Below are 56,217 nucleotides of genomic sequence, written 5' to 3'. Positions count from 1 at the left end.
TACTTCAATATATCCGAAGCAAGTTCCACCTGAGCGACCACTGTTAATAAATACATCGAAGACAAAGTGGGCGGGAGCGTCCTTCTCCCGGACTTCGTAGCCAAGATTCCCAAGTTTATCTTCTGCATATGTTTGCACCTCGCCAATGTTTGTCCAGCATCCTTCCGTTGCACCGTCCGTTACTTCCACCTTAACCGATTGGAGGTTTTCTGGATTGACGATTTCTGAATAGGTCCAAGGTTCAGCGATAGCTGTCGAATTACTAGCGGTCATGACTACAGCAAACGCAATCGGTAAAAACTTTTTCATTGTATTCCTCAGCAATTCACAAACTAGACGTGACAACGAAATGGGCTCAATGGATCGGGGACGACACACCACCGAGTTTCGGGGGAAGTCGGCAGTGTGCGCCCCCTGATGCTGCTGCGTACCCCCTCGTGAACAAACTCAACGCTCCAACAAATCAACAACATCGGGGTGAGAAGTAGTTAGTTGAAGAAAATAGTCATATGAATATGGGTCAACTGTTTGTTATTTTGCGCCAAATTAACTCTCTGGAGAAAAACAATCCGCAGGAGTTATTTTGATTTGATCCTTTCCATCAAAACGGACGTACTAACTTTTGTCCCCAACCCCATTCGGGACCTATTCGTGAGTGACTGCACCTCGCCTTCGTGCGGGGTGCAGCCTCTTTTTGAAATCCAGCTTTCGACATGACGCGTATTACCTACAGTTTCAGCTTCCCCCTGAAACCCTACGTGGTCTGACTCGCCCCGCCTCAGCGCGGGGTTCTTTTTTCCCACGGCAAACCATTTATTTTGTTCGTAATGCGGCTGGAATTTCGAGAATTTGTCGTGTCATACGTTGTTAGTGCATTGGTTATTGTTGCGCCAAATCTGAGTCAAACCGTCACGCCCAACAAAGTAACCGTGGCCGTAGTAAACACCTTTCCAGCCCCAACTTTTGCACATCGCCACCATTTCATCGATTAGCGGTCGCTCCAATACGGTGTGTACCGTTGGAACGTACAGTACTTCAGTTACTATTCGGCCTGAACTGCTGTCGAAGTCGATGACTTTTCCGACCACGTTTTGGGTGGGTTGCTCATAGTTGGTAGTCTCGCACCCGGCCAAAAGTCCTACAGCCGCTGGAATACATAGCATCCTTGCTACAACAGCAAAATTCATCACTAACAAACTCCACCAATTTTTTTCGTGAGGGAACCATTCGCGATGGACATAAGTGCATTTGGTGAACCGGATTAACGATTGCTTGCCAAACATTTGTTAGTTTTTGTCATTCGTCGCCTTCAACGGTGACCGACTGTACCTGAGACTTCAGGTTCTATTGGCAAGGTGCGTTTAGGAAGTACATTCTGGTGTTTACTCAGCCATTCAATTACGGCGACGCTTGGCAATCCTCACAAGAAACCCAATCACGACACCTACAACCAGAATTACAATTCCTTGGTCGATCGCATCACCTGAGTTTGTTGTTGCTAAATACCTTTTCGAAGCAGCAAGGTTTTCTTCGGCCCCCGGAAATTGCGAAGCTACAAATAAGCCCATCGCAATTCTAAGGCATCCGAGCAGAACTGCCAGCCAAGCAACTACCGAAGCAAGTCTAATCATTTTTGCCGCCTATCATTCTTCTAGCGTTCCCATCAGCTTCGAAGTGAGTAGCGCGTGTAGTCAACCGAAAACTAACTATGACCGATCGGCCCGCGTAGTTCTGGTTCTGTCGGCAGTGCATGATCAGGTGGTTCGACGCCATGTTCGTTCAGCCACTCGAAGATTGCCGCCCAATCATCCTGCAAACTTGGAGCGCTGCGGTACTCGCGTAGGCTTTCCAGTTTGCATCGTAGATCGAAGGGGATTGTGCGTGGCCACTTTTTCATAGCTGTATGTTCTAATTTCGTTCTATCACCTGTCAATTGGCATCGGCGAGCAAAATCTTGGCTCTAATTCGCAAGACCCTGTACATCGAACAGTTTATGTCGCCTTTCGCTACGAAGGGATCATTATATGTTTTTCATAACCTTGGCTCGTATTGCCGCATGGGTTGGCCTTGTTTTGGCGCTGGGACTATTGGCCTCATTAGACGAAGTTCTGAGCCGGAGCCCGAGTTTAGCGGACGATGTCAGCTACATGACTCAAAAAGTGATAAAACCAATCCTTAGCCTTGTTGCTACTTCAATCTTGCTTGGTGCAGTCGGAGAAATCGGCAAGATGGTCTCGGACTTCAAAAAGAGAGAGCCTAAAGATGTTTAAAGCAACTTTGACAGCTTGTGCCGCGACAGCACTGGCTACTGCAGCTACTGCTCAAGCATATCCTGACGATGAAGGGCCAATCACCATCGCGGGTATGTGTCTGCTTTCAGAAACACTCATAGATATCGATGAACTTCCCGCTGAACAAAACGAAGTGAACAAGTTTCTGAGCTGGGAGGTGTATTATATTTTGCGGGCTGTAGAAAACCCAGACTATTATTTTGAACTCTTTGAAAATCAAGCCGCTAATGCCGATGAATTTTTTAAATTATCAAAACAACGAATGGCCGACTGTCTAAAGCCTTTGACGCAACAGTCGCCCTGACCAATCAGGGCCACAATCCCTTAAAATTGCCAGCCAGCAATTTTCGTTACTTGCACGAACTAACTGTGTACAGATCCGCCTGCATGAACCTTCCGTCGTCATGAATATACTTTGAGTTGTGCGCAGCAATAACAACAGGACTTCCGACTTCGAGGTTTTGGGCTTGCACCTGATACATTATGTGCGGAATGGTTATAAATCCAAAACAGTCTAAAGCGTAGATTTCGGCACGCATTTTGCTACATGGTAAAGTATACGAAGGTAGGGGTCCTTTGGTAACGACCACAAAGTCGTCTGCGAAAACGATTTCAGCATTGTAGTGTTTAATACCATTTGGAGACGTTCGTGCTTCGAGTGCGCATATAGTTGCGTCAGCCAGCGCAGTACTGGCGACGACAGTGAGAACTGAGCACAAAACGATGGTGCTTTTTCTTTGATTAATCATTCTTCGCGATTTTCTTTTGCTCTGTGAGTTTCTTTCGCTTTCGGTTTCAATCGTTAGCCTGTTCCTCAAAATCCACTAAGCACGTGTTACTCCCGATTTAAAAATGTCTCATTTCAACCCGTAGAATAGGTATTCAGGGTCATTTTTTGATTTGTAGACATGTAAAAGATGGTCGCGTTCTTTGCTGTGAGCATGCAAATAGGAGTCGTAGATCGCTTTTGCGTCATGCTCTTTTAGCTCTTTGATGAAACTCGCTGCAATGTCCATTAGCGCTTCGCGGCTCCTTGTCTTCGGCTCATCCAAGGTTCCTAGTCCAGCGTCTTCCTTACCCATTTCACGCGCGCAGACTTTGGCTTCAGCCACATCACTCCGGTAACGTTCTTCAATGATTTGGCCTCCCCGAAGGTACATTTGGACAACAAAGATAATTGAAATGGCAGCAATGAAGATGAAGATTTCCACTTTGTCTATCCTTCGACTTGAACAATTAACTGAAAGACCGCGGAAAATTTCGTTTCTCTAAGCGTCAACTCCACGGCAAACTCCAGATAGTGGCGCGCGGTCGTCGGTCCGTGTGATTTTCTGCCTAAGTGTTATGCCCACTTGCCAACTTTTACATTGATACCAAACTCCTAAAGCCGCCTAATTTATGGATCGCAATACATTTGAACGTCCCTAACATTTGGTGCATCCGAACTTAGAACACGTCGCGCTTCAGCTTTGCCAACTCACGTTCAATTTCCGAGATCTGCACTTACGTCGGCGCTCAGACGATATCCACTGCACGTTGGGCCGCTGAAGGAGCGCATACATCGGTTTGACTATGGGCGTCACGCAATCCCAGAAGCCCGAAGCCCTGCAGCATATCTTCGTGCGTAGTCGCCTCCACGCAGATTAATGCACCCAACCGCAGACTAACCTATGAGTGCATTTTGGCCAAATCTCGACTAGGTCAGTGTGAGCGACCTGTTTAGACGTCACTCACAGATTCCGCGCTTAGAATCAACAGTGTGAGTGACGCGAACGACGCGAACGACCTTATGTAAACATTTACCTGAGCCTAGTTCGTAACTGTTCGCAACCTACCGTGGGAGGGTCTATCCCCTGACATTCCCTGCCACATCGGTTGGAGGTCGCTCACACTCCAGAACTATTCCGTAAAACCGCCTAAGCAACGTCTAGTTGTGGATGTGCGACTGCGTCCGGCCATCCCCGATCACGCTGTTTGATTGCCCAAAGCCTGACGATGTCAGCGTCAAAGCCTGCCAAGGTCGCGACCAGAACCATGTCCTGCCCAAAGCACAACCACCTGCGCGCCGCATAGATCAGATCGCTACGTTCGCGCGGCGCAGTCGCGTATGTATGCCCGAGTGCATCAGTGACCTGAAGGAACAGCACACGCTGAAACAGGTATTGCTCCGGACTAAGGTGTGACGGGACTTCGGTGCTGTAGCTTTTCCGAATTACACCCTCCGTGCCAACAACGCCGCCATTGCCAGCGCCAAAACGGTATCGTCATGACTATTGCCAGCGGCTTCCATTTTCGTGTGCCGACCATGAGGTTTGCGCACAAAGTTCTGCATTTCGGCCATAAGGACAGACCGACCAGGACAGTCTTGAGGAACGACCAATTCGCGGTGATACATCATTTGCTGAAGCCCACCGATCAGGCCAGCTTTTGACGCAACAACACGGCCTTTAACGATATGGGGCTTTGCCTGCCCGCCGCTTATGACGATAGGAACAACAGCGTGCAGACCGGAGGTGTCGACAAACTCCGCAAACGACTGCCCTGTTCCACCGCTGTCGTATGCCCAGTGCGAAACGCGGTCCACATCGGGTTGAAGCATGTCTGCCATATCCCGAAACGACGTCTGAAGGGGCAACTGCCGCACCAACTCGACCACCCAGATATCATCCTCAAGCCTAAGCTGCACATGGGCCGTCGGGTCCGCTTTCTGGCCGATATCCGTAGCCGCAATACGCATCAGACCAAGGTGAACTTTGCCGCCGCACGCCGCCGTTCCTCGGGGTGCATACCGCCATAGATATTGGACCCTGGCGGCTGATAGTCCGCTGAAGGTCGACACATATCGGCTGCCAAAAGCGTAAACATAACAGCCGACGCGGTGACCTCATCGGCTGATAGGGACAACAGCGCCTCGCCATCCGCATTGGCCGCTTTTTTCATAAGACTTTCAGCCGCCGACATACTGGTCCGGATATCCTTACGATCCATAAGCGGAGGATCTCCGTCGACGAAATCATCGAAGGACATGACAATCCTGTCAGGCACATAGGGGCGGCTGTATCGAAGTGCTTGCGCAGGATCTTTTGCAACACGCCCATCAAAGTGCGAGATCAACCACTTTGCACCCACCGCTGTCGTCGCCGATTGCGCCTGTCTCGTGTTCACCAGCGCATTGTCAGTGCCCGCATTCAACATGATCGCGGTGATATTGGTCTGACCATCACGCAGGGGTTCTAGCAATTCCGCCGATGCCGGAGCCTGACTGACATCTAGTAAGATAATCACGGGCATATGTTCCCGCGTCAAAACCTCGTCTCGCCATGCCTGCCGGTCCGCTTTGATCCAACCGCGCAGGGCCGCATGATCTTTCGCCGCGAACCAGCATTTCTGCACCGCCACCACCTGTGGATCTAGCCACGTTTGCCAATCGTCTTGCGTCTCGTCCCAGAACACGTCAGCAACCATACAGACCAAAGGCTGGTTAGGCTGGCCACCTGACACCGCATAGATACGGCCCCACATACGATCTCGTTTGATCTGTCTGCGTCGTCTCATATCCGTGGCCACCCCATTGATCGACGTTTGTCGTTGTCCTCGTCCTGCTGAAGTTTCCGGAAACGCTGTTCCAATGCCGTCTCCTGCGCAGGGATATCCTCGCCCTCGACCTTCAGATCCACATCGGGGGCAAACATTGCGTCCAACGCACCCGCGTCGAATACACTGCTGGCAGACGCAACAAATTCAGCATCCAATTCCTGACGGGCCAATGCAGGGCCGAGACGACCGCGTATTTCCTTAATCACATCGGGGTTGAAGTGCGCCACGTCGTCCGCCGCAATACGCATGAACTGAACGCCGTCCTGAGACGACATATCATAAACAATGCCTGACGGTCCGTTTGGGGAGGAGATTGCAATAAACCGCCCGCCTGTCGACCCAACCATCGGCAAGATCGCCGGATAAATCTCAGGTTTGCAAAAGCACAATTCATCCCCGATCAGGAGGTCCGCCGTATGCCCGCGCAGGGTTGAGGATCTATCCCCGTGCAAGACTGTCACTGTCGATTGATTTGGAAGTGTCAGCCCTTCCTTCACCCTTTTGACTTCCGCATCGCTGCCGATCAACGCGTCATGTATTTTGTCGGCCAGAAGGCTCGACTGTCTGAAGCTAGGGGCAACCAGAACAATTCTGTATCCCGGTCGCGTCAATGCCCGGTGTGCCGCCAGTGCGCCCGAGATTACGGACTTTCCGCATTGCCGAGCGGCAACGACCACCAAACGCTGACTTTCTGATCGCATGATTTGCTGTTGCCACGGCTCCAAATCGAAGCCCAACGCCGTCTCCGCCCAGTGAACAGGATCGGCTACCTGGCCAGATTCCAGAACCGCTTTAGTTCGCGCGAGTGTTTGGAGTGCGCTTTCCAGAAGGTTTCGTTGTTTGGCTGACCGCTTCATGCAGTAAGTCCCTTTCCGATGTGACACGCGCGTTTTCAGTCCGCAGGCGTTCAACCTCCGAAGTCAGGTCTGCAATCATCGCCTGAAGCGCAGACACGACTTCCTTCATTTCCGCGTCTTTGATCAGGTCGGTAGATGCAACACGATCCAGCACCATGCGCGCCGCAGTCATGTCCTGATCAACGTCAAGACGTTCCTCAATCGCCGCCAATGCTTTTGGGGCTAACCGCTGTATGCCTTCCCATACGCCGGGATTGAGGCCCAACGCAGGCCCACGTTTGCCCTTTTTGGCCGCTGCAACCGTCCGAGGATCGCCCTTTTTGAAGGATGTTGAGTTTTTCGTCATAGGTGCCGTTATTTTCCCGTAAACGCCGCCGATACTCCCGATATTTTTAACATAATACCAAAGTACCGTATACGGAAATACGGAATACTTACCGAAACAGATTCAGATAAACGCATATTTTATTGAGATATCCGCGGGACTGTAACTCCCTCGCGGAGACGCACGCCTGGTTCGATTCCAGGGTCGCCCACCATCTTCTTCAGATGGTGAAAAAGTTCAACAGGCCGTTAATTCGGCAGGCATTGCCATTCATCCACCACCTGCCCCCCTTTCAAAACCAAAAGCGGCCCGAACTGATTCAGTACCGCCTCGCTTTGCGTTGGTCGCAATAGGGCGATGTCCCCAGGTATCGCGCTGGAATCCAAGGGACCGGTCCATACTTCCTGATTGCTTGATCGGCCGAAAATCGACGAATAGGAAAAACCGTCTGGGAACACGGGCTGTCCCAGAAAATGCCCGCCAAATATCGCCAAGTCCGTCTTCCATCTGGGCAGAAAGTCCAAACCCGGCAATGCGTTGCCCTGTATCACCTTCAGGATTGGCGAGGCGATAAAGGCCGCTGGTTGAAATGCTGCCGTCGTCGGGTGGTCAAAGTCCGTGGGCTTGACCAGAACGGACCCAAAGGCGACCTCATTTGCGGCGCTGCCAGCAGCATAGGACTGGAACGTCAGGCTGCCCCCTGTATTCAGGCAAAGCCCCTCACCCGCATTTGGCAGCCCTACTATTGCACGTTGGAATGCGCTTGCGCTGGACCGCATGGCGCGGGATTTCAGAACATGCGGCAGCTTGGCCAGATGCGCCTCATACCCCATGACCCCGGCCAACGTCGCATAGGGATGGCTGCCAATACGTTGCGCGATCTGAGGAATGTCTTCAGGACGCAACCCGCCCCGGTGTAGGCCGATATCAACCTCAAGCGACAGACGAAGCCGAAGATTGAGAGCTTGGGCCAACCCCAGATAGGCATCCAGATTTTCAGCCGTGTCGATGAGCCATTGGACACGTTCCGCCGCGGTCGGGTTCTTTTTCAGTACACGTGCCGCCGAACTGATTGGCAAAGGCTTACCGATCAAATGGTCAGTATCAGGCTCTGCGTCCAGCAGCGTCGACAACATAGGCTCGGAGAAGGTCATGAGCCCTGATGCCGGAACTTTCGCCCGAATGTGATCCAGCAACGGCAGACATGGGAGGGATTTGGCCACAAGACGGCTTGCCAAGCCCTGAGCAGCCAAACTAACCGCCAGAGAACAATTAGCGTCGAGCCGATCAAGATCGACCACGGCCACTGGTTTATCCACCCCATAGTCACGCAGCGCTGCGGACAAGTTTTGTAGGTATTCCGCCGTCATGGTCGGAACAGTTTGTTCAAAGCGGACGTAAGAAACTTTCCGTTTGGGTCCAATTGCTCTCTCACCGCGCAGAAACGGTCGAAGTCGGGATACAGGCGCGAAAGTTCTTTATACGTCAAACTATGGATCTTACCCCAGTGCGGGCGCCCTCCGGCCTCAAGGAGTATTGGCTCGATGTCGGCAAAGTAACGCGTGTGATCTTCGGCGGCGTCGGTATGAATCGCAACCGAAACACGCGGGCCACCCTGAAACGGAGAAATGCAGGCCGTATCGCCCGCGGTGTGCCTGACCTCAATCGGAAAATATATGTCCGGATGGTCACGGTGCAGACGCGTGAACACATCCCTAAGCACATCCCCGGCGACATCGGGCGGCAGGTGATACTCCATCTCATTGAACCGAATGTGGCGATCACTGCATAGCACGCGCCAGCTTTCGCCGACGTAATCCTCATCCGACTGGGCCAGAGTCAGCAGCTTAAGTAGCGCACTGCGCAGACCGCTGCTGTAGCGTCCTGCGTTTCTAGCCAGCTTCAGCACCTTGACCGCAATCATGTCCAGATCGCGCGGGGCCTTGGTCTCGGGCGCGTCTGTCATTTCATGGCAAATCTCAACGGCCTTTCCGGTGAAGGGGATGTAGAAAAACTCAAAATTCCGAAACTCCGCCCATTTTTGGTGCATGCTGGCAATCGTTTCTTCAAGCGGTACCAAGGTTACACGACGACGCAGGCTATACTTCGGAATTACGGCGATTTGCGCGTCGGTCAGTACGCCAAGTAACCCAAGCGAGACCTGAGCCATCTCAAGGGGGATATCCTCGGTCGACAGGATGTCTCCACATGCCCCGACAAAACTGGCCGCGGTGATTTCGGCGGAAATGCAGGGTAATTCCCGGCCGGTTCCGTGTGTTGCGGTCGCGGCCGCACCCGCCAGCGATTGCGCGTTGATGTCCCCAAGGTTGCGAAAGGCCAACCCGTGATCGGCCAACGCCGGAGAAAGATCGCGCAAACGCGCGTTGGCGTTTACCCAGACACGGTCTTCGCTGACCTGTCCCAATGTCGGTAAATTCAAGTTGGACAAATCCAGAATGCGATCCGCACCAGCCACGATCGGCGTAAAGGAATGCCCCGCACCAACAACGCGCATACCGTCAGGTTGTGCGACAGCGTGTTGCAGTTCGGCAAGGGTAGAAGGGCGCAATATGGGTGCGCTTGAGCTTTGGCCACCTGCCCAGTTGGTCCACATCTGCAATCTCCTCCCAATTGAAGGATTGCAGCACATCGACCCCAAAACAAGTCAGGTTTCCAGCAGGTTACCCAACGGCAACTAAGATCAGGCGGCCGCCGCGCGCTCTGCTGTTACGCGGGCGAACCACTCGATGATCGCGTCGACCTCGGGTGCGATCTGTTCGGCTGCCCCATCGGTGAAGGCTTCGAATTTTTCCCTGTTCAACCCATTCACTCCAACCAGAACCGGAATGTCCAGCGCAAGCGCCTCGGCGATAACAGGGCGAAAACCGCGCCCGTCGGCTTCGTGTTTGCCGAACTTGTTCACGACCAAGAGTTGAGGTGCATCGGCCAGTGACGAAGTGACATACCCCACGGCCTGCTCTAGTGCGGCGGGGTCCAGACGACATCCACGCGACTGTTCGCCCAGCGACTGCGAAATGCGGATCGTTTCGCCTGCGGGCAAAACACGAACATCCATGTCGCATTTGCTGCTGTCCGCGCATTCGGTGTTGGTTTGCACGACACCCGCTAGCTGTGCACCGGTTTTCAGCAACTGCTCAGCAGCCGCGCTAAGCAGTCGATCGGTTGCGCCACGCTCTGTCGTGGTTACGTAGGCCAGGTACATTCAAAGACCCCTTGATAAAACTGTGACATTCCAGATAGCACGCAAGTCGCCCTCGGACCACTCTTTGCATTATGGCAGCGGTGAAAGTCCGATCACAGACTCGTGCGCACCAAGCAGAACCAGGTACGCCGCCAGCGACGCGACCCAAACCCAAGCACGTGGCCATGGCTGCGGGACCCGCAGAGACAGCCGCGCGGTGTTGCGGGACAAACGGACCCATTCCGGCCCCATCTCGCGAGATTTGCGGCGATCAATCACAGCCATACCCATGCCTGCGAATCCAGCGAACAAACCAAACAAGATCACATGTGACAAGCTGCCATTGGCCAACAGATGTGCCACAGCCCACAGCATCAGGGCGGCCAGAACAGGGTGGCGGGTGGTGCGCAATATGCCGGGGTTCTCGGGATCAAACGGACGATGACCCAAGCCACCGAAAGAGAACGGGTTTTGCACAGACACACCACTGACAGCCAACCAGCACACAACGGGCATACACAATAGCGGAATCCACCTCAGGATCGCGAGTGGCGGAATGACCTCAACATAAGGCGCGTGGGCGGCTGCGACGATCAGCCAGACGAAAACCACCAGAGACAGGACAGAATATGCGCTGTAATACCCCCGCCGACCAAGCAATGAGATCAGATACCCGCGCACAGCGGGCCGGGCTGGAATCATATGGCTCAGAAGAAATACAATCAGCGCGGCAAAGAAAGGTCCCCAGCCCATCATCATAGACTCCGTATATTCTGCACCTGATTTACGGCAGCGCGGCTGGGCGAAACTTGTCCGAAATCAAGTCGGGGGCGGGGCAGTCGCGCTGCCCCTGCCCTTTTATAATCCCAGCGCCTTGCGGCGTTCTTCGGCAAAGCCCTGCACCATGCGGTCGGCGATCAGCGCCAGAATCGCCATCGCAGCACCAGCCGAGATGCCAAGTCCGACATCCGCCTGCCCCAGCGCCAGATAAATCGACTGGCCCAGACCGGTGGTCCCGATCAGCGCCGCAATCACCAGCATCGCAAAGGCATAAAGGATCGTCTGGTTCAGCCCCAGCAGAATGGTCGGCGCAGCATAAGGCGCACGAACATCGCGCATGATCTGCCACTCGGTGGCGCCGCTAGAGATCGCGGCCTCCATCATTTCCTCGGGCGTGTTGACCAGCCCATGCCGGGTGTAGCGGATCATTGGCACGATCGCGTAGGCGCAGATCGCAAGAAAGGCCGAGAACTCTCCGATCTGGAACACCATCAGCACTGGGATCAGGAACACGAACAAAGGGATCGTCTGCAGCATGTCACAAACGGGTCGGACGATTTTCCAGACGGGTTCCCATACGGCGCTGGCCAGACCGATCAGCCCGCCGACCACGGCGCAGGAAAACACCGCCGCACCGCTGAGGTAGAGCGACAGCAAAGCGCGCTCCCACAGGCCTGACACAAGGATGGTGCAAAGCAGCCCCACCGAGAGCGCCGCCAGTCGCCAGCCGCCCGCGACATAGCTGAGCGCGGCAGCCCCGGTCAGAACGAAGGGCCACGGAAGGTTTGCGATGCCGGTTTCCAACATGCCGATCAGGATCAGCACGACCAACCCTCCGGTCAGATGCCCGCGCCATGCCATCAGCGCGGCGATGACGGCGGCAACGATGAACAGGCCATAGCTCATGCCCGGCGTCCACTGGAATCCCCATGTGAAGGGCAGCACCGCTTGATCCAAGCCAATCCGCAGCGGCAGCAGCACGTAGAACAGAGAATTGTTCTTGAGCGCATCCAGCCACGGGCCGTTGGCCTGCGTAAAGGCGGTCAGGCCACTGTCGATCGCCTCGGCCATCGGGTCCAGCAGGGTCAGCTCGGACGGGTTCGGCAGCCACAGCCAGAAGGCGGCCGTGAACAGCACGGTAAAGCCCAGAACCGCCCAGACGACACGCTGGTCATAGCGTTTGCGCTCGGTCGCCAACGTCCCGCTCATCCGGTCGATGACGACGGCGAAGACCACGATCACAAGACCGGCCATCAGGGATTCGCCGAACTGCGCCTTGCGCATGGTCAGCAGAACCTCCCAACCGATATCATTGAAGCCACCGATTACGGCCGCGATGATCACCATCGAAAGCGCCGCCATCAGGCACTGGTTCACACCGACCATGATCTGCGTTGCCGCCGCCGGGATTTCCACCTGAAACAGTTGCTGGAACCGCGTGCCGCCAGACATGATGGCAGCCTCTTTGATTTCGGGCTCTACCCGTTCCAGCCCCAGCATCACGTTCCGCGCCATGGGCGGTGCGGCGTAGATGGCCGAGGCGATCAGACCCACCACCGGGCCAAAGCCGAACAGCAGCAAAAGCGGCGTTAGATAGGCAAAGGTCGGCACCGTCTGCATCACATCCAGCACGGCCTGAACAAAACTCTTCACGCGGGGGATTTCATTGGCAAGAATACCGATCCCGCCCCCCACAACCAGCGCCACGGGAACTGAGACAGCAACCAGCGCCAGTGTGTTCATGCTTTCGGCCCAATAGCCCGAGGCAAGTACGAATGTCAGGCCAAAAAATCCAAGCGCCGCCATGGGCAACCCGCCAAGATACCAGCCCAGCGCGGTGACAAGCCCGATCAGGATCGGCCACGGGGTATTCCCCAGCACGAAATTGGCCGCATCCATTGGATAGGTCATCAGGTCCGAGAACAATCGCATCGCCGGTTTGATGCCGTTCAGGAACCAGTCCAGAAAGGCTCCGACCCACTGGGTTGCGGGCAGCTCCCACGCGGTGGGCCATTTGACCAACCACGGGGCAATGCCCTCAAGCGCAAGGCACAGCGCGCCGACCACAGCGGTAATAAGCGCGGCCTTGGCCCCAATCGTTAGACGCGCCTGCGCGGGAACGTCGGTCATCGCGGTCATGTCTCGTCCACCTGAAGTGCCGCAGCCAGGTCGGACGGGTGGACCGTGCCAACGATATTGCCTGCCTCATCCCGCACAGGTACGGGCTCATACAGCTCCATGCAATGCGCCAGCGCGGCGTCCAGCGTCATACTGGTGGTCAAACCGGGATCATCCGGGCCACGCTCGGATTCATCACGCATGACCGAGGCGACCTTGGCGTGTTGGCCCTTGGCGACGTCTTTCGAGAATTCGCGCACATAGTCATCGACCGGGCGCAGAACGATGTCCGTCGGTGTCCCGATCTGAACGATCTTGCCATCGCGCATGATGGCGATGCGGTCGGCCAGCTTCAGCGCCTCTTGAATGTCGTGAGTGATAAAGACGATGGATTTCTTCAACGTCGCCTGAATGCGCAGGAACTCATCCTGCAACTGGCGACGGATCAGGGGATCGAGTGCCGAGAACGGCTCATCCAAAAACCAGATATCGGGGTTCACGGCCAAAGACCGCGCAATGCCCACACGTTGCCTCTGACCACCGGACAGCTGCCGGGGGAAGCTGTCCTCGCGCCCCTCAAGACCGACCAACGAGATCACTTCCTGCGCGCGGGTCAGACGTTCTTTTTTACCCACGCCCTGCACGCGCAGCGGGTAAGCGACGTTTTCGGCAACGGTCATATGCGGGAACAGGCCGAAATGCTGGAACACCATGCCCAGCTTTTTGCGGCGCAAGTCCGTCAGCACCTTTTTCGACGCGCCCATGACATTCTCACCATCCACGCGGATTTCGCCACCCGTGCCGGGAAGCAATTGCGAGATACAGCGGATCAGCGTCGACTTGCCTGAGCCCGACAGGCCCATGATGACGAACAGCTCGCCCTCTTTGACCTCGAAATTGGCGTCTTGCACGGCAGGGATGAAGCCATGTTCCCTCAGATCCGAGGCGGCCTTGTCGGCGTCATTCCCTGACCGAGACAGCGCGTCGGTCAGGGCCTTGTCAGCACCTTGGCCAAAAACCTGCCAGAGGTTCTGGCAGGCGATGGCTGGCATTTTAGCGTCAGTCACTTAGGCTGGCTCACTGCGTTGCTGCGTCAACGACCGGACGCCACTTGCCTTCGTTCTCGGCCATCCATGCCGCGACAACTTCTTCAACTTTACCGCCGTCGACGTCAATCGCGCCCATCATCGGCTGCTGGTCTTCGACCGCCAGTTGATAGTTGGTAAGGATCTCATAAGCAGCAGGCCATTTGTCTTCCATGCCGCTCCAGCTTGCCTTGAAGATGCGGGAGGGCGAGAAATCGCAGTCGTTTACCGCGTTCGGGTTCGGCCCCCAGGATGGGTCGTTAAAGCACGCTTCTTCACCTGCTGGCAGCTCGACGAATTGCACGTCATAGGCCGACATCGCCCAATGCGGCTGCCAGAAAGTGATCAGCAACGGCGATTTACGCTCGGTCGAGGCACGCAGTTCGGCAATCAGCGCGCCTTCAGACCCGGCAGGAACGGCTTTGAACGGCAGTTCCAGGCCAGTCATCCGGTCCGCGCCGGGGGTGCCCCAATCGGCCGGGTAATCCACCAAACGACCGCCGGGCAGCGTTTCCGCAGTTGCAAAGACCTGCGCGCAGTCTTTCAGGGCTTCCCAGGCAGGCAGGCCCGGACACAGTTCGGCCACGTGCGCGGGATACGCAATGCCTTCCTTGGCATCGAGGCCCAGATCACCGATTTCAACGACGGTGCCTTCCTCAACCTTTTTGGCATACTCATCCGAGACATTCGACGACCAGATCTCCAGCGTTGCATCGATATCGCCATCGGCCAACGCCTGGAACTGGTTCATCATGCCTGCAGTGACATATTCCACGTTATAGCCCGCGGCCTTGAGCATCTCACCGGCAACATGTGTCGTGACATGCTGGCCGGTCCATTCATTGATCGCCAGTCTGATCGGTTCGTCCACAGCGCCCATATCGGCTGCGTATGCAGATCCGGCTACCGTCATCGCCAAAAGGCTTACACTCAGTTTTTTCATCGACATTCTCCCTGTCTTCTATTCTTTGCCCAGACCGGCGCGATCGCACGCCGGAAAGCTTGTCGCATGACAATACCATGTCGCAACATGCACAAATTTGGCTAGGAAAGGAAAGTGAACAGTTTGATGCATGGCTGGGTCGCCATGATCGAAATCCCACCTGATTCCCCGCCTTTCACTATGCGCCGCGCCCCACCCCTTGTGTTTACGCCATATTCATCGAGGCGGGAAGTTGATTGACGAGTCAATCACAAACCAAAATCGTACAGTTTGTCGAGCATTTCTTTTAAGTATTGAGTGATTTTCTGACCCTCGCCCAAGAATTGATCTTCCGTACATGCCTTGCATCACCGGCACATAAACACGACCCTGAGGTCGGAGGGCGTTTTTTATGCATCATTTCGACGAGATCTTTTCCATAGCAGCTAAACGGCATGGCGGTCACGGCGCGTTGGATCAAAAACTCAGCAAACCCAAAACCATAGATGAACTTGATGCGGTTCCGGATGACCGCTGGCTTGCGATCATAACCAAGTGCATCTTTCAGGCTGGGTTCAACTGGAAAGTCATTGAGGCCAAATGGGATGGCTTTGAAGCGGCCTTTGATGGGTTCGATGTCGGGCGCTGTGCTTTCATGGATGACGAAAAGTTCGACTCGCTGCTGCAAGACACCCGAATCGTGCGAAACGGTACAAAAATCGCGACCGTCAGAGACAATGCGGCCTTTCTTCTTGAACTGCGGCAAGAAGGGGGTGCAGGCAAGGTGCTGGGCGGATGGCCTTCGACAGATTTCATCGGATTGCTAACGATGCTGGGCAAGCGAGGGTCGCGTCTGGGTGGGGCCTCGGCCCAATACGCCATGCGGTTTGCCGGGCGCGACAGTTTCATCCTTTCGCAGGACGTGACCGCCCGGCTGATTGCAGAAGGGGTTGTGGACAAGGCCCCGACGTCCAAGAAAGCGATGATTGCCGTTCAGGATGCGTTCAATGTCTGGATGGACCAATCGGGCCGGTCGCTAACCGAAATCAGCCGTGTTTTGGCAATGAGTGTATGAAAACGGGTTACAGAGTGATTGCAACGCACTAGGCTTTGAACATGATGCGCCTTATTTTGATGACGTTTCTATTGCTGTTTGCCTCCTGTGGACGGCCGCTGACGGATCAGGAGGTAGCCTTTGCCAGCGCTGTTCAGGGCGACACGCTGAATCTTGAAAGCGTGCGACTGGTCGAGGGCGCCCCGGTCGCGCCAATTACGTTTTATCGTGAAAAGCGACCACGCCTTGCCTGCCGGGAACGTATTCTACCCCCGGCTGAGGAAGGTGTTGTAACAGCGAAACCCGCAGCCGTTGCCCTGTTCAATCGCGTCTACTTCACACGCGAATGGTATCTGGAAGACTATATGTCTGACTTTCCGGAACAAATGGACCTGATCGCCGCGATGCTTCTGGCCCACGAACTGACCCATGTCTGGCAGTGGCAGAACCGCAAGACAACGGGATATCACCCCTTGCGGGCGGCGGCCGAGCATGGCGGCAACAAGGACCCCTACCTGTTTGATCTGGATACCTCGCCTGATTTCCTTTCCTACGGGTTTGAACAACAGGGCGCGATTGTCGAGGAATATGTGTGCTGCCGGGCGCTGGACCCGACCGCTCCGCGTACAATGCGGTTGCACGAAATGCTGGGCCAGCATTTCGACCTGTCGCCATTGCCAAAGCAAGAACGGGAACGAGCCGTGGTTATCCCTTGGTCCGAGGCAAAGGTTGAAGGCATCTGCCGCTAAAAATCAGCCACCCTGAATCGTCTCAAGATACGCGACCAGATCAACAATCGGCTGGCTGGTTAAGATAGGCTGACCTTCAGGTGTTTTCATTGAGGTGTCCTGCCCGTCAAAATAAGGCCCGTATACCGGCATCGGGCTGCCGTGGCTGACCAGAGGGTCGCGCCCGTCAATGCGGGCAACAACCCGGGCCGTAGGGAACACTCCGCCGTCACCGGAAAGCTGGGTCAGGTCGGTCGGTTGAATAACCAAAACGCCGGCCATAGGCCCATGACCTGTTGCGTCGATCCCGTGACAGGTCGCGCAATAGTGCTGATAAAGTTCGGCCCCGGTCTCAACGTCCTGGGCGACTGCCTGAGAGGCCACCGCCATCAGCCCTAAAGAAACAGCCCCGAGTATCCGTCTGGTCATCCTATCCTCCTGTCGCGATTGACATTTGCAGGCTTGCCCGAAGGCCCGCTTGGCGCAATGATCCAGATCAACGAAGCAGGAGGGTTCGGGCGATGACACAATACGCAGCTATTATGCTGGCAGCCGGGATTGGTGTGCCTATCCTTGCGGCCCTGAACGCGGCGTTGGGAAAGCTGATCGGCTCACCCACCACCGCCGCAGTGATCCTGTTTGCCATCGCCTTTCTGTCATCCGCTTTGGTGATGCTGTTGTTTCCCGGTGTCAGCGCATTGTCCAAAGTCACTGACGCCCCCAAACACCTTTTGCTGGGCGGCGTCCTGATCGCCTTTTACGTCCTGTCGATCACCCATGTCGCGCCACATTTCGGCGTTGGCAACGCGGTGTTTTTCGTGCTTGTGGGGCAGTTAATCAGCGCGGCCGCCATCGACCACTTTGGGCTGTTTGGCGCGCAGGTCACACCTTTGACCTGGATTCGCGCGGGCGGCATCGCAGTTATGGCGGCCGGGGTCGCAATTACTCAACTGGCTTAAGCACACCACCATCCAGCCGCAGCTTGCGGTCCATCCGCGCCGCAAGATCCATATTGTGCGTCGCGATCAGGGCTGAAAGCCCCTCGTCCCGCACCAACGCCATCAGCGCGTCGAACACCTGATCCGATGTCTCAGGGTCCAGATTGCCTGTGGGTTCATCGGCCAGCAAAACGCGGGGTTTGTTGGCCAAAGCACGGCAAAACGCCACCCGCTGCTGCTCGCCCCCCGACAGGGCTGCGGGGCGGTGATCCGCGCGGGCGGCAACACCTACGCGGTCCAAAAGGGTCATCGCTCTGTTCTGAGCAACTTTTTCCGAAACGCCGTTGGCCAGTTGCGGCAGGATAATATTCTCAAGCGCCGTGAACTCGGGCAACAGATGGTGAAACTGATAGACGAACCCGACATCCTGCCGCCTGAGCGCGGTACGGGTGCGGTCGCCTTTTCCGGTGACACTTTGCCCGGCTATTTCCACCGTCCCCGCATCGGGCGTGTCCAGCAAACCGGCGATATGCAAGAGGGTCGATTTACCGGCACCCGACGGCGCGACAAGCGCAACCGCCTCACCCGCGCGCAGGTCCAGATCAACACCGCGCAGAACCTGCACCTCGCCCGGCGTTCCTTTCAGGTAGGTCTTGGTCAGACCGTCCAACCGCAACGTGATATCACTCATAGCGCAGCGCCTCTACCGGGTTCAGCCGCGCCGCGCGACGGGCCGGGAAATAGGTGACAAAAAAGGACAGACCCAGAGACAATCCAACCGCCTTCAACACGTCGACCAAGTGCAACTCGGCGGGCAAAGCGTAAATCCCGCGTATGGATGGATCCCAGACCCCGCCGCCCATAACAAAGTTCACAAAACTGAAAATCGGATCAATATAGATCGCAAACAAACACCCCAACGCCACACCCATCCCGGTGCCGATGATCCCCGTAAAGGCCCCGCAGATAAAAAACACCCTAAGCACCGACCCTTCACTCAGGCCGATTGTTCGCAGAATTCCGATGTCCCGACCCTTGTTTTTGACCAGCATGATCAACCCGGACACAATGTTCATCGCGGCAATCAGCACAAGGATCGACAGGATGATAAACATGACGTTGTCCTCGACTTCAAGCGCGCGCAGAAACCCGCCTGATGCGTCCTGCCATGTCCAGATGCGGCTGTTTTCTCCAGCGGCCTGCAAGATCAGATATATGGTTGGGTCCAGCTCTTCGGGCTGATCCACCATGACTTCGATCTCGTCAGCGACACCTTCGCGGTTAAAAAAGCCCTGCGCCTGCTCGAACGGCATGTATACACGTGTGCGATCGATGTCATAGCGCCCGGCCGAAAACACATATACCACGCGATAGGCATTAACCCGCGGCGACGTACCAAACGCGGTCTTCACGCCGTTGGGCGACGTCAGTTTGACCGTGTCCCCAACGGTCGCGCCGATGCTGCGGGCCACCCCCGATCCGATGGCGATCACATCCTCGCCGTTCTGAAATTGCGAAAGATCGCCGGCGGCCTGCTCACTTTCGGCCACCCCCGGCAGATCAAGCAGGTCATCGGGCTGAATACCAAACACTTCGACCCCGCTGCTGCGGTCGCGGTTGGTGATCAACACCTGCCCTTTAACCAAAGGCGCGGCTCGGTTCACTCCGGGGACCTCTGCAATACGCCCAGCCATGTCTGTATAATCCGCGATGGTGCGGTCCAAGCGGCCTTGCGCATCCATCTCTCCGGCCGAGTAAACCGTGACATGCGCATTGGCCCCCAGAATGGTCCCCACGAATTCTGATCGGAAACCAGACCGCACCGCCAATGTCGCGATCAGAGCGAAGACCGCCAGTGTGATCCCGATCAGCGAGATCCACGTCATGACACTTACGCCACCTTCCGCACGGCGCGCGCGCAGGTACCGCCAGGCGATCTTCCATTCAAAGGGGGCAAAGGGCGGGGGCGTCGTGGCCATGTCTGCTCCGGTTCTTATTACTTGGCGCGACCCTTTCGGCATTTCACCCGATGGTCAAGTTCGTTATGCGCCACCTGGGCCCGGATGGGCAACAGAGCCTTCTGACCCGGCGCGAATCACCCGTGAAGCCAGAACACCCTCTCCGCCAAAAGGAGAGAGTCACGCTACTTCCTACACCTTTGGTTGTGACGCCCTTCACAGACAAACACCAATTGTTTCAGCTATGAAGCCAATGTGGCAGTTGCGTGAACGACTGAACTCGAAATGCAACATTCATCAAGCAACTTTGTTTCGCCTTTTGCTTATTTTCAGAAACTTTGTCACCCTAGGTTTAAGGGGGATACCATTTTCAGAGCGGGAGACGCTCATGTTAGTAAAGAGTAGTACGGAATTGATGGACCCGATATTGGTCCGAAATGCATCTTCAGAGTTGGATTGCGAAACCGCTGCGCTATTGCGCGCAACCATCCGCCCGATATTCGATACTGCGGCAAGCTGGGCAAATTTGTCCGATATCCTAAGAGATAAAGGTTACCGCCTCGCCTTTCGCGAAGGGCGGATGTGCATCACAGATCGCACGACGGACGAACGTGTTTGCGGGATTCGTTTTCTAGGGTTCGAGTTCAAAGAACTGGTCAAACGTCTGGGACGTCCGATCGTCGTTGCACGTGGCAACAACAGCGCCGATGGCGAAATTCTTTCTGAACGGCCGGACGCACAGCGCGGCTAGTAGCTGCGCCAGAATTGAGCTTTGCGTCTTAGTGTCTTTGACAGGCTGTATAGCGCAGCGCGTGCGATCGCAGGCTTCGACAGGGATTTCATCAAAATAGCACCGGACACCCGAACCGGCAGATGGCCTTGTCTGTACCACCCCAGTCGATCTTCATCCGTATATCGGGACATATCGCAGAACTGGCTATAGTTCTTGAACCAACTCGCGGCCATTTCAGCACCCGCGGCATCGGTGTCCGCAGACACCCCACCAATCCGAAACAGAGACACCGGCATCTGTAACCGATGACCGGAATGGCCGGACAAAATCATCCGCAAAACCATGTCGTAATCCGCAGCAATCTGAAACTGCAGGTCATGTCCACCCATTTCCAAGAACAGAGATCTTTTCAGGACCATCGCATTGTGACCGAATGGCAGACGTTGAAGAATGGACTTTGGCGTCAGTCGGCGCGCGTGGCGCCGGTTGCCTTCATCGTCAAAGAAAACCGTTTCCCCATAAACAAAATCAGGCTTCCCGGGCACGATGGCTTTCTGGACATTCGCTAGGCTGTCTGCATCCGCGATCAAGTCATCAGAATTCAGAAACAGCACATATTCCCCGGCACAACGCGCAACCGCTTGGTTCATCGCATCATAAAGGCTTTTGTCCGCCTCACAGAAATACCGCACCGGGATCAGATCGCCTGATTTTTCGATCTTTTGAATCGCGCCCTCAAGCAGCTCTTGCGTGCCATCGGTGGACTGACCGTCCCAGACCACATGCTCAACGTTGCGGAACGTCTGCGCCTGCACACTGTCAAGCGCGGCAAGGACTTGGTCACCCCGCCCCGCTTCGATCAGGTTTCTGGTTACAGTAACGACCGAGATCAGCGGCCCGGGGTGCTGTTCAAGCGATTTGCTCATAGATTTCGGCAACTTTCGTAACGGCGGCCTCTGGGCTAAGCTCTTCGCTTTCCCCGGTGCGGCGGCAGGTCAGTTCAACCACACCGTTTTTCAGACCGCGCGGACCAACGGTGATGCGCCACGGCAGACCGATCAGGTCCATAGTCGCGAACTTGCCCCCTGCCCGTTCGTTGCGGTCATCATAAAGCGGCTCAAGCCCCAGAGCGGTCAGCGCAGCGTAGAGTTTGTCACAAGCGGCGTCAGCTTCTTCGTCACCTTGCTTGAGATTCACGATCCCGCAATGGAACGGCGTCACGCCCTCGGGCCAGATGATGCCCTTGTCGTCATGGCTGGCCTCGATGATCGCGCCAATCAGGCGACTGACGCCGATGCCGTGGCTGCCCATGTGAACAGGGGTCGGTTTACCATCGGGGCCTTGAACGGTTGCGCCCATGGCTTCCGAATACTTGGTGCCAAAGTAGAAGATCTGCCCCACTTCGATCCCGCGCGCCACGCGGCGGCGGTCCTCGGGCACCTGATTAAACAGCGCCTCGTCGTGGGTTTCATCGGTGCGCGCGTATTTCGAGGTGAACTCCTCCAAAATCGCCTGACATTGATCACGGTCGTCATAGTCAATCTGACGATCACCAAAACTCAGGTCGGTTACGGCGCTGTCATAGAAGACCTCGGATTCACCGGTGTCGGCCAGCACAAGGAATTCGTGGGTATCATCGCCGCCGATAGGGCCAGAATCCGCGCGCATCGGGATGGCTTGCAGGCCCATACGTTCATATGTGCGCAGATAGCTGACCAGATGGCGGTTATAAGCGTGCAGCGCGTCTTCTTTGGTCAGGTCGAAATTGTAGCCGTCCTTCATGTAGAACTCGCGCCCCCGCATCACGCCGAAACGCGGACGGATTTCGTCGCGGAATTTCCACTGGATCTGATAGAGCGTCAGCGGCAGGTCTTTGTAGCTGTTGACGTGCCCACGAAAGATATCGGTCACCAGTTCCTCGGCGGTGGGTGTGAACAGCATATCCCGGTCGTGCCGGTCCTTCATCCGCAGCATTTCCTGACCGTAGTCATCATAGCGCCCGGATTCGCGCCACAGGTCTGCCGATTGGATGATCGGCATCTGGATCGCGATGTGGCCCGCGCGCGCCTGCTCTTCGTGGATGATGTTTTCCAGCTTGCGCAGCACTTTGAAGCCCAACGGCAACCAGGAATAAATCCCAGCGGATGCCTGCTTGATCATCCCCGCGCGCAGCATCAGCCGGTGGCTGACGATCTGAGCCTCGGAGGGGTTTTCCTTGAGAACGGGCAGAAAGTAACGGCTGAGGCGCATTGGGTGACCTTCAAAGGTGAGAATTTCGCTGCAAGGTGATTATGCCAAAGCCTCGCCGGGGGCAATCACGCATTGGTGTTTTTGCGACCTCGGGTCAGTCGCATTTTTTATTGACCCGCCAGTCAGGAAACTCAAATGTGACGGGAATGTAAAAGCAAGAGGCCGCGATGCAGACAATCTCGGAACCCGCCCGCCAAATTCCTGTTGTCCACCAGACGGATGTTCTGGTTGTGGGTTCCGGCCCTGCCGGGCTTGCCGCTGCGCTGGCCGCCGCGCGTGCCGGAGCCGAGGTGTCTTTGGTCGATCGGTTCGGCTGCATGGGCGGCAATATCACCGCCGTGGGGGTTGAGGGGTTCGCGTGGTATCGCCATGAACAAACAGTCGAGGCAGGCGGTATCGGTATGGAGTTCGAGACCCGAGCCAAGGACATGGGCGCGGCAGTGCCGGAAAGCCAGTCACTTAGCTATGAGCTGGACAGCGAAGGCTTCAAGCTGGTGGCTGACAAACTGGTCGAAGAGGCGGGCGTGCACCCCATGCTGCACCGTCAGTTCGTCGCCCCCATCATGGACGGCGACCGGATCACCGGCATCATCACCGAATCCAAAGCCGGGCGCGAGGCGATTCTGGCCCGCGTGGTAATTGACGCCACCGGCGACGCCGATGTCGCCCACCGCGCCGGTGCCCCCACCCACAAAACGGCGCGCGAGGATATGATGGCCGCCTCGGTCATGTTCCATCTGGCCGGTGTCGACAAACGCGCCTTTATGGAAGGCGTGAAGGCCGATCCGCAGACCTACAAGGACTGGGGCGGCGGCGGTGAGTGGAACATCGAGACCTCGGGCAAAGAAGACGACATGTTCTCGCCCTTCGTTCACAAACCGTTCCAGCAAGCGATTGATGCGGGGATGATCCCACCGCATCTGAACACCATCGCGGGCACGTGGGGCGCGATGCACGATACGGGTGAGCTGACCTATATGAACCTCATCCACCTGGCCGAGATTGACGGCACCGATCCCGACAGCCTGACTAAGGGTGAGATCGAGGGCCGCCGCCAATCCATGCTGGCCATCGAGGCGCTGCGTCGCTTTATGCCGGGCTGTGAAAACGCACGGCTGCGGAATTTCGGTATGACCATCGGCATCCGCGACACCCGCAAGATCGACGCGTTTTATAACATGACCGAGGATGACGCCCGCCATCAGGGTCGGTTCGAAGATACCATCGGCATCTACCCCGAATTCATCGACGGGTACGGCATCCTGATCCTGCCAACGACGGGGCGGTATATGCAGATACCGTACCGGTCCATGCTGCCCAAGGGGATCAAGGGCCTGCTGGTCGCGGGGCGTTCGCACGGATCAGACAAGGTGGCACATGCGGCTACACGCAACATGGCGTGCTGCGCCGTTATGGGGCAAGGCGCGGGAATCGCCGCCGCGCTATCACTGAAAAGCAATCAGGACGTTCACGACATGAACCTGACCCCCGTTCACAAGGAACTGGACCGCCAGGGCGTCAGGATACACTGATGGATCACATCCCGACGATAGACATCGCACCGCTGTTTGAACCGGACCACCCGCTCTATGGGCAAACAGTGGATCGAGTCATCGACGCCTGCACCGGCATCGGTTTTCTGTCCATCACCGGCACTGGAATTGAGCCCGAGACCGTAAAGACAGTACGTGCCTGTGTCCGGGAAATCTTTGCTGTCGAAGAAACCTCGAAATGGGATCAGGCGATCACGCGCGAGAATTACAGGGGATATATCCCCATGGGGTTTTTCACCCCAAATGACGGGACGGGCAAAGCAGACAAATACGAAGGCTATAAGCTGCACTATGACGTTGCCCCTGACGCAACTGTCCGGACGGATTGCAGTCTGTATGGCCCCAACATCTGGCCTAGGGAAGTGCCAGAAGCCCGTGGGATCATTCTGGACTATTGGGCCCAACTGGATGATGTCACTGACGTATTGCTGGCCGCGCTAGAAGCGGGGTTTGGATTGGAAGACAAGGTGTTACGCAAGGCATTTCACACTCCGATGACCAATATGACCCTACTGCACTATCCGCCCCAGGCCGCTGACGAAGGCGGTTACGGCATTCATCCGCACAAGGATACTGACGCCTTGACGATCATCGCGCCAGATCCGGTCGGCGGGTTGGAGGTGCAGACCCGCGACGGAGGATGGATCACCCCGGACTGCCCACCGGATGGGTTTATCGTGAATATCGGCGACATGCTGGAGCTGTGGTCAGGCGGCAGGCTTAAGTCGACGCCTCACCGGGTCGTTAATCGCTCGGGAAAAGAGCGATACTCGTTCCCCTATTTCGCAGTACCACGCTATGATGTGGTTGTTTCGCCATTATTGGACCCCCTCGACGGCTTTGATCGTCCCTCGGTCCATTGCGGCCATTGGTCTGCTGAAATTTGGCGCACAAACTGGCCCGACGAATTAGCCCACGATCAGACGCCCGAACTGGGCACGCTAGGCGATTAACCGCGCCAATAGTCCAAAGAAATGAAACGCTTGCATCGCAGGCGTTCATAAGCCAATAACTTGTCCAAGAACCGATAAAAAGGGGATGAGCATGGCTTTGCCCGTGAAGGATCAACTCAGATACTGGGGCATTGCTGCGGCGATTTTTGTGCTTCTGTTATGGGCACTTGGCGACGTTTTGCTGCCTTTTGTAATCGGTGGTGCAATTGCTTATTTTCTGGATCCCGTCGCCGACCGGCTTGAGGGGTGGGGCCTGTCGCGGATCGCGGCAACCGGACTGATAACGGTCGTTGGCGTATTGGGTTTTGTCCTGATGGTGCTGATGGTCGTGCCAGCGCTCGTCACGCAGTTGATCGAATTGATCGAGGTCCTGCCCAGCCTGATCAAGCAGCTTCGCGGTTTCATCGAACAACAGTTCCCCTCGCTTCTGGACCGCGAATCCAGCTCGCACCAATTTCTTGTGTCGTTGGGGGAAACGCTGAAATCCAAGTCCGGCGACGTGCTGCAGTCTGTCGCCGCATCGTTCAGCTCGGCCATCAATGTGGTTGTTCTGCTGGTGATCGTGCCGGTTGTTGCTGTTTACTTGCTGCTGGACTGGGATCGCATGGTCGCCCGTATCGGAGAACTGCTGCCACGCGATCATGCCCCCACCATCAAACGGCTTGCCGGGGAAATTGACGACGTCCTTGCCTCGTTCGTGCGCGGCATGGGCACGGTCTGCCTGATCCTTGGTACATATTATGCCGTTGCGCTGATGGCCGTGGGATTGCAATTCGGCCTTGTCGTAGGATTCATCGCCGGGCTGGTGACCTTTATTCCCTATCTCGGTGCGCTCATCGGCGGCATGCTGGCCATTGGATTGGCCCTGTTTCAGTTCTGGGGGGATTGGGTGCAAATTGGCCTGGTCGCCGGGATATTTGCGTTGGGTCAGGTGACCGAGGGCAACTTTCTGACCCCGAAATTGGTCGGCAATTCAGTCGGGCTGCACCCGGTGTGGTTGCTGCTGGCCTTGTCAGTCTTCGGGGCCTTGTTCGGATTTGTCGGCATGCTGATTGCCGTCCCGGTCGCGGCGGCGTTGGGCGTACTGGCACGGTTTGCCACGTCGATCTATCTGGAAAGCCGGCTATACACCGGTTTAGCAAGCGCCGAACAGGCTGACCAGAAAGACGAATAAATGGCCCAACAACTGAGCTTTGATCTTCCGGCCAAGACCGCGCTGGGGCGAGAGGATTTTTTCGTTTCCCCGGCAAACGCGCTGGCCGTTGCCATGATTTCGGCAACGTCATGGCCGGGAAATAAGCTGGTCCTCAGCGGTCCCGCCGGGGCAGGCAAGACGCATCTGGCCCATGTCTGGGCTGCCGAAACGGGCGGGCGCATTGTACAGGCGAAGGACATCACGCACGACGACGTGCCCACCCTTGCCCAATCAGCGATAGCCGTCGAAGATGTGCCCATGATCGCTGGTGATATCGAGCAGCAGAAAACGCTGTTTCACCTGCACAATCTGGTTCTGGCCGAAGGAAATGCCCTGCTGATGACAGGGCGTATGGCTCCGAAGTTCTGGGAATTGCCCCTGCCCGATCTGCAAAGCCGAATTGAAGGCGCACATCATGTCGCCCTAGACCCGCCGGATGACGCGCTGTTGGGGGCGGTTCTGGCCAAGCTATTTGTCGACAGGCAACTGAACCCCGGCCCCGAGGTCATTGCCTATCTGGTCAAGCACATGGACAGACGCTTCGAGACAGCCGCCAGTGTCGTGGCGCAACTGGACCAATTGGCGTTGTCGGAAAAACGTGAAATTACGCGGGCTTTGGCCGTGCGTGTCCTAAGTTCAGAGCGCGATGAATTCCAATCTGGTAATTGACCCGCACACGGCGATTTCGCATTCTAAGCCCGGAATATCTGGAAGAGACATGGATCAGACCGTCGAAACCGACATCCCCGACTGGGGGCCTTTCGGAAAACCTCTGTTCGATGACCCCGAGGCCCGCGCCCTGTCGCGTGTGGGTGTTGTTGATGTCGGCTCAAACTCGGTCAGGATGGTGATCTTTGACGGGGCCGCGCGATCTCCGGCGTATTTCTACAATGAAAAAGTCATGTGCGAACTTGGCGCTGGCCTTTCTGAAACCGGTCGCCTGAACCCGCGTGGGCGCGTGCGTGCGCTGTCTGCCTTGCAGAGGTTCAACCAACTGGCCGATGATCTGGGCCTTCCGGGGTTACATGTCGTAGCCACTGCCGCCGTGCGCGAGGCCGAGGACGGACCCGAGTTTTGCGCAGAGGTTTACGACCAAACTGGCCTGACGGTATCGGTAATCGACGGCGAAGAAGAGGCGCGCCTGTCTGCGCAGGGTGTCCTGTTGGGGTGGCCAGGTGCCTATGGTTTGATCTGTGACATTGGCGGATCTTCCATGGAGCTGGCCGAAATCGGCGGAGGAGAGGTCGGACGACGTGTCACCTCGGCCCTTGGCCCACTTAAACTGAGGGATATCAAGGGCGGTCGACGCGCGCGCAAGGCCCACATCAAAGAGACAATGGAAGACCTGCGCGCCCAGATGGGCCCGCAACGTGACCGTCTGTTTCTGGTCGGGGGCAGTTGGCGGGCGTTCGCACGTCTGGACATGCTGCGCCGGGGGTATCCGCTGAACGTCTTGCACGAATACCGCATGACGACGTCGCAAGTTCGCGAAACCATTAAGTTCATCGAAAAGGGCGACCCTGAGAAACTGCGCAGCCTGGCCGGGGTTTCGGGATCTCGGATGTCTCTGATCCCCTATGCGATGGACGTGCTTGCGCGGCTGGTTCGGACGTTCAAACCCAAAGACATCGCCATTTCCAGCTATGGTATCCGCGAGGGCCTGCTTTACGAACAAATGCCGCAAGTCTTGCGAGACCGCGACCCGCTCATTGAAGCTAGCCGGTTTTCCGAGGCCAAGGACGCGCGTCTTCCGGGGTTTGGCAAACACCTCTTTGACTTTGTGATGCCGCTTTTCAAATCGGCCCCCCCTGCACAAGTCAGGCTGATCAAGGCTGCGTGCCTTCTGCATGACGTAAGCTGGCGCGCCCATCCCGACTATCGGGCGGAAGTCTGTTTTGACAATGTTACACGTGCCAATCTAGGCGGGCTGAAACATTCCGAACGCGTTTTCATCGGCCTTGCGCTGCAGCATAGGTACCGCAACAAGCGCGAAGGCAACAGGTTCGCGCCCCTCTATGAATTGCTGAACGAGAAGGACCAGAAACAGGCCGAAATTTTGGGCAAGGCCATGCGGTTTGGCGCAATGCTCTGGATGCAAAGCAACGCAAAGATGGGAACATTGCGGTTCTATCCCAAAAAGCGGCAGCTAGATCTTTACCTGCCGAAATCGGCCTGTCTGCTGTTCAACGAAGTTGCCGAAGCCCGGCTGAATTCGCTAGCGTCGGCGCTGAAATCTGACACGCGCGTCATCACAAAAGGCTAAAACTCAGATATCGGTCGCGCCTTCGGGCAGGTCCTCGGATTGATCGGGGGCAATTTCTGGTTCCGGAGTATCTTCGGACACGGGCGGCTTTTTCCGGATGATGATATCACCATTAGGCAGAATTTCCGGAGCTTCATATGCGCTCCAATCCTGAATCTCGCTCGCCAGCTCTGCCAACGCCGGCCCCATTTCTTCAAAGAACGACTGCATGGCCGGACCGAACTGATCCGCCAATCCCAGCAAATCCTCCAGCGCCGGTTCCATTTCCTGACGCAGCCCTTCAAAGAACAGTTCTGCGCCCTGCTCCATCAAAGACGGCCCGGTTTCATCCTCTGCGTACGCAGGCGTCGCCAGAGCCAGTGTGACTGCACAAATCGAAACAAAGTTTTTCATACTAAAAGATATATGCGTTTGAGGCAGTTGATTAAAGATCAAAGGTCTATATCCAAAGTGACCGGGAAATGATCCGACGCTGTCAAAAGCGCGTCGTGCAGGTCTGTTTGGGCTTTACAGATCGGATCATGAAATGGGTGCCAGATACGCCACTCGGGACGGTGCGCGCGCAATCTGTCGCTGATCATGATGTAGTCCAGCAGCGCCTCAAGATGCCCACCAGTATTGGGTCTTGGAAAACGCGCGGTCGAGGGCGCGACACCCGGCTCTGGCCCATATGCCGTGGCTGCATTCGGGTCGAACAGCCCCGCCCCAAGCAGAATCTCGACCGAAGACCGCCCAAACAGGTTCTCAAACTCATCAAGCCCCGGCCCGTCGTTCAGGTCACCCAAAAGAATGACGTCTTCGTCATCGGCGATATGGGTCTTGATCCGCCGCGCTAACCAAACCGCCTGCGCAAGTTGCTTGCGGCGATTGGCGATTGAAATTCGGACCGCTTCATCCCGACTGCCGGCCCCGTGCGGGGCCTTGGATTTCAAATGGGCTCCGATCAATCGAAACAAAGCACCGGCCCGAGTTTTGACGGCCAACTCCATAGGAGGCTTTGAAAATTGAACCTGATCCTTGGTCGCGTCGATATCGAGATCAATTTCAAACACCGAATCGAAACGGGGTGCATCCGATCGCGTGCCATCATCACCGATCGGATCGTGGCGTACCGAAAGACAGGCCGGATCATACAGCAAGGCCAGCTCCTGATGCGTGTCGTTCGGAAACCCCATGACCGCATGACTTGTTCGAAGGTTAAAAACCTCGGCAAACCGCTGCAAGGCACGGACTGTATTCTGAGTTTTGCCGGTATTCGGCGCTTCGACAATCAAAATGGCGTCGGCGTCTACTGCGGTCAGGACCTTGGCAATCGCTTCGACCTGCTGGGCGGTCGTGACATCATGTCTGCCTGACCATGTATCATCGCAGATCAACCGGTCTTTACGATCGAAAAGATTGGCAAACCACTCGATATTGTAGGTCGCCAACCGCATGGGTATCAGGCTCGGGCGCCGTTGATCTGATCCCAGGCGCGATTGATGTCGATCATCTTCTTTTCGGCCAGGCGAATGGCTTCTTCGGGGACCCCGCGGGAAATCATTGCATCGGGGTGAGTTTCGCGCACCAATTGCCGCCAGACCTTGCGGATATCAGGCAAAGGCATTTCGCGCGGGACGCCCAGCACCGTATAGGGATCCTTGGGCGCATCCGGTACAAACCTTTCCCGCAGCGCAAGGAACTGGGCTTCGGTCTGCCCGAATATACGGCTAACCTCTTCCAGAAACTCATTTTCGTTCGGGTGATAGAACCCGTCAGCCATCGCGATATGGAACAGTCCTTCCATCAAATCGCAGAGCGTGGTGCTGTCATCGGCAAACATTCCGGCGATCTTGCGGGCGTATTCCTGATACCCAGCGACGTCGGTTCGGGCCATGTCGAAAACGCGGGCGGCATCGGCTTCATCCTCGCGCGCGATTTGGAACACATCACGAAAGGCTGTGACCTCGTCCCGCGTCACCTGCCCATCGGCCTTGGCCATTTTTGCACCAAGCGCAATAACAGCAATAGTAAACGCGACCGACCGTTCAGGCGGTGTGCGAAGAATTTCAAAAACAGCAGTCAGGCTTTCGCCCTGTGCAAGCGCGCTTAGCGCGTCGGATATGCGGGTCCAGATCGACATGAGGGCACCCTAGCGCCCCAATTCGCCGGTGTCAGGTGCAACCAATGGGTCTGCGGCAAGAATTTTCTGCATCAGCACAAGATCCAGCCTTTTGCCCCACTTGGACCCAACTTCCGGCATGCACCCAACTTTTTCGAATCCGACGGCCGCGTGAAACGAAATTGCCGCCGGGTTTGCCGACGATATTCCCGCAACCAGAACGTGGACGCCCTCGTCCTTGGCCACGGCCTCTAGCGCGGCCATTAACGCGCGACCAGTGCCATGCCCACGCGCCATGGGCAACAGTTGGATGGAGTGTTCCCGGCATTGGGCGTATCCGGGACCTGAGCGAAACAGGCCGTAAGTGGCAAAACCCACAACCTGCCCTTCCAACTCGGACACTAGAAAAGCGGGTCCACGGGCTTGGATGTCGCTTGCTATGCTGCCCACATCCCGCTCGGCTGTGGTAAAGGTCACAAGCGTATCCCGAATGATCTGATTGGTGATCTCAGCAATGGCATCAGCGTCCGCGACTTTTGCCTGACGGATGATCATTCCAGCACGCGTAGACCATGGGGCGTTTCAAATTCCGCACGCATCGCGGCAGGGCCGGAATCAAATACCACGCGGTCCAAAGCACCCAGCAGTTTTGCCAGTTCCAGTGCTTCGGGATGGAACACAATCAACTGCCGCAGACGGCATCCCCTATCTTGCAGCATCTGCGCCGGGTGCAGGTCACCGTGCCATTGGATTAGCGCGGGAAACAGATTGTCAAACGGTAGCCGCCCGCTTGGGGGAACAGCCATACGCCAGCGCAGCGCGCCTCTGGTCAGGTCAATGGGGTGCCCAACGCCGTCAGGGAACACATCCTGCGATGCTTCAATGTTCGGGACACGACAAATCCAGTTTGTCAGTCGCGGGCTTCCCTGAAACCGGTCAAGGTCAAACCAGCGCGTCCGTTCGGGGCGAGGTGCGGACGGGTCAATCGCGATCGCCTCAAGGTACAGACCATCCGCCAGACCCAGAAGCCGATTATAGGTTCCGAATTTCTCATGCTTTCCGCCGTCCTGTAGGGAAACACCCAGTGCCTGCTCGACATGAGCAGTGGCTTCTTCAAGCGTTTCTCCCGCAACAGCCAGATGATCGAGCAACATGCGCGCCCTCCTGCAAAAAACGACCAGACCCAAGTGGATCTGGTCGCATGTTTCCGTCAAAGACGCGGGATCACAAGAGGTTTCGGCGGGAAACCCGCATTATCCCTTGGTCTTGCCGATCAGGCCCAGAATGTCCTGCGCTGCCTCGGGGATGTTTGTCCCCGGACCAAAGATCGCCTTGACGCCGTGATCATAGAGGAACTGATAATCCTGCTGCGGAATCACGCCGCCACAAATCACGATGATATCCTCGGCTCCAGCCTTTTTCAGCTCTTCCACCAGTTGCGGCGCGAGGGTCTTATGCCCCGCTGCCTGCGAGGAAATACCGACCACATGCACGTCATTGTCTACCGCGTCCTGCGCCGCCTCGGCGGGTGTCTGGAATAGTGGACCAACATCCACGTCAAACCCGATATCGGCAAAGGCGGTCGCGATCACTTTGGCACCCCGGTCGTGACCGTCCTGCCCCATCTTGACCACCAGCAAACGCGGACGGCGGCCTTCAGCCTCGGCGAATTCCTCGATGGACTTCTGGATCGCGGCAAAGCCTTCGTCACCCTCATAGGCCGCTCCGTACACACCGGCCAGCGTTTTCACTTCGGCGCGGTGGCGACCGAATTCCTTTTCCATTGCCATGCTGATCTCTCCTACGGATGCGCGGGCGCGCGCGGCTTCGACCGCAGCAGCCAGCAGGTTTCCGCCCTCTTGGGCGGCCTTGGTCAGGGCGCCCAACGCCTGTTGGCACGCGGCCTCGTCGCGCGTGGCGCGGATACGCTCCAAACGTGCGACCTGCGCTTCGCGCACAGCGACGTTGTCGACGTCCAGAATGTCGATCGGGTCTTCCTGTTCCTTGCGGTACTTGTTGACACCGACGATCACCTCTTCGCCCCGGTCGATCATGGCCTGACGGCGCGCGGCGCTTTCTTCGATCCGCAGCTTGGGCATGCCTGAAGCGACGGCCTTGGTCATGCCGCCCATCTCTTCGACCTCTTCCATCAGGGCCCAGGCTTTTTCGACCAGTTCATTAGTCAGGCTTTCGATGTAATAGGACCCCGCCAGCGGATCGACCACATCGGTCACGCCGGTTTCTTCCTGCAGCACAAGCTGCGTGTTCCGGGCAATGCGGGCTGAGAAATCGGTGGGCAGGGCAATCGCCTCATCCAGCGCGTTGGTGTGCAACGACTGGGTACCGCCCAGAACCGCGCTCATCGCCTCATACGCTGTCCGGATCACGTTGTTATAGGGGTCTTGTTCCTGCAACGACACACCCGAGGTCTGGCAATGGGTGCGCAGCATCTTGGAGCGTTCAGACTTCGCGCCAAAATCGGTCATCACACGGTGCCAGAGGGTGCGTGCGGCGCGCAGTTTGGCGATTTCCATGAAGAAGTTCATGCCGATGGCAAAGAAGAACGACAAACGGCCCGCAAACTTGTCGACGTCCATCCCGGCTTGCGTCGCGGCGCGGACATATTCGCGGCCGTCGGCAAGCGTATAGGCCAGTTCCTGCACCAAGTTCGCGCCAGCCTCTTGCATGTGATAGCCCGAGATCGAGATCGAGTTGAACTTGGGCATCTCGTTCGAGGTATAGTCGATAATGTCCGAAATGATCTTCATCGACGGCTCGGGCGGGTAAATATACGTATTCCGCACCATGAACTCTTTCAGAATGTCATTCTGAATGGTGCCGGACAGGACGGATTTGTCATGGCCCTGCTCCTCACCGGCGACAATGAAATTCGCCAAAATAGGGATCACCGCACCGTTCATGGTCATCGAGACCGAGACCTTGTCCAACGGGATACCGTCAAACAGGATCTTCATATCTTCAACGCTGTCGATGGCAACACCAGCCTTACCCACGTCGCCAACCACACGCGGGTGGTCGCTGTCATAGCCGCGGTGCGTAGCCAGATCGAAGGCTACGGACACACCCTGCTGACCGGCGGCCAGATTGCGGCGGTAAAAGGCATTCGATTCCTCAGCCGTCGAAAAGCCCGCATACTGGCGGATCGTCCACGGACGACCTGCGTACATCGTGGCCTTCACGCCCCGGGTAAACGGGCCGAATCCCGGCAGCGTGCCCATATGCGGCAGATCGGCGGTGTCCTCGGCTGTATAAAGAGGTTTGACGTCGATGCCTTCAAGCGTCTCCTTGGTAAGGTCTTCCAGCGGACGACCGCGCAGCTCTTTCTCGGCCAGCGCCTGCCAGTCTTTGGTATCGGTCATGGCGAATTCCTTTTCCTATTTAGGATCGCGCGCAGAGAGGAACCTGCCCGCAGTTATGTTTCGGATTGCCCGGTCCATTCGGGCTGCGCGCAATAAATTGAGCGCACAGTGCATTTCACTGGTCGCATTCATCGACACAGGGGCTATATTCGATGGGACAGGAGGCCCAATGACACGAACGCTTGCCCTTGTTTTCTCGGCACTAATCCCGCTGGCGGCCTTTGCCGCTGACGGGTCTGCACCTGCCGAAGACGAATTCGTCCGCCCCGCTGGTGACAGCGACCTCAGCGAGTTTTTGTGGGTCAGCCGACCCATCGTCGTCTTTGCCGACACCCCTGCGGATCCACGTTTCCAGCAGCAGATCGACATGCTGGTCGAGGGCGAAGCCGCCATGCGGGACCGCGACGTCGTGGTATTGACCGACACCGACCCATCGGCCCGATCCCCGATCCGGTCGCAGTTGCGCCCGCGCGGGTTCCAGATGGTATTTGTCGACAAGGACGGCGTGGTCAAACTGCGCAAACCGTCCCCGTGGAGCGTGCGCGAGATTGGCCGCTCCATCGACAAGACCCCCTTACGCGAACGCGAAATTCGCGAACGGCGCGAGGGCGGTTGAGCGTCTTCGCCACACCCAAGCCGCCCGGCACAGAACGCCGGGACAACAAAGGGATATGGCAAAAACGCCACCATGATCACTCGAACTCGATGATCACATCGTCCACGGCAAGGCTGTCGCCGGGACCAGCGTTGATCTTGGCGACCACGCCTTTCTTCTCGGCGCGCAGGATGTTTTCCATCTTCATCGCCTCGACGGTGCAAAGGGCCTGACCTTCCTGCACTTCCTGACCTACTTCGACGTCGATCTTCACGATCAGGCCGGGCATCGGGCAAAGCAGCATTTTCGAGGTGTCTGGCGGCAGCTTTTCAGGCATCAGCTTGGCCAATTCCGCCTGGTGCGGGCGGCGCACATGCACTTTCAGGTCCGCACCCCGGTTGCGGATGCGGAACCCGCCCGAGATTTTTCCGACCTTCATGACCAGCGGATCACCATCGACATCCAGCACGGCCAATTGATCACCCGGCGTCCAGTCCGAAGCGACGCGAAGCGTCGTTCCGTCTGTAAAGGCGACAGTCGCGCCCTCTTTGTCGGCCTCGATCTTGACGTCAAACTCGTGCCCTTGCAGCGCGACATTCCAATGTGCGCCGACCTTACGTTCGTGGTTATCCATACGGCCCGACACTCGGGTCCTGCGGATTTCAGCAACACGGTACATGGCCGCGCAAGACGCTGCGATACGACGCAAGTCCGCTTCGGGCAGGGTCACGCCTTCGAACCCCTCGGGGTATTCCTCGGCAATGAATGCGGTGGTCATGTCGCCGCTAATGAATTTCGGGTGATCCATCACGGCAGACAGGAACGGCAGGTTGTGGCCGATGCCTTCGACTTCAAAACTGTCCAGCGCCACGCGCATCGCCTCGATCGCCTGATCGCGGGTCGGGGCCCAGGTACACAGCTTGGCGATCATCGGGTCGTAGTACATGCTGATCTCGCCGCCTTCATAAACGCCGGTATCGTTACGCACCGCGGCCTCGCCTTCGGGCGCGTCGCCTTGCCACTTGCCGTTCACCAACATGGGACCAGCAGCCGTTTCCATCGGCGGACGATACCGGGTCAGACGGCCAATCGAGGGCAAAAACCCGCGATACGGGTCTTCGGCATACAGGCGGTTTTCAATCGCCCAGCCGGTCAGGGTCACGTCATCTTGGGTAATGGTCAGTTTCTCACCAGCCGCCACACGGATCATCTGTTCCACCAGATCGACACCGGTAATCAGCTCGGTCACCGGGTGTTCCACCTGCAGGCGGGTGTTCATCTCAAGAAAGTAAAAGTTCTTTTCCCCATCCACGATGAATTCAACTGTCCCGGCGCTGGCATAGTTCACGGCCTTGGCCAAAGCGACCGCCTGTTCGCCCATCGCTTTGCGGGTTTCGGGGTCAAGGAACGGCGACGGGGCCTCTTCCACAACCTTCTGGTTCCGGCGCTGGATCGAGCATTCGCGCTCGCCCAGGTAAATGCCGTTGCCGTGGATGTCACACAGAACCTGAATCTCGATATGGCGCGGCTGGGTCACGAATTTCTCGATGAAAATCCGGTCGTCGCCAAAGGAATTTGCAGCCTCATTCTTGGAGGATTGGAAGCCTTCGCGCGCTTCGTCGTCGTTCCACGCGATCCGCATGCCTTTACCACCGCCACCGGCGCTGGCCTTGATCATTACCGGATAGCCGATGTCGTTGGAAATCTTCACCGCCTCATCGGCGTCTTCGATCAGCCCCATATAGCCGGGCACTGTCGAAACGCCTGCATCCTGAGCGATCTTCTTCGAGGTGATCTTGTCACCCATGCTTTCAATCGCACCGACCGGGGGGCCAACAAAGGCCACGCCCTCGGCCTCCAACGCCTCGGCGAATTTGGCGTTTTCCGACAGGAAGCCGTAGCCGGGATGAACCGCCTGTGCGCCGCTTTGACGGATCGCGTCAATAACCTTGTCGATCACGATATAGGACTGGTTCGCGGGGGGCGGGCCGATATGGACAGCTTCATCCGCCATCGACACATGCAATGCGTTCTTGTCCGCGTCCGAGTAGATGGCGACAGTGCCAATACCCATTTTACGCGCGGTCTTGATGACCCGGCAGGCGATCTCGCCCCGGTTGGCGATCAGGATCTTGTTGAACATGGGACGTCCTTTGTCTTGGTGTTCTGGGAACGCAAAACGCCGCCGCAGGGTCTAATCCCCACGACGGCGAGATGCGCGATGACGGTCGAGGCGACGCGCGCCCCGAAGACTACGTTAGTAGCAGTTTCTTTGTGTTTTGCAGAAAAGCACGTTGCCTGCGGCACCGACCGCAGCCCCGACAAACGGGTCGGCGCTGAGGACGGCCGCGCCCAACGCGCCCGCGCCGCCACCAAGCAGCGCCTGTTCGCCCGTGTTTTCACCGCAGGCCGTAAGGCCCGCACAGGTCGCCAATACGAGGACGACTTTTGAAATTCGCATGTTATCTGCCCCTTCAGGTTATTTGATGCATTCGGGGGCACATGTCGGATTTGCGCCTTGTTATTCAATATCAGGCGGATCAAATTTGGCGTTTGCGCAGAATTATGCCGCTTTTTGCGCAATTCATGCGCAAAGAAAAACGCGGGCAGGGAATTGTGAATTTCACAAGCCTGCCCGCGGAAGGAAGGGGTACGGAATAGTAGGTGCATGTGCGGCGCAGGCAAAGTAGAGCCGCACGGCCTATCAACCATGCACGCCACCAATTCGGCCGCCAACCACTCATCGTTTCCTTTTGATTTTCCGGCTGAATCCTGCCCATACATCGAAACCTCGCGCAAATATGCGCCGACGGGAATTTGTAGACATGTGTTCACAGACGCTCTGCTAGCCGTCACATAGCCGTTACACAAAGCTATCAATTCGACACTTCGCGCCAAATCGACCTCACGGCGTGCTGCGGGTGCGAATACAACAAAACCCATGTTTTGCAACGCATTGATATTTGCGTTCACCCCGCCGTGAAAACCGGCGAGCGAAATAACACAGTCGCATGAGAAATCCGGCCCAAATCCTCCCGACTTGGTGATTTCCCTCCGCAAAGCTTGCGTGAAACCTTGGCCCTGCACACTCGCATACAAGGAATTATCCCTATGAAAACAAAGGGTAAATACGCTCTCCTGCTTGCTGCCAGCGCGCTCTGCGCGGTTTGCGTGCCGGCCTTGGCGCAAGATGCTGAAACCCAGGCCGAACTGGAGAACCTGCGACTCCGGGTCGAGGCGCTGGAGTCGCAGGATCCGAACTCGACCCCCGGCGAGTTCCGGATTGGGAACACGACCCTGGACCTGTACGGCTATGTCAATGCTGATTTCTTCTACGACTTTGACTTTGATCAGGGCGACACGGCCTTCGTGAACGTCGTGGGTGAGCCCTCTGCCGCGACCAGCGGGACGTTCGGTGCAACCGTTCGGCAATCCCGACTCGGGCTTCTGACAAGTACGCCCAGCGCGATTGGCGATATCGGCGGGCAACTGGAACTTGACCTGTTCGCAGGTGGAGGTGCCGCCGAATTGCGCCTGCGTCACGCCAACATCCGCATTGGCGAACAATGGTTGATCGGTCAGTTCTGGACCAACTTCCAGCCACTGGACACCTACCCGACCTCGGTCGAATTCAACGGCCCGGTTGGTATTGCCTTCGCCCGTGTTCCACAGGTGCGTTATACCAATTCGTTCTCCAGCAACGCTGAATTCGCACTGTCCATCGAGGAAAATGTCGGCGGGTCGAATTCGGATGATCCGGTACTGACGGCCTCGGCCGAGTATAATGATGGCAGGTTCATCGCGCGCGGTGCCCTGCTTTACGGTAAGGCCGAGGGCGGCGGTGTCGAAGTCGATCAGACCGGTCTGACCCTGTCGGGTTCGGCGCGCCTGTGGGAAGGCGGCCTGTTCCAGGTCAATTACGTCACCGGTGAGGCGCTTGGCCCGTGGCTGATCGGCCTTGGCGATGCGGTCGTCGGAGGCGAGGCGAACGACGTCGACGGATTCACCGTCGAACTGCGTCAGCAGCTGAACCCCAAATAGAATGTGGGTATCGCCTACGGCTATGAAGACTATGACTTGGCGACCTCGACCGGTACGCTGGCCTTTACCGAGCTTGAGACGATCCACGTCAACGCCTTCTATCAGGCGACCGACAACCTGACGCTGAGCGCCGAATACATCTTTGGCGAACGCAACGACGCCCCCACCGGACGGACGTTCGACGCCAACCGTGTTCAGGTGGCCGCGCAGCTTAACTTCTGACGCACGAACCTGACCCTGCCCCACACGAGGCGGGGTCAACCAGTCAGGACCTGACGTCCGCTGATATGTGGCGGCCAAAGGCACGTTCAGCGCACCCCATCGAAAATATCGGGAAATGACTGCCGCGCAGCGTTGACGTCAATCACCAAAAGCGCATCATAGCTGGCGGGGTCAAACGGATCTTCGGCCGGGATCACCTCGCGCTGGAACAGCCAGCTCAGCCGCCCTGCATCCAGATTTCCACGCTCAAATGGTTGATCCCCGAAATGCTCCCACAGCGCCTGCATGAAAGCTGTATCTGCGCGCCTGTCCGCCGGTTTGCGGTCACGAAACCGTTTACGGGAGGTTATTGGGGTCACCCCCTTTGGATTGGCCCGACGGATGGTGAACTGAAAATCCGTTCCGGCCAGACGGCCTGGGAAACCGCGATGTTTCAACATGCTGTCACCTCGCGAAAATAAGAACAAAACGCACATCCGTTGCAGGACGAAGCCATTTCAAACACCCCCATTGCGTCTTTACTGGTCAGAAATGCTTTGACTGGTTTACACACGGTCATCATGGTCAAAGCCCCTCCCAGATACACCGGGACTGTTCCAGCCGGTAGGCCTCAAAAAACTGCGTGGCATCAGGAGCAGAGCGGCCAAATTCCGTAGGACGATCAGATAGGGAGATAACGACGCGAGCCGGCTCAAGCTCGTACTGCGCGACGTAGGCAACAGCCAGTGTCTGACATAGATGCTCCATATCAACCGAAGCGACGTCATAGCCAATTCGCCCGACATCAGACCCGATCTTTGGCGCGATAAACCGAAACCGCACCCACAGCTCTCCGGGGTTGTTGTCCAGAAGAACATCGCGCAGGTGTACGGGCTGACCTGACGGGACCGGCAACAGCGCCGAAGTCTCGGCAAAAGTCGTAGCGGGCTGCGCAAGAAGGGTCAGAATAAAGGCACGACCCCAGACCTGCCAATGGCAAGCTCCTCTCTCCGGGATCGTGCGCGCATGGCTTTTGGCCCGCGCTTTCCTATTTCTGATAACCACACTCATTTAACAGCTTTGACCTCAAAGTCAAACTTGACTTTCATTAAGCCTAGTTGCCCGGTTCAAGTTCGGCCCTCGAACCAAGCAACCTGTTCTGCACCAATACCTTACAGCGGGATATTGTCGTGCTTTTTCCACGGATTCTTGAGCTGCTTGTTCCGCAGGCTGGCAAAGGCACGGGACACGCGGCGGCGCGTTGACTGCGGCATGATCACCTCGTCAATGAAGCCACGCTCAGCAGCGACAAAGGGATTGGCAAAACGGTCTTCATAGTCCTGCGTATGCTGTGCAATTTTCTCAGCATCCCCCAGATCGGCACGGTGAATGATCTCGGTCGCGCCCTTGGCACCCATCACAGCGATCTCAGCAGTCGGCCACGCATAGTTAAAGTCCCCGCGCAGGTGCTTGGACGCCATAACGTCATAGGCCCCGCCATAGGCTTTGCGGGTGATCACGGTAACCTTCGGAACGGTCGCCTCACCATAAGCAAACAGCAGCTTTGCACCGTGTTTGATGACGCCGCCATATTCCTGACTGGTCCCCGGCAGGAAGCCCGGCACATCAACCAGCGTCAGGATCGGTATTTCGAAGCAATCGCAGAAACGCACGAACCGAGCCGCCTTGCGGGAACTGTCGATGTCCAGACAGCCTGCCAAAACCATTGGCTGGTTTGCGACAACACCAACGGTCTGGCCTTCCAAGCGGATAAAGCCGGTGATGATGTTCTTGGCGTAGTCTTCCTGAATTTCGTAGAAATCCCCCTCATCCGCCACTTTGGTGATGAGTTCTTTCATGTCATAGGGGGTATTCGGATTATCTGGGATCAACGTGTCCAGAGAAGCCTCAATCCGGTCAGGTTCGTCAAAGAAGGGGCGGACCGGTGGTTTTTCACGGTTGTTCAGCGGCAGGAAGTCAACCAAGCGGCGAACTTCGGCCAGCGCTTCAACATCGTTCTCGAACGCTCCGTCCGCGACCGAGGATTTCTTGGTGTGGGTCGAAGCACCGCCCAATTCCTCGGCAGTGACGACCTCGTTGGTGACAGTTTTCACAACGTCGGGGCCTGTCACGAACATGTAGGAGGTGTCTTTGACCATGAAGATAAAGTCGGTCATCGCCGGGCTGTAGACCGCACCACCTGCACATGGCCCCATGATCACGCTGATCTGCGGCACCACGCCCGAGGCCATGATGTTGCGCTGGAAAACTTCTGCATAACCGGCCAGCGACGCAACGCCTTCCTGAATCCGCGCACCACCCGAGTCATTGATACCAATCACAGGTGCTCCGTTCTGGATCGCCATGTCCATGATCTTGCAGATTTTCTGCGCGTGGGTTTCCGAAAGGGATCCGCCAAAAACGGTAAAGTCCTGACTGAACACATAAACCATGCGGCCATTAATCGTGCCCCATCCGGTCACGACACCATCGCCAGCGGGCTTTTGGTTCTCCATCCCGAAATCAGTGCAACGGTGGCTGACAAACATGTCGAATTCTTCAAAGCTGCCTTCGTCCATCAGCAACTCAATCCGCTCACGCGCGGTAAGTTTGCCTCTTGCGTGCTGTGCGTCGATACGTTTTTGTCCGCCCCCTAGACGGGCATCGTTGCGGCGGCTTTCTAGTTCGGTCAGGATGTCTTTCATGACGATGATCCCCTCTAAAATTTGTCGGGACACTATACGCATCGCACCAAGGACCAAAGCACCATTCGGCAAATTTGCAAATCTTTGGAAATATCCTTTCGGAAAATTGTAAATTTGCTAATATTGTATCGAGTTCGGCAAGACGGATGGTAATTGCGACGCCGCTCACTATACATGTGAACCATGCAGTTCAGTTCACCCTCGACGCGACGTTCGCCGCCCACGATTACAACGCTCGTCCTTTTGTCGGGGCTGTCTGCGCTAAGCCTGAACCTGTTCCTGCCCAGCCTTCCGAATATGGCGCTGTATTTCAACGCGGACTACAAGGTCATGCAGTTGTCAATCGCCCTGTACTTGCTGGTCAACGCCGTTCTGCAAATTCTGATTGGACCGATCGCGGACAAGGCCGGTCGCAGGCCAGTCCTGCTTTGGGGATTATCTTTGTTCTTGCTTGCCACACTCGGCAGCATCTACGCACCCAATGTCGAAGTTTTCTTGGCCTTCCGCATGTGTCAGGCGGTCATTGTCGTCGGAATGGTGCTTAGCCGTGCAGCCGTGCGCGACCTTTATGATCAGGATCAAGCCGCCTCGATGATCGGATATGTCACTATGGGGATGGCCGTCGTTCCCATGATCGGTCCTGCAGTCGGTGGCCTTCTGGAAGAAAGCTTCGGCTGGAAGGCAAACTTTTGGCTGCCATTCGTCCTTGGCGCGTTGACTCTGCTGCTTGTATATCTCGACTTTGGCGAAACCAGCGCCAAAAGCGGCAAAACGTTGGGACAGCAATTCAAGGAATACCCCGAGCTGCTGACGTCGCCACGGTTCTGGGGATATTCGCTGTCATCGGCCCTGTCATCAGGTGCCTTTTTTGCCTATCTCGGCGGCGCGCCCTTTATCGGCACCGAGCTTTTTGGCCTGACCGCATCCGAGGTTGGAATTTACTTTGGCGCACCCGCAATCGGGTATTTCTTCGGGAACTTTATCAGCGGGCGGTATTCGGTTCGATTTGGCGTAAACCGCATGGTTCTTTGGGGGAGCGCATTGAACGCCGCGGGAGTCTTACTGTCCGCTATACTGTTCCTTGCCGGTTTCGGTACTGCACTCAGCTTTTTTGGCTTCATGACCTTCGTCGGTGTTGGCAATGGCATGACGATACCGAACGCCACCTCGGGCGCCCTGTCCGTTCGCCCCCATTTGGCCGCCACAGCCTCTGGCCTCAGCGGTGCCATCATGCTCGGCGGCGGCGCTGGCCTTAGCGCACTGGCTGGCACCTTGTTGACGCATGAGACCGGCGCGATGCCCTTGTTGTGGCTAATGCTCGCCACCGCTGCACTCGCGGTTTGCGCAATCGCAACGGTGATCCGACGCGAGCGGCAATTGGGCCTATAAGACGGCTTGCACCCAATAGTTTGCAAAGTTAGCCTAGCGCGACAGAAAAGTTGCAAAGGCAGACCATGGCGACCCAAAAGCTATATGCTGGTGCGAAACTGCGCGAAATGCGCACACGTCTGGCGCTGACTCAAAAGGAATTCGCAACCAAACTGGGTGTTTCGCTGCCATACCTAAACCAAATGGAGAACAACAACCGCCCGATATCGACGACGGTTGTTCTGGCTCTGGCGCAAGAGTTTGGAATGGACGTGACCGAACTCAGCACAGGTGACAGCGAACGGCTTGTCTCGGACATGCGGGAGGCTTTGGCAGACCCTGTGTTCGATGACGCGACCCCTCCGCTGGCAGACCTGCGCCTGACGGCATCAAATGCGCCCGCACTTGCTCGTGCGTTTATTGCGCTACACCGCACGTACCGGCAGACCCACGAAAGACTGGCGTCGCTTGACGAAGCGCTGGGGCGTGAGGACGCCCAGATACAAGCAAGTCCCTGGGAAGAAGTTCGTGACTTCTTTCATTATTGCGACAACTACATCGACGCCGTCGACCGCGCCGCCGAGAGGTTTTCCAGCCGGGCTCCAGACGCCGGCAATATTCGCACGGCAGCCATAGAAAGCCTGAGCGAGCGCGGTATCAGAGTTCAGTTTCCGGATATCGCAGAAACGCGGAAATACGACGCAGACAGTAAAACGCTTTTCCTGTCGTCACGCATTGCGCCCCAGACACAGGTGTTCCAACTGTTGCTGCAGGTCGCCCTGATCGACCAGGACAAGCTGCTCGAAGCGACACTGGATTTTGCAAAATTTCAAAGTGACGAGGCCCGCGCAATCGCGAAAATCGGTCTTGCCAACTACTTCGCGGGCGCCTCCCTGATGCCATACAGCAAATTTCTAGCGGCGGCACAGGAATACAGGCACGATCTGGAATTGCTCAGCAACAGTTTTGGCGCGTCGATTGAACAGGTGGCCCACCGACTTTCCACCCTACAACGCCCCGGAGCCAAGGGGATTCCGTTCTTTTTCGTACGTGTGGATCAGGCCGGAACGATTACCAAACGCCACTCAGCCACCCGACTGCAATTTGCCCGGTTCGGAGGCGCATGTCCGCTGTGGAACGTGCACCGTGCCTTTGAAACGCCCGGCCACTTCCTAAGACAACTTGCCGAAACGCCAGACGGCGTCCAGTATATCTCCCTTGCGCGGGACGTGTCCAAATCGGGGGGATCGTTTGGCGCGCCAGTGCGCCGCTATGCCATAGCGCTTGGATGTGAAGTGCGCCATGCCGAGGCACTGGTTTACGCAGACAATCTGGATATCAACAACGCCAGCGCATACGAACCCATCGGCATATCCTGCCGCATCTGCGAACGTCAAAATTGCCATCAACGCTCTGTTCCACCGCTGGAGCGCCGTCTGTCAATCGACGCGCATTCACGTGGCACGCTGCCCTACGAAGTCACCTGATCTTCACCCGGCAAGAAAATATCCCGGGGGAGTCGCGGCCTGCCGCGACGGGGGCAGAGCCCCCGCCCTTTTGGATCAGGCTTTCGACAAGATCGACCAGATCTCATCCTTCAGGGCTGCGCGTTTCTTGCGCAGCTCGCCTTCGGCCAGTTCTTCCATCGGTTCAACATTGGTTTCCGCGCGGTGAACGCTGCGATTAATCTCGTGATACTCATCTGCCAGCCGCGCGAAATGCGCGTCCGACTGCTTGAGCTGGCTCATCAGGTCAACTTTGTCCGGAAACTCTTCGGCCAGTTCATGCGGGGTGTGGGACATTCCTGTTCGCTCCTTGAATATGTCGTTGCGATTCAGACTATAGATGATTCCCATACCCCGCTTTGACGCGGATCAAATTACCGTTGTGCAGTAGCCCATTGCGGATGAATCCAGGGCCGGTCATTGGCCTTTGGCAAGGGATCTCGGCCCAGAAGATGATCCGAGACTTTCTCACCCACCATAATCGACGGGGCATTCAAGTTGCCGTTGGTGATCTGCGGAAAGAGTGAACTGTCAGCCACACGCAACCCGTCCACCCCAATCACTCGGCCCTGCGGATCTACAACAGCATTCCTGTCGTCCGCCCGCCCCATTCGGCAGGTGCCGCAGGGATGATACGCGCTCTCGGCATGCTCGGCGATAAAGCCGTTTAGCTCTTCATCGCTTTGAACGCCTTCACCCGGCTGAATTTCCTTCCCGGCAAATGGCTTGAAAGCCTCCTGCCCGAATATTTCACGCGTCAGTCGTATACAGGTCCGGAAATCCTCCCAGTCCTGTTCGTGGCTCATGTAGTTAAAGCGGATCACAGGTGCATCCTCGGCCCGCGCTGAACGCAAGGTTACAGACCCGCGCGACGGAGACCGCATCGGCCCCACATGTGCCTGATACCCGTGCCCTTCGGCCGCCGCCTGCCCGTCATAGCGCACCGCGATTGGCAGGAAGTGGTATTGGATATCGGGGTACTCGACCCCTGGCTTTGACCGAATAAAGGCCGCACTTTCGAACTGGTTCGACGCCCCAAGCCCGGTTTTGGTGAACAACCACTGCGCCCCGATCAAACCCTTGCTGATCAGGTTCCAATGCTTATACAACGTGATCGGCTGCAACGACGCTTGCTGGATATACAGTTCCAAATGGTCTTGCAGGTTTGCCCCCACACCGGGGCGATCAGCGACAACCTCGATTCCATGTTCAGCCAATTGTGCCGCAGGGCCAATTCCCGACAGCATCAACAGCTTGGGTGAGTTGATCGACGACGCCGCCAGAACTACCTCGCGCCGCGCACGGATGATCTCTTTCTTGCCGCCTCGGATCAGTTCGACGCCCGTGGCGCGACCATTCTCAATCACGACCCGTGAGGCAAGACCGCGGACAATATCGCAATTCTCGCGCTTGAGGGCGGGCTTCAGATAAGCATTTGCCGCCGACCAGCGCCGCCCCTTCCAGACGGTCTGCTCCATCGGGCCAAAGCCTTCCTGCTTTTCGCCGTTATAGTCGCCCGTGACCTCGTACCCGGCTTGCTGACCCGCATCGACGAACGCATTGAACAGTGGGTTCTCGCGCGGGCCGCGTGACACGTGCAACGGACCATCGGTGCCGCGCCACGCGGTATCGCCACCATGACCTCCGTCGTGCCACGTTTCCATGCGCTTGTAGTAGGGCAGCACATCCGCGTAGGACCAGCCATCCGCGCCCATCTCAGCCCAGGTGTCAAAATCCCGCGCATGGCCACGTACATAGACCATGCCGTTGATTGAGGACGATCCGCCAATCACCTTCCCGCGCGGACAGGCCAGCCGGCGGTTGTTCAGATGCGGCTCGGGCTCGGACTGGTAGCCCCAGTCGTACCGCGCCATGTTCATCGGATAGCTGAGAGCGGCAGGCATCTGGATGAACGGTCCGGCATCGGTGCCGCCATGTTCGATCACCAGAACCGAGGCCCCGGCCTCGCTCAGTCGATATGCCATCGCGCAGCCAGCGGAGCCTGCGCCAACGATGACGAAATCTGCTTCCATTTTCGGGTCTCCATTGCCGCTTCAGCGCCAAGATCTCTGTCGAATACTCTCAGCAAGACTGAAGGGGGTATTTCTAATTCAGTCAGTTATTCTCCTCGGGGAAAGCGTTGGCTTTCCTCGACGATATTCAGGTCCATGTGATTGCGCATGTAACGTTCGGACGCCTTCTGCAGCGGCTGATAATCCCACGGGTAATAGCCGCCCTGACGCAACGCCTCGTAGACGATCCAACGGCGGGCCTGGCTCGCACGAACATCTGCGTCAAAGCGGTCCAGATCCCAGCGAGCCTCGGACTTGGCGCGCAAGGTTTGCAGGGTGCCGGCGTGTTCGGGCTTGCCCGCAAGGTTTTCCAACTCGTGTGGGTCGGCCTCAAGGTCGAAAAGCTGATCGGGGTCCAATGCACAGCGGTTGTATTTCCACTTGCCATAGCGCAGCGAAACCAGCGGGGCATAGGACGCCTCCGCTGCGTATTCCATTGCAACTGGGGCCTTGCGCTCAGATCCCTGCGCCAGCGGAACAAGGTTCTCACCATCGGTCCACGGCGCGATCTCGGCCATATCCACACCAGCCAGCGCACCCAGTGTTGGGGTCACGTCGATGGTTGAAACAGGCGTATCAATTCGGCCCACTGCAAGGTCAGGCGCTGAAATCATCAACGGCACACGGGACGAGCCTTCAAAGAAGGTCATCTTGAACCACAAACCCCGTTCGCCCAGCATATCACCATGGTCCGAGACGAACAGGATGATCGCTTCTTGGCGCGTGGTTTCCAGCACGTCAAGAATCTCGCCGATCTTGTCGTCCAGATAGGAGATGTTTGCGAAGTAAGCCTGCCGTGACTTGCGGATATCATCCTCAGTGATATCGAAGCTGCGCCAGTCGTTTGCGTCGAAAATCCGTTTCGAATGTGCGTCCTGATTGTCATAACCAAGGTCCGGAACCTCGGGCATCAGGTGCTCGCAATCTTCGTACAGGTCCCAGTATTTTCGGCGGGCCACATAGGGATCGTGCGGATGGGTAAAGCTGACGGTCACGCACCAAGGCCGCTCATCCTTGCCTCGCGCCAGATCATACAGTTTGGCTTTCGCGTTGTAGGCAACCTCGTCGTCGTACTCCATCTGGTTCGAGATTTCGGCCACGCCCGCGCCCGTCACCGAGCCCATATTGTGATACCACCAGTCGATCCGCTCACCCGGTTTGCGATAATCCGGCGTCCAGCCGAAATCGGCGGGGTATATATCGGTGGTCAGGCGATCCTCGAACCCGTGTAGCTGATCGGGGCCGACAAAATGCATCTTGCCGGACAGACAGGTGTAGTACCCCGCCCGGCGCAGATGATGCGCATAAGTCGGGATGTCGCTGCGAAATTCAGCCGCGTTATCATAAACACCAGTCCGAGAGGGCAACTGCCCGGACATGAAGCTTGCGCGCCCCGGCGCGCATAGTGGCGATGCCGTATAGGCATTGGCAAACCGGGTCGAACGATCAGCCAGCTTTTTCAGGTTCGGAGCATGAAGCCATTCCGCGGGACCGTCTGGAAAGAGGGTCCCGTTCAACTGATCCACCATCAGGATCAGAATGTTCGGTTGTGTCATTTTTCAGCCTCGAGAAAGGTGTTGAGCACCCGAATGGCGTGATTAACCGCCAGTTGCGGTTCTTCCGGGGCACTAAGCGCGGCGCGGATATAAAGCCCGTCAATCAGCGCGATCATGTTTTCCGCCGCTTCAACCGGATCAGACAGCAGCGGCCGCAGCGCAAATATCAGATTTGACCGGATGCGGGCCTGATAAATCTGCCACAAACGAAGCGCGTCTTCGTTTGTCTGCGCAAGGACATAGAATGTCATCCACGCGGCGATCACGTCAGGCGTGAAACAGGACGGCGCAAAGCAGGATCGGATGATGGCTTGCGCACGTTCATCGGGTGCTGCGGACTTGAGCTCCTCGCGCGCTTCGGCCCCGAAGTCGGATAGGATTTGGCGCATCGCAGCAAGGAATATCTGATCCTTCCCACCGAAATAGTGATGGGCCAGCGCGCTGGACATCCCTGCACGTTTCGCAATTTGGCTTACGGTCACATCAAGGGATTTCTTGGACCCAAGCTCGGCAATCGTCGCCTTGACGATAGCATCACGACGAATTGGCTCCATTCCGAGTTTCGGCATCACGGCCCCCTCACCTGCTACTGGTAAGGAAACGCTATGCGGTTTTTATTGACTCGTCAATCAATAACGATTTTTCGGCCGTTACACGCTTAAAGTTTGGGCGCGATACTGGGCGTGGTCAAGCTGCTGCGGTTCAGAACAGCTTCGCGCCACGCAATGAAACTTACGGCTGCAAGAATCAAAGTTCCCCCTGCAACGACCCAGAAGTCGACGCTCTCGTGGAACACCAATGCGCCAAGAAGTGTGGCCCAGATCAGTTGCAAGAACGTCACCGGCTGAGTGACGGCCACAGGTGCCGCCTGAAGCGCAAGCGTCATGAAATAATGGCCAAGAGTCGCAAAACTGGCGACTAGAAAGAGAACGCCCAGATCATACAGGCTGGGCGGGATCCAGACCGCAGCGGCAAAGGGAACCAGTGCAACCGTTACCCAAATCGACATATGCGCGACAACGACCGAGGGCGGCAGGTCCCGCACCAGCGTTTTGGCCAACAAGTATGACGCCCCCAGCATCAGGGACGTCCCCAACATCGCCAGATGACCGGCCGAGATTTCACGAAAACCCGGGCGCAGAATGATGGCAACCCCGATCATGGCAACAAGGATCGCTGCAATCCGGCGAATGGCCAGCTTCTCGCCCAGAAACAGCGCCGCACCCAGAGTCACATAGACTGGCGTCATGTAATTCATGGCCGTGACCTCGGCCAACGGGATTTGCGTCATGGAAAAAAACCACAGCATGACCGCGACTGCATGGACCAGACCACGCATTCCGAACATCGCAACATGCTTGCGTGTCAGATGTGTGGTAACGATCAGGCGCAGCGCGGGCAGCAAAAAGACCAACCCAAAGGCAAACCGCAAAAAGGCCGCTTGAATAGGGTTCATGGACGACCCCAGCGATTTGACCAGCGCTGTCATAACGACAAACGCCAAACCGGCGGAAAACATCCAGAACATGCCCGCGACAGGGCGATACAAAGCGGCTTGAGTTGTCATGTTAACGATTCAATACCGAATTGCCGCCGGGAACAACCCTTCACATCGCAACAAGCTTTGCCGCAAGCGTCAGCATCACGACCCCGATTACCACGTCCAGCACTTGCCATGCTCTGGGTCGAGCAAAGACAGGCGACAAAAGACTCGCCCCGTATCCGAGGGAAAAGAAGAAAACGAAACTGGCGGACATAGCTCCCAACGCAAAGGCCAATTGATCTTCGTATTGGGCGGAAATCGAGCCGATCAACACAACCGTATCCAGATAGACATGGGGGTTGAGCCACGTAAACGCGAGCACTGTCAGCAAAACGGATTTCAGGCTGGCCGTCTGCCCCTGCCCGATCTCCATAACGGCCCCGCCGCGCCAGGCCGAGCTGAGGCTGCGCAACCCGTACCACGTCAGGAATATCGCACCGCCATAGCGCATGGCCGTTTCAAACCAGGGAAAAATCTGCGCCAGTGTGCCGAAACCCGCGACGCCCGCTGCGATCAGAATTGCGTCTGAAACGGCACATGTCAGACACAAGGAAAACACATGTTCGCGCCGCAGCCCCTGACGCAGGACGAATGCGTTCTGCGCACCAATGGCAAGGATCAGACTAAAGCCAAGCACAAAGCCTGCAATCAGAGATGTGGACATGTAACCTCCTGTGTTTGGACGTTGACTATGCCCATCCTCGCGATCTATCAAATTAAAGATGTTGATGCTGGTTAAGTTATACTAATGATAATCGACCCCCATCACTTGTCTGCATTGTCGGCCATTTTGCGACACGGCAGTTTCGAAGCCGCGGCCGCTGATCTGTCTGTAACGCCGTCGGCGATTTCTCAACGGATCAAGGCCTTGGAAGATCGTGTCGGGGCGGCTTTGATACATCGCGGCACACCTTGTACGGCCACCCCAATGGGGTTGCGGATCGCGCAACACGCCGAGGATATCGGATTGCTCGAGGCGAAACTGGCACGAGAGCTTACCCTCGATCGCAAATCAGGTCCGGCGCGGGTGCGTATCGCAGTTCCGGCAGATTGTCTGGCAACCTGGTTTATTGATGCGATGGCCCAGGTCGACGACCTGCTGTTCGATTTGGTCATTGACGATCAGGATTACTCAGCCGAGTGGTTGCGGCGCGGCGAAGTCAGCGCCGCGGTAACCGTCGGCGGACAAACAATTGCCGGATGTGACGCGATTGCCTTGGGCGCGCTGAGGTATCTTCCCACGGCCAGTCCGGAATACCTGCGGACATGGTTCCCAAACGGTGTAAACGAAGCCAGTTTAACCCGCGCGCCCTGCCTGACTTTCAATCGAAAGGACAGCTTGCAAAAGGAATGGATCGCCCTGCAGACGGGCCGCCGTCTTTCTCCGCCTTCGCACTTCCTGCCCTCTTCGCAGGGGTTCGTGGATGCGGCAATTGCAGGATTGGGATGGGGGATGAACCCGGTGGGTCTGGTGGAAACAGCCCTATCGGACGGACGGCTGGGATTGCTGGTTGAAGATGCGCCGCTGGATATCCCGATGACGTGGCAGGTCGGGCGTATTCTGGCCCCCGCGCTCAGGCCGTTAACCGCCGCTGTCCTGAAATGCGCCCAGCGCGCCCTTCGGCCTGACGCATAACTCGCTGATCAAGACTAAACTGGAACTTTGGAACGCGGAACAACTACGCGATAACATGCGATGGCAGCAAAAAGGCTTATAATAACGATGAACAGGATCGCCCAGGCCACTTCGTGCATATGGGCAATCCCTGCAAGTGCGGCAGACAGAATAACCCCGGAAATTCGGCAGATACTCTTGATAGCGGCGGCACCTTTTACCCGCTGATCTTTGGGCGCGACGTCAAGAAAGTAAAGCTTCCGCGCACTGCTGATCCCCGTAACTGCGACTGTCACAATAAACAACGCAACCGCGTGCAGGTGGACGTCATGATCGACACCCAAGTAGTGAACGGACAAAAGGGCAGCTCCGGTCACGGCGACCATCAGGTTTCCCGTAACCATGACCGCACGATGCGATTTCATGTTCACCAATTGCCACAACGGAGCCGAGACCAGATAGCCTGACGCCGATGAAATTATCATCGCGGTCAGACCCTTGGCCGAGGTGTGGTGTGCTTCGGCTGCGATCAGGGCGAAGAACGGCACAGATAGGGACACCACGACAATCGGCAGGCGCATGATCATATAGCGACGGAACCACGCCTCGTTAAACATGGCTGCGATATCCGTGAAATTCTCGGTGAACTTCCGTTTTTTCGCGGCAGAGGCTTGGTCGCTGATCGGTGGCCGCGAAGTTCCTTCGGACATCGCCAAAATGGACAGACCAGACAACACAAAGAAAGTCACCGACACCGCAATAATCGCGGAATGGCGCGAAAATGGTGGGTTTTCCTTTGTAATTTCGTGAACCAATAGCGCCAGCCCGATGGCACCCAACCCACCAACGCCAAGCTGCAGATAATGCATGATCATCCGCGACTTTGATTGAACGTGATCGCCCAGAAGGTCCGTGTACATCAGCGATTGGATTTCTTCGATCAGACCGATCAGAAAGAACGCGGACACAAAGGCAATCGCGATAAGGGGAACCTTTCCGGTCGCGGCGATGACAAGTGCCACAACGAGGCATGCGCCTATTGCGATTTCCGTAATTGCGATACCGCGCTTCTTGCGCTCGCGGGCTGAAATCGGCTGGGCAAGGAACACATCGGAAATCATGCTGCCGACCATGCGCACCGATACCAGCGCACCCGCGACGAACATCGGCAGTTCCAGCGAAACGGCAAGAAAAGGCAAAACGATGGACGGGCTGCCAAGTGTCCAGGCGACCTGAGACAGAATGCTCTGCCCGGTCAGAACGGGGATGTTCCGTTTTGCAGTATTAGAAGGGCTGTTCGTCATTCACTCGATCATGTGACACCCCTTTTTCGGCCTGAATTAAGGCTAGGGGTCGATTGCGTTTCATGGCAGCTTACCGAGTTTAACAGCACCGGCCAAGCATCCAGAAAACGCAAACAAAAAACCCGGCCAATGGCCGGGTTCTTGCAGAGTAATTCAGGTTCGGATCAAAGTTGAGCCATAACCTCGTCCGATGCCTCGAAATTGGTTGTGACGCGCTGGACGTCATCGTCGTCTTCCAACGCATCGACCAGCTTCATCAGCTTCTGCATGTCGTCCAAACCCAACTCGGTGGTCGTAGTCGGTCTCCAAACCAGCTTAGTCGACTCGGTCTCGCCCAGTGCCGCTTCCAATGCGTTCGACACATCATTCAGATCGGTATCGGCGCACCAGATGATGTGGCCCTCGTCCGAGCTTTCGACGTCTTCGGCACCTGCCTCAATCGCCGCTTCAAACACGGTATCTGCATCGCCCACGGTCGCGGGGTAAACAACTTCGCCCTTGCGTTCGAACATGAACCCGACCGAGCCGGTCTCGCCAAGATTTCCGCCATTTTTCGAAAAGGTCGAGCGCACGGTCGACGCAGTCCGGTTACGGTTGTCGGTCATTGTTTCGACAATTACAGCCACACCGTTCGGGCCATAGCCCTCATACCGGATTTCCTCGTATTCGTCGCCTTCACCTGCGACCGACTTCTTGATTGCGCGGTCGATCACGTCCTTGGGAACCGAGTTTGACTTGGCCTCTTTCACCGCCAGACGCAGGCGCGGGTTCTTGTCGGGATCGGGATCGCCCATCTTGGCGGCGACGGTGATCTCTTTCGACAGCTTGGAAAACAGTTTGGACCGCGCGGCGTCCTGACGTCCCTTGCGGTGCTGGATATTGGCCCATTTGGAGTGGCCTGCCATGGTGCGTCCTCGTGATAGTGATTGCGTATTCGGCGCTCATATAGACGTTTGCGGGCCTCGGGATCAAGAGAGCGGCTTGTCCGGTGGCCACTTGCGGGTATGATGTCGGCATGACGACAGATCAGATTATTCTTTTTACCCTTTTTGCAACTGTATTTGGAATGCTGCTGTGGGGGCGTTACCGGTATGATCTCGTGGCGTTTTCCGCCCTGTTGATCGGGGTCGTGCTTGGGGTCGTACCAGTGGACGATGCCTTTGCCGGGTTCGGTCATCCGGCCACGATTATCGTGGCGCTGGTTCTTGTCGTTTCCGCCGGGCTGGTACGGTCGGGTGCCGTTTTCGTGATCACACGCACATTGGTCGATGCGTCGCGCGGCCTGGGTGCTCATATCGCTCTGATGGGCGGAATCGGGGCTGTTCTGTCAGCGTTCATGAATAACGTGGCAGCGCTGGCGCTTTTGATGCCTGTCGACATTCAGACCGCGCGAAAAGCGGGGCGGTCCGTCGGGCTGACTCTGATGCCGCTTAGCTTTGCGACCATTCTGGGCGGTATGGCCACGCTGATCGGCACACCCCCCAATATCATCATTGCCTCGATCCGCGCGGAAACACTGGGTGAGCCGTTCCATATGTTCGATTTTGCCCCGGTTGGCGGTCTGGCAGCTATTGCGGGCCTGGCTTTTGTCTCGTTGATTGGCTGGCGGCTGATCCCCAATCGTGGACCGCAAGAAGAAAGCTCCGAGGCACTGGCCGAGTATATTGCCGAACTGACGATCCCACCGGATTCGGCCCATATCGGCAAAAGGGTCAGCGAACTGTACGAGGTCGCCGAAAAATCGGACGTCGCCATCATCGGCCTGATCCGGGATGGCAAACGGCGGTACGGCCGTTCGGCACATGCAACCCTGCACGAGGGCGACGCGCTTGTACTGGAGGCCCGCCCCGAAGCACTGGACGAATTCCGCGCGGCGCTGAATCTGAATTTCTCGGACACGCGTCGACAGGAATTGCTGACGGCCGAAGGTGATGGGCTGGAAGTGATCGAAGTCGTCGCCACCGAGAGCGCGCGCATTACTGGACGTACCGCGCAAGGTTTGGGCTTGGCTTGGCGCCAAAGCACGGTTCTTATGGGTATCTCGCGCCAGGGTCGCAGGATCACCCAGCAAGTTCGGAAAACTGAAGTCGAGGCCGGTGATATCCTTTTGCTGCTCTGCCCACGCGACCGGAGTGCGGATGTCACCGAATGGCTTGGATGCCTGCCTTTGGCTGAACGCGGGTTGAATGTCACCGCCAATGACAAGGCTTGGCTGGCGATTGGCCTGTTTGCCGCTGCCGTTATTGCGGCCAGCGTTGGGCTGATCTACCTGCCGATTGCGCTGGGGCTGGTGGTCGTTGCCTACGTGCTGACCAAGATCATGCCCATTGCAGATCTCTACAACCATATCGAATGGCCCGTGGTCGTTCTGCTGGGGTCGATGATCCCGTTGGGCAGCGCGCTTGAAACCTCTGGCGGTACGGAACTGATTGCAAACGGGCTGATCCAACTCACCAATGGAATGCCCGCCTGGGCTATTTTGACGGTGCTGATGGTCGTCACGATGACGCTGTCCGATGTGCTGAACAACACGGCAACGGCGATCGTTGCCGCCCCGGTGGGCATCCAGATGGCCCGCACGCTTGAGGTTTCGCCTGACCCGTTTCTAATGACCGTCGCCGTCGCAGCCTCGGCCGCGTTCCTCACGCCGATCGGACATAAGAACAACACGCTGGTGCTGGGCCCCGGCGGGTATCGCTTTGGCGACTACTGGCGCATGGGGCTGCCGCTGGAAATTCTGATCATTGCGGTTTCGATCCCCGCAATCCTTGTGTTCTGGCCGCTGTGACGGGTAAAGGCTGCGTATGAAACGATTTCTGATCCTGCAACTGCGCCCTGAAACCGATGCATCGGACGCTGAGTATGCCTCGATCCTGGACAAGACCGGGCTGACACCCGACCAGACGCATCGTTTCCGGCTGGACCGCGAAGACCTGCCCGAAGGTTTGAACGTGACGGATTATGCAGGCGTGATTGTCGGCGGAGGTCCCGGTTGTGTCAGCGACGACCCGGCGACAAAATCTGCGGTCGATGCGCGGGTTGAGGCGGCGATCATGGGGCTGATGCCGCAGATCACCGCGCAGGACCATCCCTTCATGGGGTGCTGTTACGGTTTGGGGATTCTGGCGGCCCATCTGGGCGGAGAAGTTAGTAAAGATCGCTTCGGCGAACCCGTCGGCCCATCTACTTGCCGCCTGACGGAAGACGGAATGCAGGACCCGCTGACCTCGGGGCTAGAGCCACGCTTTGACGCCTTTGTTGGCCACAAGGAAGCGGTTCAGGCCTTGCCCGAGGGTTGCGTGCACCTGTTGGCCTCGGACCCCTGCCCGTTTCAGATGATCCGTTGGGGCCAGAACGTATATGCCACTCAGTTCCATCCCGAAGCCGACGCGCGCGATTTTGAAGAACGGATCAACATCTACAAGCATC

At 56.9% G+C, this 56,217-nt stretch carries 59 protein-coding genes (2 of these 59 cut by a window edge); 19 read left to right on the top strand and 40 right to left on the bottom strand.

Annotated elements, in window-relative coordinates:
* The 3 genes from GOV88_RS04850 to GOV88_RS04840 form a co-directional block, all read right to left on the bottom strand.
* A protein-coding gene (locus GOV88_RS04850) for a hypothetical protein (protein ID WP_171239702.1) crosses the window boundary here: on the bottom strand, positions 1–309 show its 5' portion. 210 nt of this gene lie to the left of the window's left edge; the window shows 309 of its 519 coding nt (coding positions 1–309); it begins with the start codon at positions 307–309; its stop codon lies beyond the left edge, outside the window.
* A 548-nt stretch (positions 310–857) separates the two neighbouring features.
* Positions 858–1,283 (bottom strand): hypothetical protein, encoded by a 426-nt coding sequence (locus GOV88_RS04845; protein WP_171239701.1) that lies wholly within the window; start codon positions 1,281–1,283, stop codon positions 858–860.
* A gap of 111 nt (positions 1,284–1,394) precedes the next feature.
* Positions 1,395–1,631, bottom strand: coding sequence for a hypothetical protein (locus tag GOV88_RS04840; protein WP_171239700.1), 237 nt, complete (start codon positions 1,629–1,631; stop codon positions 1,395–1,397).
* Positions 1,632–2,024: 393 nt separating this feature from the next.
* On the opposite strand from GOV88_RS04840, the gene GOV88_RS04835 reads away from it, so the two are divergent.
* Together GOV88_RS04835 and GOV88_RS04830 are read left to right on the top strand one after the other, a co-directional pair.
* Positions 2,025–2,270, top strand: coding sequence for a hypothetical protein (locus GOV88_RS04835; protein ID WP_170696005.1), 246 nt, complete (start codon positions 2,025–2,027; stop codon positions 2,268–2,270).
* Positions 2,263–2,595: a hypothetical protein gene (locus GOV88_RS04830; RefSeq protein ID WP_171239699.1), complete on the top strand. Its 333-nt coding sequence runs from the start codon at positions 2,263–2,265 to the stop codon at positions 2,593–2,595. Before GOV88_RS04835 ends, GOV88_RS04830 begins: the two co-directional genes overlap by 8 nt.
* Positions 2,596–3,148: 553 nt before the next feature.
* Here the strand turns inward: GOV88_RS04830 and GOV88_RS04825 are convergent.
* The 13 genes from GOV88_RS04825 to GOV88_RS04765 form a co-directional block, all read right to left on the bottom strand.
* Positions 3,149–3,502: a hypothetical protein gene (locus GOV88_RS04825; RefSeq protein WP_171239698.1), complete on the bottom strand. Its 354-nt coding sequence runs from the start codon at positions 3,500–3,502 to the stop codon at positions 3,149–3,151.
* Between the two features lie 705 nt (positions 3,503–4,207).
* Positions 4,208–4,438: a hypothetical protein gene (locus GOV88_RS04820; RefSeq protein WP_171239697.1), complete on the bottom strand. Its 231-nt coding sequence runs from the start codon at positions 4,436–4,438 to the stop codon at positions 4,208–4,210.
* Positions 4,439–4,503: 65 nt separating this feature from the next.
* A complete protein-coding gene (locus GOV88_RS04815; protein ID WP_171239696.1) occupies positions 4,504–5,028 on the bottom strand; it encodes a hypothetical protein in 525 nt (174 codons plus the stop codon).
* Positions 5,028–5,846: a hypothetical protein gene (locus GOV88_RS04810; RefSeq protein ID WP_171239695.1), complete on the bottom strand. Its 819-nt coding sequence runs from the start codon at positions 5,844–5,846 to the stop codon at positions 5,028–5,030. Before GOV88_RS04810 ends, GOV88_RS04815 begins: the two co-directional genes overlap by 1 nt.
* On the bottom strand, positions 5,843–6,625 hold the full coding sequence (locus tag GOV88_RS04805; RefSeq protein ID WP_171239694.1) for a terminase large subunit domain-containing protein: 783 nt from the start codon (positions 6,623–6,625) through the stop codon (positions 5,843–5,845). Before GOV88_RS04805 ends, GOV88_RS04810 begins: the two co-directional genes overlap by 4 nt.
* A gap of 55 nt (positions 6,626–6,680) precedes the next feature.
* A complete protein-coding gene (locus tag GOV88_RS04800; RefSeq protein ID WP_171239693.1) occupies positions 6,681–7,091 on the bottom strand; it encodes a hypothetical protein in 411 nt (136 codons plus the stop codon).
* Between the two features lie 227 nt (positions 7,092–7,318).
* A complete protein-coding gene (locus tag GOV88_RS04795) occupies positions 7,319–8,440 on the bottom strand; it encodes an alanine racemase (RefSeq protein ID WP_171239692.1) in 1,122 nt (373 codons plus the stop codon).
* The gene (locus GOV88_RS04790; RefSeq protein WP_171239691.1) at positions 8,437–9,684 is read right to left on the bottom strand and encodes a D-arabinono-1,4-lactone oxidase; all 1,248 of its coding nucleotides are present in this window, start codon (positions 9,682–9,684) and stop codon (positions 8,437–8,439) included. Before GOV88_RS04790 ends, GOV88_RS04795 begins: the two co-directional genes overlap by 4 nt.
* An 87-nt stretch (positions 9,685–9,771) precedes the next feature.
* The gene (locus GOV88_RS04785) at positions 9,772–10,293 is read right to left on the bottom strand and encodes a DUF2478 domain-containing protein (protein ID WP_171120569.1); all 522 of its coding nucleotides are present in this window, start codon (positions 10,291–10,293) and stop codon (positions 9,772–9,774) included.
* A gap of 69 nt (positions 10,294–10,362) precedes the next feature.
* Positions 10,363–11,028: an NnrU family protein gene (locus GOV88_RS04780; protein ID WP_171239690.1), complete on the bottom strand. Its 666-nt coding sequence runs from the start codon at positions 11,026–11,028 to the stop codon at positions 10,363–10,365.
* 102 nt (positions 11,029–11,130) lie between these two features.
* Complete coding sequence (locus GOV88_RS04775; protein WP_171239689.1) at positions 11,131–13,191, bottom strand: proline/glycine betaine ABC transporter permease; 2,061 nt, start codon at positions 13,189–13,191, stop codon at positions 11,131–11,133.
* The gene (locus tag GOV88_RS04770) at positions 13,188–14,237 is read right to left on the bottom strand and encodes a betaine/proline/choline family ABC transporter ATP-binding protein (protein WP_171122444.1); all 1,050 of its coding nucleotides are present in this window, start codon (positions 14,235–14,237) and stop codon (positions 13,188–13,190) included. The genes GOV88_RS04775 and GOV88_RS04770 overlap by 4 nt, the downstream gene beginning before the upstream one ends.
* Positions 14,238–14,247: 10 nt before the next feature.
* A complete protein-coding gene (locus GOV88_RS04765; RefSeq protein WP_171239688.1) occupies positions 14,248–15,198 on the bottom strand; it encodes an ABC transporter substrate-binding protein in 951 nt (316 codons plus the stop codon).
* A gap of 391 nt (positions 15,199–15,589) precedes the next feature.
* On the opposite strand from GOV88_RS04765, the gene GOV88_RS04760 reads away from it, so the two are divergent.
* Positions 15,590–16,252, top strand: coding sequence for a DNA-3-methyladenine glycosylase I (locus GOV88_RS04760; RefSeq protein ID WP_171239687.1), 663 nt, complete (start codon positions 15,590–15,592; stop codon positions 16,250–16,252).
* Positions 16,253–16,293: 41 nt separating this feature from the next.
* Entirely contained in the window at positions 16,294–16,980 is a 687-nt protein-coding gene (locus GOV88_RS04755; protein WP_171120557.1) for a hypothetical protein, read from the top strand.
* Between the two features lie 3 nt (positions 16,981–16,983).
* Here the strand turns inward: GOV88_RS04755 and GOV88_RS04750 are convergent, their stop codons facing one another.
* Positions 16,984–17,388 carry a c-type cytochrome gene (locus tag GOV88_RS04750; RefSeq protein ID WP_171120555.1) on the bottom strand — a complete coding sequence of 135 codons (405 nt, stop codon included), beginning with the start codon at positions 17,386–17,388 and terminating at the stop codon, positions 16,984–16,986.
* Positions 17,389–17,480: 92 nt separating this feature from the next.
* On the opposite strand from GOV88_RS04750, the gene GOV88_RS04745 reads away from it, so the two are divergent.
* Complete coding sequence (locus GOV88_RS04745; RefSeq protein ID WP_171120553.1) at positions 17,481–17,918, top strand: DMT family transporter; 438 nt, start codon at positions 17,481–17,483, stop codon at positions 17,916–17,918.
* Here the strand turns inward: GOV88_RS04745 and GOV88_RS04740 are convergent.
* Both GOV88_RS04740 and GOV88_RS04735 read right to left on the bottom strand, forming a co-directional pair.
* Positions 17,902–18,588, bottom strand: coding sequence for an ABC transporter ATP-binding protein (locus tag GOV88_RS04740; protein WP_171120551.1), 687 nt, complete (start codon positions 18,586–18,588; stop codon positions 17,902–17,904). The two genes, GOV88_RS04745 and GOV88_RS04740, sit on opposite strands and share 17 nt — an antisense overlap.
* On the bottom strand, positions 18,581–19,876 hold the full coding sequence (locus GOV88_RS04735) for a lipoprotein-releasing ABC transporter permease subunit (protein WP_171120549.1): 1,296 nt from the start codon (positions 19,874–19,876) through the stop codon (positions 18,581–18,583). The genes GOV88_RS04740 and GOV88_RS04735 overlap by 8 nt, the downstream gene beginning before the upstream one ends.
* On the opposite strand from GOV88_RS04735, the gene GOV88_RS20440 reads away from it, so the two are divergent.
* Complete coding sequence (locus GOV88_RS20440; RefSeq protein ID WP_254449167.1) at positions 19,875–20,606, top strand: hypothetical protein; 732 nt, start codon at positions 19,875–19,877, stop codon at positions 20,604–20,606. The genes GOV88_RS04735 and GOV88_RS20440 overlap by 2 nt on opposite strands.
* Here the strand turns inward: GOV88_RS20440 and GOV88_RS04725 are convergent.
* Together GOV88_RS04725 and proS are read right to left on the bottom strand one after the other, a co-directional pair.
* On the bottom strand, positions 20,603–21,514 hold the full coding sequence (locus tag GOV88_RS04725; RefSeq protein WP_171239686.1) for a glycosyltransferase family 2 protein: 912 nt from the start codon (positions 21,512–21,514) through the stop codon (positions 20,603–20,605). The two genes, GOV88_RS20440 and GOV88_RS04725, sit on opposite strands and share 4 nt — an antisense overlap.
* Positions 21,498–22,838: a proline--tRNA ligase gene (gene proS, locus GOV88_RS04720; protein ID WP_171239685.1), complete on the bottom strand. Its 1,341-nt coding sequence runs from the start codon at positions 22,836–22,838 to the stop codon at positions 21,498–21,500. The genes GOV88_RS04725 and proS overlap by 17 nt, the downstream gene beginning before the upstream one ends.
* 167 nt (positions 22,839–23,005) lie before the next feature.
* On the opposite strand from proS, the gene GOV88_RS04715 reads away from it, so the two are divergent.
* The 5 genes from GOV88_RS04715 (at position 23,006) to GOV88_RS04695 (ending at position 28,802) form a co-directional block, all read left to right on the top strand.
* Complete coding sequence (locus GOV88_RS04715; protein WP_171239684.1) at positions 23,006–24,370, top strand: FAD-dependent oxidoreductase; 1,365 nt, start codon at positions 23,006–23,008, stop codon at positions 24,368–24,370.
* On the top strand, positions 24,370–25,344 hold the full coding sequence (locus GOV88_RS04710; RefSeq protein ID WP_171239683.1) for an isopenicillin N synthase family oxygenase: 975 nt from the start codon (positions 24,370–24,372) through the stop codon (positions 25,342–25,344). Before GOV88_RS04715 ends, GOV88_RS04710 begins: the two co-directional genes overlap by 1 nt.
* A gap of 91 nt (positions 25,345–25,435) precedes the next feature.
* Positions 25,436–26,518: an AI-2E family transporter gene (locus GOV88_RS04705; protein ID WP_171239682.1), complete on the top strand. Its 1,083-nt coding sequence runs from the start codon at positions 25,436–25,438 to the stop codon at positions 26,516–26,518.
* Positions 26,519–27,208, top strand: coding sequence for a DnaA ATPase domain-containing protein (locus tag GOV88_RS04700; protein WP_171120540.1), 690 nt, complete (start codon positions 26,519–26,521; stop codon positions 27,206–27,208).
* Between the two features lie 49 nt (positions 27,209–27,257).
* The gene (locus GOV88_RS04695; RefSeq protein ID WP_171120539.1) at positions 27,258–28,802 is read left to right on the top strand and encodes a Ppx/GppA family phosphatase; all 1,545 of its coding nucleotides are present in this window, start codon (positions 27,258–27,260) and stop codon (positions 28,800–28,802) included.
* Positions 28,803–28,805: 3 nt separating this feature from the next.
* Here the strand turns inward: GOV88_RS04695 and GOV88_RS04690 are convergent, their stop codons facing one another.
* The 6 genes from GOV88_RS04690 to scpA form a co-directional block, all read right to left on the bottom strand.
* Complete coding sequence (locus tag GOV88_RS04690) at positions 28,806–29,195, bottom strand: hypothetical protein (RefSeq protein WP_171239681.1); 390 nt, start codon at positions 29,193–29,195, stop codon at positions 28,806–28,808.
* A gap of 38 nt (positions 29,196–29,233) precedes the next feature.
* Positions 29,234–30,238, bottom strand: a complete 1,005-nt coding sequence (locus GOV88_RS04685) for an endonuclease/exonuclease/phosphatase family protein (RefSeq protein ID WP_171239680.1) — start codon at positions 30,236–30,238, stop codon at positions 29,234–29,236.
* A 5-nt stretch (positions 30,239–30,243) separates the two neighbouring features.
* Positions 30,244–30,924, bottom strand: coding sequence for a molecular chaperone DjiA (locus GOV88_RS04680; RefSeq protein ID WP_171239679.1), 681 nt, complete (start codon positions 30,922–30,924; stop codon positions 30,244–30,246).
* 9 nt (positions 30,925–30,933) lie between these two features.
* Positions 30,934–31,458: a GNAT family N-acetyltransferase gene (locus GOV88_RS04675; RefSeq protein WP_171122418.1), complete on the bottom strand. Its 525-nt coding sequence runs from the start codon at positions 31,456–31,458 to the stop codon at positions 30,934–30,936.
* Positions 31,455–32,057: a VOC family protein gene (locus GOV88_RS04670; protein WP_171239678.1), complete on the bottom strand. Its 603-nt coding sequence runs from the start codon at positions 32,055–32,057 to the stop codon at positions 31,455–31,457. The genes GOV88_RS04675 and GOV88_RS04670 overlap by 4 nt, the downstream gene beginning before the upstream one ends.
* A gap of 99 nt (positions 32,058–32,156) precedes the next feature.
* Entirely contained in the window at positions 32,157–34,283 is a 2,127-nt protein-coding gene (scpA, locus tag GOV88_RS04665; protein WP_171120524.1) for a methylmalonyl-CoA mutase, read from the bottom strand.
* A 169-nt stretch (positions 34,284–34,452) separates the two neighbouring features.
* On the opposite strand from scpA, the gene GOV88_RS04660 reads away from it, so the two are divergent.
* Positions 34,453–34,899, top strand: a complete 447-nt coding sequence (locus tag GOV88_RS04660) for a DUF4174 domain-containing protein (protein WP_171120521.1) — start codon at positions 34,453–34,455, stop codon at positions 34,897–34,899.
* Positions 34,900–34,975: 76 nt separating this feature from the next.
* On the opposite strand, the gene GOV88_RS04655 is transcribed toward GOV88_RS04660, so the two are convergent.
* Together GOV88_RS04655 and GOV88_RS04650 are read right to left on the bottom strand one after the other, a co-directional pair.
* Positions 34,976–37,021, bottom strand: a complete 2,046-nt coding sequence (locus GOV88_RS04655) for an acetyl/propionyl/methylcrotonyl-CoA carboxylase subunit alpha (protein WP_171239677.1) — start codon at positions 37,019–37,021, stop codon at positions 34,976–34,978.
* A gap of 114 nt (positions 37,022–37,135) precedes the next feature.
* A complete protein-coding gene (locus GOV88_RS04650) occupies positions 37,136–37,339 on the bottom strand; it encodes a hypothetical protein (RefSeq protein ID WP_171120517.1) in 204 nt (67 codons plus the stop codon).
* A gap of 650 nt (positions 37,340–37,989) precedes the next feature.
* On the opposite strand from GOV88_RS04650, the gene GOV88_RS04645 reads away from it, so the two are divergent.
* Positions 37,990–38,919, top strand: coding sequence for a DcaP family trimeric outer membrane transporter (locus tag GOV88_RS04645; RefSeq protein WP_254449166.1), 930 nt, complete (start codon positions 37,990–37,992; stop codon positions 38,917–38,919).
* Between the two features lie 3 nt (positions 38,920–38,922).
* The gene (locus tag GOV88_RS20435; RefSeq protein ID WP_254449165.1) at positions 38,923–39,141 is read left to right on the top strand and encodes a hypothetical protein; all 219 of its coding nucleotides are present in this window, start codon (positions 38,923–38,925) and stop codon (positions 39,139–39,141) included.
* A gap of 86 nt (positions 39,142–39,227) precedes the next feature.
* On the opposite strand, the gene GOV88_RS04640 is transcribed toward GOV88_RS20435, so the two are convergent.
* The 3 genes from GOV88_RS04640 to GOV88_RS04630 all read right to left on the bottom strand — a co-directional run bounded on the left by GOV88_RS04640 (position 39,228) and on the right by GOV88_RS04630 (position 41,825).
* Positions 39,228–39,581 (bottom strand): hypothetical protein, encoded by a 354-nt coding sequence (locus tag GOV88_RS04640; protein WP_171239676.1) that lies wholly within the window; start codon positions 39,579–39,581, stop codon positions 39,228–39,230.
* A 124-nt stretch (positions 39,582–39,705) separates the two neighbouring features.
* Positions 39,706–40,191 (bottom strand): DUF6497 family protein, encoded by a 486-nt coding sequence (locus GOV88_RS04635; protein WP_254449164.1) that lies wholly within the window; start codon positions 40,189–40,191, stop codon positions 39,706–39,708.
* Positions 40,192–40,292: 101 nt separating this feature from the next.
* A complete protein-coding gene (locus GOV88_RS04630; RefSeq protein WP_171120510.1) occupies positions 40,293–41,825 on the bottom strand; it encodes an acyl-CoA carboxylase subunit beta in 1,533 nt (510 codons plus the stop codon).
* A 183-nt stretch (positions 41,826–42,008) separates the two neighbouring features.
* On the opposite strand from GOV88_RS04630, the gene GOV88_RS04625 reads away from it, so the two are divergent.
* Together GOV88_RS04625 and GOV88_RS04620 are read left to right on the top strand one after the other, a co-directional pair.
* Positions 42,009–43,214 carry a multidrug effflux MFS transporter gene (locus tag GOV88_RS04625; RefSeq protein WP_171122412.1) on the top strand — a complete coding sequence of 402 codons (1,206 nt, stop codon included), beginning with the start codon at positions 42,009–42,011 and terminating at the stop codon, positions 43,212–43,214.
* A 65-nt stretch (positions 43,215–43,279) separates the two neighbouring features.
* On the top strand, positions 43,280–44,680 hold the full coding sequence (locus GOV88_RS04620) for a short-chain fatty acyl-CoA regulator family protein (RefSeq protein WP_171239675.1): 1,401 nt from the start codon (positions 43,280–43,282) through the stop codon (positions 44,678–44,680).
* Between the two features lie 75 nt (positions 44,681–44,755).
* Here GOV88_RS04620 and GOV88_RS04615 read toward each other — a convergent pair whose 3' ends face one another.
* From GOV88_RS04615 to GOV88_RS04590, 6 genes are all read right to left on the bottom strand, one after another.
* Positions 44,756–44,995: a YdcH family protein gene (locus GOV88_RS04615; protein WP_171120501.1), complete on the bottom strand. Its 240-nt coding sequence runs from the start codon at positions 44,993–44,995 to the stop codon at positions 44,756–44,758.
* 77 nt (positions 44,996–45,072) lie between these two features.
* Positions 45,073–46,731 carry a choline dehydrogenase gene (betA, locus tag GOV88_RS04610; RefSeq protein WP_171239674.1) on the bottom strand — a complete coding sequence of 553 codons (1,659 nt, stop codon included), beginning with the start codon at positions 46,729–46,731 and terminating at the stop codon, positions 45,073–45,075.
* 86 nt (positions 46,732–46,817) lie between these two features.
* Positions 46,818–48,326, bottom strand: a complete 1,509-nt coding sequence (betC, locus tag GOV88_RS04605) for a choline-sulfatase (RefSeq protein ID WP_171239673.1) — start codon at positions 48,324–48,326, stop codon at positions 46,818–46,820.
* Entirely contained in the window at positions 48,323–48,895 is a 573-nt protein-coding gene (gene betI, locus GOV88_RS04600; protein ID WP_171120494.1) for a transcriptional regulator BetI, read from the bottom strand. Before betI ends, betC begins: the two co-directional genes overlap by 4 nt.
* Positions 48,896–48,984: 89 nt before the next feature.
* On the bottom strand, positions 48,985–49,893 hold the full coding sequence (locus tag GOV88_RS04595) for a DMT family transporter (RefSeq protein WP_171239672.1): 909 nt from the start codon (positions 49,891–49,893) through the stop codon (positions 48,985–48,987).
* A 40-nt stretch (positions 49,894–49,933) separates the two neighbouring features.
* Positions 49,934–50,533, bottom strand: a complete 600-nt coding sequence (locus GOV88_RS04590) for a LysE/ArgO family amino acid transporter (protein ID WP_171239671.1) — start codon at positions 50,531–50,533, stop codon at positions 49,934–49,936.
* Between the two features lie 84 nt (positions 50,534–50,617).
* Between GOV88_RS04590 and GOV88_RS04585 the strand changes: the two genes are divergently transcribed.
* The gene (locus GOV88_RS04585; protein WP_171239670.1) at positions 50,618–51,505 is read left to right on the top strand and encodes a LysR family transcriptional regulator ArgP; all 888 of its coding nucleotides are present in this window, start codon (positions 50,618–50,620) and stop codon (positions 51,503–51,505) included.
* A 14-nt stretch (positions 51,506–51,519) separates the two neighbouring features.
* Here the strand turns inward: GOV88_RS04585 and GOV88_RS04580 are convergent, their stop codons facing one another.
* Both GOV88_RS04580 and GOV88_RS04575 read right to left on the bottom strand, forming a co-directional pair.
* Entirely contained in the window at positions 51,520–52,788 is a 1,269-nt protein-coding gene (locus tag GOV88_RS04580) for an MFS transporter (RefSeq protein WP_171239669.1), read from the bottom strand.
* A gap of 164 nt (positions 52,789–52,952) precedes the next feature.
* The gene (locus GOV88_RS04575) at positions 52,953–53,693 is read right to left on the bottom strand and encodes a YebC/PmpR family DNA-binding transcriptional regulator (RefSeq protein ID WP_171239668.1); all 741 of its coding nucleotides are present in this window, start codon (positions 53,691–53,693) and stop codon (positions 52,953–52,955) included.
* Positions 53,694–53,803: 110 nt separating this feature from the next.
* Between GOV88_RS04575 and GOV88_RS04570 the strand changes: the two genes are divergently transcribed.
* On the top strand, positions 53,804–55,576 hold the full coding sequence (locus tag GOV88_RS04570; protein WP_171239667.1) for an SLC13 family permease: 1,773 nt from the start codon (positions 53,804–53,806) through the stop codon (positions 55,574–55,576).
* A 16-nt stretch (positions 55,577–55,592) separates the two neighbouring features.
* Positions 55,593–56,217, top strand: the 5' portion of a protein-coding gene (locus GOV88_RS04565; protein ID WP_171120481.1) for a glutamine amidotransferase. It continues 110 nt past the right edge of the window; the window shows 625 of its 735 coding nt (coding positions 1–625); the start codon lies at positions 55,593–55,595; its stop codon lies off the right edge, out of view.

This window comes from Ruegeria sp. HKCCA5491 (genome assembly GCF_013034565.1).
Classification (GTDB): Bacteria; Pseudomonadota; Alphaproteobacteria; order Rhodobacterales; family Rhodobacteraceae; genus Ruegeria.
This window is presented reverse-complemented; position numbering and strand designations above follow the sequence as displayed.

Excerpts from the sequence above, each read along its gene's own strand:
- GOV88_RS04840 (WP_171239700.1), bottom strand. The coding sequence starts at position 1,631 with ATGATTAGACTTGCTTCGGTAGTTGCTTGGCTGGCAGTTCTGCTCGGA.
- GOV88_RS04740 (WP_171120551.1), bottom strand. The coding sequence starts at position 18,588 with ATGAGTGATATCACGTTGCGGTTGGACGGTCTGACCAAGACCTACCTG.
- GOV88_RS04795 (WP_171239692.1), bottom strand. The coding sequence starts at position 8,440 with ATGACGGCGGAATACCTACAAAACTTGTCCGCAGCGCTGCGTGACTAT.
- GOV88_RS04595 (WP_171239672.1), bottom strand. The coding sequence starts at position 49,893 with ATGACAACTCAAGCCGCTTTGTATCGCCCTGTCGCGGGCATGTTCTGG.
- GOV88_RS04815 (WP_171239696.1), bottom strand. The coding sequence starts at position 5,028 with ATGCGTATTGCGGCTACGGATATCGGCCAGAAAGCGGACCCGACGGCC.
- GOV88_RS04760 (WP_171239687.1), top strand. The coding sequence starts at position 15,590 with ATGCATCATTTCGACGAGATCTTTTCCATAGCAGCTAAACGGCATGGC.
- GOV88_RS04755 (WP_171120557.1), top strand. The coding sequence starts at position 16,294 with ATGATGCGCCTTATTTTGATGACGTTTCTATTGCTGTTTGCCTCCTGT.
- GOV88_RS04800 (WP_171239693.1), bottom strand. The coding sequence starts at position 7,091 with ATGACGAAAAACTCAACATCCTTCAAAAAGGGCGATCCTCGGACGGTT.
- GOV88_RS04750 (WP_171120555.1), bottom strand. The coding sequence starts at position 17,388 with ATGACCAGACGGATACTCGGGGCTGTTTCTTTAGGGCTGATGGCGGTG.
- GOV88_RS04640 (WP_171239676.1), bottom strand. The coding sequence starts at position 39,581 with ATGTTGAAACATCGCGGTTTCCCAGGCCGTCTGGCCGGAACGGATTTT.
- GOV88_RS04685 (WP_171239680.1), bottom strand. The coding sequence starts at position 30,238 with ATGCGGTTGGCGACCTACAATATCGAGTGGTTTGCCAATCTTTTCGAT.
- GOV88_RS04725 (WP_171239686.1), bottom strand. The coding sequence starts at position 21,514 with ATGAGCAAATCGCTTGAACAGCACCCCGGGCCGCTGATCTCGGTCGTT.
- GOV88_RS04660 (WP_171120521.1), top strand. The coding sequence starts at position 34,453 with ATGACACGAACGCTTGCCCTTGTTTTCTCGGCACTAATCCCGCTGGCG.
- GOV88_RS04625 (WP_171122412.1), top strand. The coding sequence starts at position 42,009 with ATGCAGTTCAGTTCACCCTCGACGCGACGTTCGCCGCCCACGATTACA.
- betC (WP_171239673.1), bottom strand. The coding sequence starts at position 48,326 with ATGACACAACCGAACATTCTGATCCTGATGGTGGATCAGTTGAACGGG.
- GOV88_RS04590 (WP_171239671.1), bottom strand. The coding sequence starts at position 50,533 with ATGTCCACATCTCTGATTGCAGGCTTTGTGCTTGGCTTTAGTCTGATC.
- scpA (WP_171120524.1), bottom strand. The coding sequence starts at position 34,283 with ATGACCGATACCAAAGACTGGCAGGCGCTGGCCGAGAAAGAGCTGCGC.
- GOV88_RS04835 (WP_170696005.1), top strand. The coding sequence starts at position 2,025 with ATGTTTTTCATAACCTTGGCTCGTATTGCCGCATGGGTTGGCCTTGTT.
- GOV88_RS04810 (WP_171239695.1), bottom strand. The coding sequence starts at position 5,846 with ATGAGACGACGCAGACAGATCAAACGAGATCGTATGTGGGGCCGTATC.
- GOV88_RS04845 (WP_171239701.1), bottom strand. The coding sequence starts at position 1,283 with ATGTTTGGCAAGCAATCGTTAATCCGGTTCACCAAATGCACTTATGTC.
- GOV88_RS20440 (WP_254449167.1), top strand. The coding sequence starts at position 19,875 with ATGTCTGCTCCGGTTCTTATTACTTGGCGCGACCCTTTCGGCATTTCA.
- GOV88_RS04675 (WP_171122418.1), bottom strand. The coding sequence starts at position 31,458 with ATGATCATCCGTCAGGCAAAAGTCGCGGACGCTGATGCCATTGCTGAG.
- GOV88_RS04700 (WP_171120540.1), top strand. The coding sequence starts at position 26,519 with ATGGCCCAACAACTGAGCTTTGATCTTCCGGCCAAGACCGCGCTGGGG.
- GOV88_RS04575 (WP_171239668.1), bottom strand. The coding sequence starts at position 53,693 with ATGGCAGGCCACTCCAAATGGGCCAATATCCAGCACCGCAAGGGACGT.
- GOV88_RS04620 (WP_171239675.1), top strand. The coding sequence starts at position 43,280 with ATGGCGACCCAAAAGCTATATGCTGGTGCGAAACTGCGCGAAATGCGC.
- GOV88_RS04650 (WP_171120517.1), bottom strand. The coding sequence starts at position 37,339 with ATGCGAATTTCAAAAGTCGTCCTCGTATTGGCGACCTGTGCGGGCCTT.
- GOV88_RS04785 (WP_171120569.1), bottom strand. The coding sequence starts at position 10,293 with ATGTACCTGGCCTACGTAACCACGACAGAGCGTGGCGCAACCGATCGA.
- GOV88_RS04695 (WP_171120539.1), top strand. The coding sequence starts at position 27,258 with ATGGATCAGACCGTCGAAACCGACATCCCCGACTGGGGGCCTTTCGGA.
- GOV88_RS04670 (WP_171239678.1), bottom strand. The coding sequence starts at position 32,057 with ATGTTGCTCGATCATCTGGCTGTTGCGGGAGAAACGCTTGAAGAAGCC.
- GOV88_RS04645 (WP_254449166.1), top strand. The coding sequence starts at position 37,990 with ATGAAAACAAAGGGTAAATACGCTCTCCTGCTTGCTGCCAGCGCGCTC.
- GOV88_RS04710 (WP_171239683.1), top strand. The coding sequence starts at position 24,370 with ATGGATCACATCCCGACGATAGACATCGCACCGCTGTTTGAACCGGAC.
- GOV88_RS04570 (WP_171239667.1), top strand. The coding sequence starts at position 53,804 with ATGACGACAGATCAGATTATTCTTTTTACCCTTTTTGCAACTGTATTT.
- GOV88_RS04655 (WP_171239677.1), bottom strand. The coding sequence starts at position 37,021 with ATGTTCAACAAGATCCTGATCGCCAACCGGGGCGAGATCGCCTGCCGG.
- GOV88_RS04765 (WP_171239688.1), bottom strand. The coding sequence starts at position 15,198 with ATGAAAAAACTGAGTGTAAGCCTTTTGGCGATGACGGTAGCCGGATCT.
- GOV88_RS04775 (WP_171239689.1), bottom strand. The coding sequence starts at position 13,191 with ATGACCGCGATGACCGACGTTCCCGCGCAGGCGCGTCTAACGATTGGG.
- GOV88_RS04690 (WP_171239681.1), bottom strand. The coding sequence starts at position 29,195 with ATGAAAAACTTTGTTTCGATTTGTGCAGTCACACTGGCTCTGGCGACG.
- GOV88_RS04680 (WP_171239679.1), bottom strand. The coding sequence starts at position 30,924 with ATGTCGATCTGGACCCGCATATCCGACGCGCTAAGCGCGCTTGCACAG.
- GOV88_RS04635 (WP_254449164.1), bottom strand. The coding sequence starts at position 40,191 with ATGAGTGTGGTTATCAGAAATAGGAAAGCGCGGGCCAAAAGCCATGCG.
- GOV88_RS04735 (WP_171120549.1), bottom strand. The coding sequence starts at position 19,876 with ATGGCCACGACGCCCCCGCCCTTTGCCCCCTTTGAATGGAAGATCGCC.
- proS (WP_171239685.1), bottom strand. The coding sequence starts at position 22,838 with ATGCGCCTCAGCCGTTACTTTCTGCCCGTTCTCAAGGAAAACCCCTCC.
- GOV88_RS04745 (WP_171120553.1), top strand. The coding sequence starts at position 17,481 with ATGACACAATACGCAGCTATTATGCTGGCAGCCGGGATTGGTGTGCCT.
- GOV88_RS04715 (WP_171239684.1), top strand. The coding sequence starts at position 23,006 with ATGCAGACAATCTCGGAACCCGCCCGCCAAATTCCTGTTGTCCACCAG.
- betA (WP_171239674.1), bottom strand. The coding sequence starts at position 46,731 with ATGGAAGCAGATTTCGTCATCGTTGGCGCAGGCTCCGCTGGCTGCGCG.
- GOV88_RS04705 (WP_171239682.1), top strand. The coding sequence starts at position 25,436 with ATGGCTTTGCCCGTGAAGGATCAACTCAGATACTGGGGCATTGCTGCG.
- GOV88_RS04790 (WP_171239691.1), bottom strand. The coding sequence starts at position 9,684 with ATGTGGACCAACTGGGCAGGTGGCCAAAGCTCAAGCGCACCCATATTG.
- GOV88_RS04585 (WP_171239670.1), top strand. The coding sequence starts at position 50,618 with ATGATAATCGACCCCCATCACTTGTCTGCATTGTCGGCCATTTTGCGA.
- GOV88_RS04580 (WP_171239669.1), bottom strand. The coding sequence starts at position 52,788 with ATGACGAACAGCCCTTCTAATACTGCAAAACGGAACATCCCCGTTCTG.
- GOV88_RS04615 (WP_171120501.1), bottom strand. The coding sequence starts at position 44,995 with ATGTCCCACACCCCGCATGAACTGGCCGAAGAGTTTCCGGACAAAGTT.
- GOV88_RS04780 (WP_171239690.1), bottom strand. The coding sequence starts at position 11,028 with ATGATGGGCTGGGGACCTTTCTTTGCCGCGCTGATTGTATTTCTTCTG.
- betI (WP_171120494.1), bottom strand. The coding sequence starts at position 48,895 with ATGCCGAAACTCGGAATGGAGCCAATTCGTCGTGATGCTATCGTCAAG.
- GOV88_RS04830 (WP_171239699.1), top strand. The coding sequence starts at position 2,263 with ATGTTTAAAGCAACTTTGACAGCTTGTGCCGCGACAGCACTGGCTACT.
- GOV88_RS04630 (WP_171120510.1), bottom strand. The coding sequence starts at position 41,825 with ATGAAAGACATCCTGACCGAACTAGAAAGCCGCCGCAACGATGCCCGT.